Here is a 57,671-nt window from a genome sequence, read left to right on the forward strand (position 1 = left end):
TTCGCCATCCTATATAGCTCTACCCACGCACCCATATACCTATATGAGACCTTTGCGCAAGCAAACGCTAAACTAAGCACACAATACCTCAGCCTCTTCTTCTTGCTTTTATGCAAGAAAAGGGGCTTACTTTTATTATGCTGGATGGCTATTGTGAGGGAGAAATATAGGTGCTACATTTGTAGAAAACTCATAGTTTTTATGAAGAAGATCACACTTGCACTCGCCCTGCTAGCGGGAATCTGCTTCGCATCTTGCGACAAGACTCCCAATGGTGGAGGTGACACACCCAATCCTGGTCCCGACTCCAGAGAGCCCAAGAACATCCAAGAAGTTGGGCAACTCCTCCGATCTGCTGGACACGTTACTGAGGCTGCCGAAGCCAAGCTAATAGCCAAACCGATAGGCGCACCAACTTCAGAGGCAGCTCCTAGGCAGACTCTGGAGTCCTCTGGACTTATCGTTGATTGTGACAAGGTGACTCAGACCATGGAGTATGACTTTACCTCCAACTCTGAGGACTTCGCTATCCTTGATCCTTGGGCAAGCATTCTTTGGCCAGGCTGTCTCATCCAGGGAAAATCAATCCGGGGAAAGAATATACCGACAGCTATTCCCATCATAAGTAAGCGCCAGCCTGGTCGTATCAATCTACGGGTCATCTCAGGAGCACGGTCAGCTGGTGATGATGGCGAAGGACTTTGGTACGAAGAAGTATCAGAGATGCGTGAGAGCAACGTCATCCAAGCCCAGAATAAACTCATCCGTCGCTTTCAAGAGAGTGGAGTACCTGCAAGTACCTCATTCACTATGGAAGTCGTACACAGCGCTGAGGAAGCCATCATCGCCAGTGGGCTAGATATTGACAAGAGCTGGGGAAAAGTCAAGGCTTTCTTCGGCACAGGCTTTGACAAAAGAAAAAGCCACGTACTCGTTAAGCTCTACCAACGCTTCTACACTCTCAGTTATGAGGACCCCGATGGAGGATTCAAGGGAGCCTTCAAGCCTACAATCGAGCATAGTGACTTAGCTCCTTATACAGGTCCAGGAAACCCTATCTGTTACATCTCCTCAGTATCCTACGGACGTGTATACTACCTTCTATTCGAAAGCAGCCATGCATCAAGCGAACTGATAAGTGCACTTAGTACCAGCTTCACAGGCATTAAGGCAGGGCTAGGAGTACAGAAAAGCCAAGTGCTTGAAGAGAGCCGAGTCAAAATGATTCAGCGAGGAGGGGATGCCTATGGGGGGCTTGTTGCTGCGATCTCTCCGGCTCAGGTCTTCAAGTTCATTGAAGACGGAGCACTTCCTTCCACGAAGAACGTTGGAGCCCCCATCTCCTTTACGATTAAGCATCTTTATGATGCATTACCCGTCCGCATGTCTAATACGCTCAAATACTCTTATGACAAGGTAACCTTCATTCCCAAAACCAAGAATAACAATATTTCCATACTCCTTAGAGATATCGTTGTTGAAACTAGCTCAAAGGGGAAATGGAAAATATCACATAGAGGACACGTTAAGATCCTTGATGCAAACGTCAGCTATGACAAGATAGAAGATAAGGGTATACACTACAAACTATACTTATACGATAACAAGAATGGTAATACAGTGTCTCAAGCTGGTCTGCGAAGCACAGCGTATCTCCCTATCTATGGGCGCACTAATTACAACTGCAAACCTGAGGGGATCAACCATGTGACCTTATCTATAGACATCGAAATTCGCCCCGAAGCATATTCAAGTTGGAGCAGATCTGGACAGAGCAACCAGAGAGTAACCCTCACACGAAGCTTCCATTACGACGAAGCGCAGCGACAATGGAAGGCTCTTAGTGATGACACGGGCACGAGTGGTGATGCCTACCGCACGCTATCGGCTACGCGTACCTTTGAGGATCTCACCTTCAATATACGCACTAACTTCTCTTTCTTCGTTGACAATAGCCTCATCGAATAAAGGTATTTCCTCTATTATAGCATAAAGTCTTCCCCACCCCGCAGCTGTGAGATGGGGAAGACTTGCTTTATGGGGTATGGGAGATCTGCATGGGGTAAGCGTTTTTCCTTAGCTTTGCGCTATGAATAAGATCACAACAACCCTCCTTGGTCTACTCCTCATGATACTCGGCAGCTCCTGTCGCTCCACACAAGCGGTCAGCGAAAACGACTACGACCTCATCGCTATCCTCAGCTTTGATCCGACAGTCGACTCAACTGCACAACCGAAGTATCTCATCAAGAATCTCGATGGCACGCCCTTCGATACGCTGGATATGAATGCCGAGTATAACTTCTTCAATGACTTCGGCAGCCCAAAGCTCAGTGGAAAGATTGTATTCTTCTTCCCAGGGGAGGTTCGCTATCACTTCTTCTGCAAGAAGCCCGAGGAGGGGAAGCCCTTACAGATCCTCATCGGTGATGAATGGAAGACGATCGAGTCTACTCCACAGATCAAGGTAGATAGTACCCGCCACTTCTTCACAAAAGAATTCGTCTTCCTCCCAATTGTAGACTACGGGCAGGATCTACCTATAGCCTTCTATCCCACTCCCAAGGAAGACCCTGCCAAGCGCATCACCCTGAAGCAAGACAAGCTGAACGATGTAAAGGTGTTCTTCATGCGCGATATTCAGGGCGAGTGGATGAAGCTCCAGCTATGCGTCGACCTCTCGTCGAATGGGCTTTTCCGTGATATAGACAGCGCGTCTTATGACTGCGAATTTAGAGACTGGGACCAGCTCAGCAAGGTGAGCAAGGACAATCCTACCTACTGGATCCGCTGGCGTGATGGGAGCAAGGTCCTGATCCCACAGGACTATCTGGAGTACAGAGACGTCGAATGCTAAGCGTAGCGCATATCCCTTATGTCCGCACGTCTTCCCCATCCCGCAGCTGTGAGATGGGAAGACTTGTCTTATGGGCTATGGGAATGCTATCAATTATAAGGCAAGCGTTTTCCTTAGCTTTGCTCTATGAAGAAGCTCACGACAGTCCTCCTTGGGCTACTCATCCTTTTCAGCTCCTCCTGCCGCCTCCTCAAGCCAAGCAAAGACATGGGATATGACTTCGTCGCTACGCTCTTCAATGGCGAAATAGGAGCCGATGGTATGCGCTACTTCATCAAGAATCTTGATGGGACGATGTACAATAGCAACGTAGCCCTTGTAGACGGCGGCCCCAGCGTAGACTCTGCCCTCGGTGAGAAAATATTTATCTACTACTGGGCGAATGAGGCCTACGGCTTCTTCTGCAAGAAGCCCCAAAAGGGGAAGCCTCTCCAGATCCTTGTCGGTGACGAGTGGAAGCTCCTAAACCATACCCAGTCTGTCCGTGTCGATAGCACCGTCAAGTTCTTCCAGCGCTACATGATAGCCCGAAGATAAGGGGCAGGAATCGCGTCTGGTCAACGTCTACCTCGTCCCACGAGAAGACCCATCACAGCAGTTTGAGATACGACAAGATAGCTCTGAGATCAAGCACTTCTTCATACGCGAGATCCGTGCTGAATGGATGAAGCTCCAGCTATGTATCGACTATAGTTCCTACTTCGCTGTGTACGTCGGCGCGCTTACCACAGAGGCCTGGGAAGAGATCTCGAAGCACAGTGAAAGCTACCCCATCTATTGGATCCGATGGAGGCAGGGGACGAAGCTACTCACTCCCCTCTCAGACTTCTACGACAAGTACGCCTATTGGTAGGATAGCTCAACCGCTATGAAGCTCCCCCTTGCGGTACTAAGCAGGCTACCTCGTCGCGCTATCGATAGGCGGCGATAGGAAGGAGCGACAAGTGAACCATGGGTTTTCCTTAGCTTTGCAGCATGAATAAGATTACGACAGCCCTGCTTGGGCTCCTTACACTCCTGTGTGTATCCTGCCGCTCTACGAAACAAGAGCAAAGCAATGACAGTGGCTATGACTTCATCGCCTCACTCTTTTATCCCTCGGAAACCGATACCAACGGCATATCCTACGTCCTCAAAAATCCTGATGGCACGGTCTATTGCAATATCGGCTACTCCTACGAAAAGGGCTTCTACGAAGAGGGCTTCAGCGACTCGCTGCTCTCCGGAAAGATCTTCATCTACTTCCCCGATAACGGGATCTATGGCTTCTTCTGCAAGAAGCCCGAGGAGGGGAAGCCTATCGAGGTACGAGTAGGCAATGAATGGAAGATCCTTGAGAGCGCCCCCAGCATTCACGTTGATAGCACGTCGAAGTACCTGCAGGACTATATGTTCTCTCCCTTGGGTCTACAAAACGAGCCCTTTGACATCGACTTCTATCCCAGCCCGAAGGCCGACCCAGCAAAGAAGATCACCCTCATGCAAGACAGCGTCGGCATGAAGGACTTCTTCGTGCGTGAGATCCAAGGCGAGTGGATGAAGCTCCAAGAGTGCATCGACTACGGCCCACTCTATGCCGAAGATGCTATCGTCGATAAAGAGGGTTGGGAGAAGATCTCCAAGCTTAGCGAAAAGAATCCCATCTACTGGATTCGCTGGAGAAAGGGAGACAAGATCCTCACACAGACGGGGTTCTACTTCAAGTACGGCTGCAGCATATAGCTAACACATCAACACAAAAGCAAGGCTTCCCTATCCCTCAACGACGAGGCGGGGAAGCCTTCCTTATTTAGTTCCTCCCTCTACGAGATGATAGTGTGGTAGAGCTTTTTCCTTAGATTTGCCGTATGAATAAGATTACGACGGCCCTGCTTGGGCTCCTTACACTCCTGTGTGTATCCTGCCGCTCTACGAAGCAAGAGCAAAGCAATGACAGTGGCTATGACTTCATCGCCTCTCTCTTTCACCCCTCGGAAACCGATACCACCAGCATATTCTATACCCTCAAAAATCCTGATGGCACGGTCTATTGCAATATCGGCTACTCCGACGAAGAGGGCTTCAGCGACTCTCTGCTCTCCGAAAAGATCTTCATCTACTTCCCCGATAGCGAGATCTATGCCTTCTTCTGCAAGAAGCCTGAGGAGGGGAAGCCTATCGAGGTACGCGTAGGCAATGAGTGGAAGCTCCTTGAGCGTGCCCCCAGCATTCACGTTGATAGCACGTCGAAGTACCTGCAGGACTATATGTTCTCACCCTTAGGCATGCAAAACGAGCCCTTGGATATAGACTTCTATCCCAGCCCGAAGGCGGATCCCGCAAAGAAGATCACCCTCAAGCAAGACAGCTTCGGCATGAAGGACTTCTTCGTGCGTGAGATCCAAGGCGAGTGGATGAAGCTCCAGCAGTGCATCGACTATGGCCCACTCTACGCAGAGGATGCTATCGTCGATGAAGAGGGCTGGGAGAAGATCTCCAAGCTTAGCGAACAGAATCCCACCTACTGGATTCGCTGGAGAAAGGGAGACAAGATCCTCACGCCCCAGACTGAATTCTACTTCAAGTACGGCTGCTAAGCGTATAGCTAACACATCAACACAAAGCAAGGCTTCCCCATACCTCGATCACGAGGCGGGGAAGCCTTCCTTATTTAGCTCCTTCTTCTCAACATCATCCCGATGATAGTGAGATAGAGCTTTTTCCTTAGATTTGCCGTATGAATAAGATAACGACTGCCCTACTCGGACTCTCCACACTCCTCGGCATCTCTGGCTGCGGAGCAAAGCAAAGCAATAGTCAACAGACTATGAATGAGGATGACGGCTACACATTCGTCGCTACGCTCTTCTGCTCCACGGATGGCCCCAACAGTAGCCCCGCACACTACTACCTCAAGAATCCTGACGGCACCCTCTACCTGGATATCCATAACGAGGAAAACGACCTTACGCCCGATACCCTACTCGATGGTAAGATCTTCGTCTACTATTGGAATGTCGTGAGCTACGCCTTCTTCTGCAAGAGACCAGAGGCGGGCAAGCCTATCGAAGTACGCGTCGGAGATGAATGGAAGACCCTCGAGAGTAGTGCCCATATCCAGATCGACAGCACGGGGAAGTTCCTCCAGCAATATACGTACGTGCCGAGAGGAGAGGAAGGCGAACGTCTCCCTTTGGACTTCTACCCCAACCCGAAAGTTGCCCCAGGAAAGAAGATCACCCTCATACAAGACAGCTTCGGGAGAGGATTCTTCATCCGCGATGTCCAGGGTGAATGGATGAAGATACAGGGTATAGACTACAGTGCATGCCCCGACAGAGAAGGAGTAATCGAAGAGGAAGAATGGGCGAAGGTCTCCAAGGCCTCCGAAGTCAATCCCAGCTACTGGATTCACTGGAGGGAGGGTAGCAAGATACTTATCTATCCAAATGAGTTCATCCACAAATACAGTGTATAGTCAAGAAATAATCTTACCTTTACACTGTTCATACATATATTAATCTCTAATCGAACAAAGATTATGTCTAAGTGCTCAAATGGAAACGGAAACTTCTTCCTCGGTGTGCTCATCGGCGCAGCCGCAGGGGCAGCCGCAGCTTACTTCTCCGATCGTCGTAAGCGCGAAGCTTTCTCGGATAACTTCTCCAGCAGCGTAGAGCGCGCTCGCGACAGCATCGTCGAAGGGTACTACGAAGCGAAGGACCGCTATAATCGCTACCGCAACAAGCTCACCGAAGAGACCCACGATCTGCTCGATGAGATTCAAGACAACGATTAGTCTTCGCACGCGAAGTCAGTCCTAAAAGGCCGAGGCGAATACACGAGGGCAGCGCTCCCCACAGGGAGGTCTGTAGCTCCGTGTATTCGCCTCGCTTTCTTCTCCCTCCATATATTCTAAGTATACATAGCGCATATGAAGTCTAAGCAAAGTGGATTCTCACTGCCTAAGTTCGTCCATCATCTCGGTCACCTCAGCCGTGAGCGTATCGATATCACGGCCCTATCACTGGGAGGATCGATAGCCCGTGGCACCGCGAAGATCGTCTTCTGGGTGCTGATTGCTTTCCTTTTCTTCTTCCTCTTCCTCGCGCTGAATATCGCTTTGGGCTTTACGCTCGGCACTTGGAGTGGCGAATCCCCTGCGATAGGCTTCCTCTATCTGGCAGCTGGCTATGTCGGGCTCATCTTGCTGACAGTGCTCCTGCGCCCCTTGATCACCAAGATCGTACGTGATACCGTTGCCCGCCGAGCACTCGCTCAGACACAGCGTCTGAATGTGCGTCTCGACCTCATCCCCACCTTCCGCAAGCAGCGCTACAATAGTCCCTCCCGCACTATACACGAGCGTGGCTCGTACCTCGTCCTTGAGCAGGCTCGCTATCAGACGCTCCTACTGCAGGATGAGACTTTCCCCGAGGTCGCACGTGGCTTGACTTATATCCGCGACCACGGCTCTGAACTGGTCACCTCCTATGTCCGAGGCGAGGCGATCAACTATGCTACGACCATCCCCGTCGTCGGCACCATCCTCAACAAACTCGGCTATAAGTCCACCCGCCATCAGCGCGTCATCGGTACAGGTGGAGCTGACTCTACCCATGGGAAGCTCGGCAAGTACAGCAAGTACATCCCCTATGTACTCTCCATCTGGGAGATCTTCGCCCCCGCTCTCATCGGTGTGGCAGCATCTCAAGCACAAGGCTTCTTCCTACGACTCTTCACCAAGAGAGCCACGAACGTCACGAAGACCAAGAAACCTTTCTGGCGCCGATAGCCCCTCCTTCATCCGATCCATCCACACACTATCTATTGACTCTACCCAATGAAGAAGTATACTATCGTCGGCATCGGTGAGCTGCTCTTCGATGTCTTCCCCGACCGCAAGGCCCTTGGTGGCGCACCGACGAACTTCGCCTACCACTGCCAGCAGCTCGGGCACGAAGCTATCTCTGTCAGCGCTATCGGGCGTGACACCTTAGGTGAAGAGATCAAGGCCGAGATCCAGGCACGCCAGCTACCTACCATTCTACAAGAGACAGACTACCCCACCGGCACGGTACAGGTCACCCTCTCTGCTACGGGAAGCCCCACGTATGAGATCTCCGAGGGCGTCGCGTGGGATCATATCGCCTTCACCGACGAGCTGCGAGCTTTGGCACAGCGCACTGATGCCGTCTGCTTCGGTTCGCTCGCACAGCGCCACGAGGCATCTCGCACGGCGATCCTCAGCTTCCTCAAGGCGATGCCCGAGGGAAGCCTACGTATCTTCGACATCAACCTGCGCCTGCAGTACTATACCCGCGAGACGATCCACACATCCCTGGAGCATGCAGATATCCTGAAGCTCAACGACGAGGAGGTGCCCATCGTCGCACGCCTCTTAGGGCTCGAGGGCGATATGGAGGCCGTCTGCCGTCAGGTGCTCACCGACTACAGTCTGCGCGCAGTCATCCTCACCCGCGGGGCAAACGGATGCTCGATCTATCATGAGAAGGGAAGTGTCTTCCATCCATCGGCCTGCATCAAGGTAGCCGATACGGTAGGTGCTGGCGACTCCTTCACCGCAGGCTTTGTCTCAGCGCTATTAGTAGGAAGAAGTCATCTGGAGGCTGTCGCACTTGCCACACGTGTCGCCGCCTTCGTCTGCAGCCATCACGGCGCTATGCCCATGCTACCGAGCGAGTATCGTGTAGTCGAGGCATAGGTATAAAAGCTGACCTGGCCATCTCTCCCGAGATAGCCAGGTCATTCGATTTATCACTTAAACGGTTTACTATTTACAAGAGTCAATTGCTTCTAAAGCCGTATCACTCTCACAATGCAAAGGTAGACCAACCCCAGAGAGGCCACAATACCCATTTGTAATGATTATCTGCGCCCCATCTACCTAATTTAGTGGATTGTACTCGGTAGGATAATGCTCTACCTTTGCCCTACATTCATCGGGCTAGCCTCCAAGCACAGCCTCCACAGTATCCCTCAACGACTTGATCAATGAACTCATACAGACACCTCCAAGGTCACACCTACGTCACGCCCTTCACAGCTCATACCCGCATCAGTGACGTCATCTTAGGCAGCGCCAGCGCACTGCTCATCACCTCGCGCTTCGGCATCCCCTTGGGCTTTGGTGACCAAAGCATCGGCCAGGTATGCCAAGAGCATGGTGTCGATGTCAAGACCTTGCTTCTCCTCCTCAATAGCTCGATCATCGATGGATACGAGCCCACGCCCGAGCTCATCGCCTCGGTGCATCTGGATAGCCTACTGAAGTACTTGATCAATTCGCACTCTTACTTCCTCGACTTCCGCCTACCGTTGATCCGCCAGCGCCTCCTCTCGGCGATGTCGAACTGCCCCCAAGACCTAATGTATGTCATACGCCGCTTCTTCGATGAGTACGCCGAAGAGGTGCGTAAGCATATGAACTACGAGGACCGAGTCGTCTTCCCCTATGCCCGCAAGCTCATGGCAGGCGAGCGCGACAGCAACTACAACATCGGCATCTTCATCAAGCGTCACGACCAGATCGAGCTCAAGATCACCGAGCTCAAGAACCTCCTGATCAAGTACTACACCGCTCCGACGGGCTACGAGATGACCGCCGTGCTCAACGATATCTTCGCCGTCGAAGTCGACCTCGCTGGTCACAACTATATCGAGGACGTGATCTTCACCCCCTTCATCGAATATCTGGAGAGCCAGCAGGCCTAAGGTCACACCGCCTACTCGCACTCCCCACAGCGGGCATCACTATAGACCAAGGACCCGCTCTACTCTACCCCACCCAAGCTGATATATCCCATGGTCACGCCTATCAAGATAGCTGTCGCAGAGCCGTCCTCCATCGTCCGATCGGGGCTGGAGGCTCAGCTGCGCAAGCTCCTCCACTATAAAGCCCAGATCATCTACCTCCTCGATGACAACCGTCGTGAGTGGCAAGACATCGCCTCGGTCATCTCTGCGGATATCTTCATCATCAATCCCCTCCTGACGGGTCCTACCCCACGGGCTTGCCTTCCCCATCTCCCTGAGCACACGAAGCTCATCGCACTGTGCTACGGGCTATATGATACGGGCATTCTCAAGGAGTTCGACGCTGCGATTCACCTCTCCGACTCCCCCACACAGATCTCCGACACCATCGACCAGCTCCTGCAGAGCGAGCCTTCAGCAGTGCCCCTCGCCTCGGACTCACAGACCCTCACACCACGCGAACGTGAGATCATCATCTGCGTCGTCAAGGGCATGACGAACAAGGAGATCGCGGGGCAACTCTATCTCTCGACCCACACCGTCATCACCCACCGACGCAACATCTCGAAGAAGCTGCAGATCCACAGTCCCAGTGGCCTGACGATCTATGCGATCATGAATAAGCTCGTCGAGCTGGAGGACATCAAGCAAGACCTCTAAGCGTCATGCCCCTCCGGGCGTAAGTTCACCTCCATATCTCAGCGCTCCCCAATAGCGGTTCCTTCGATAAGGACGCTATTGGGGAGCGTTCGTTTGCAGGCACTTCGCCATACGAAATGGCACATCATTTCTCTTGAAGAAAAGCTCCAAGTCACCTCGAAGAAACACGCATTTCATCTCAGGAAAAGGAGTGACGCAGTAGTGTAAAACCTTCGTCTACGTGCGTAGTCATAAAGACCATGCAGGAGGATCATAAGCTCTACGCACGTAGATTTAAAGACCAGACACATAGACCAAAGAATAGTCGTAGACCTTCAGGGAAAAATTCGCTTGAGAATGAAAGAATAGATGCTATTCCAAAGGCTTATCTATGAGGAGGATTGCGACGCATAAAAAGGGGTATGCCTTGGTACTACTCTATAGAGCGACACCGCTGACGGCGCGCCTCCCGTAGCAGAGCGCTGATCCAGCGGGAATTCCGTATATTTGTATACTACAAAAATTACATTCGCACAGCATGAAATTTACTGTCACCAGCAACGACCTGCTCCTGCAGCTCCAGGCTGTAGCCAAGGTCATCAATCAGAAAAGTGTAGCAGCAGTCCCCGTACTCGAAAACATCCTCTTCGAGCTTCAGGGCAACATACTTACCCTCACCGCCGCAGACCAGAGCAACCGCCTGACCTGCGCTCTCGAAGTCAACAACCTCGGGGAAGATGGCTCCTTCGCCGTACGAAGCAACATCATCCTCGACGCTATCAAGGAGCTCTCCGACCAGCCTATCGAGATCGACGTCGATAGCGAAGGCGGGAAGGCTACCATCACCTATAGCAACGGGCACTACAGCTTCCTCTCTACCTCTGCAGACATCTATCCTCAGGGTATCGAGCTTGACGAAGCTCGCACCATCGTCATGCCCGCTCAGAGCCTACTGAAGGGCCTCGAGCGCACCCTCTACGCTGCCAGCGATGACGACACGCGCCCCATCATGACGGGGGTCTATCTCGACTTCTTCCCCGAGAAGCTCATCACGGTAGCCTCCGACGGCCGTATCCTCGTGCGCTACACCGACTCCAACATCAAGTGCGGTGAGACGGCATCCTTCTGCCTCCCCGCTCGTATCGCACAGCTCCTGACCCGCGGGATCCTCGCGAAGGAAGCAGGCGAAGTGACCATCAGCTTCGACGGGCGCAACGCCAGCTTCTCTATGCCCAGCGGCTCGCTCACGGCACGTCTCCTCGAAGGGAAATTCCCCAACTACAACTCCGTCATCCCCACCAGCTCGGTACACAATATCATCGTTGACAAGGATCAGCTCTTCTTCGCTTCGAAGCGCGTCTCGCTCTTCTCGAACCGTGCCAGCAGCCTCGTGATCCTCGACTTCGCTGATGACTCGATCCGAATCACCGGTCAGGACCTTGACCTCTCGATCGCAGCTGAGGAGACGATCTCCTGCTCTGGCCAGCAGGCTGGTACGCGTCTGCGCATCGGCTTCGACTTCAGCTACCTGCAGCGCCTCCTGCAGAACGTGGCGAGCGAGCAGATCCAGTTCAGCCTCAACGACCAGACGCGTGCTGGTGTCATCACCCCGCTCACCAGCGACGAAGGTATCGACATCACCGCCCTGATCATCCCCATGAAGCTCTTAGGCGAATAGTAGCCGAGGAGCACTACACCTATTGCATACATGAAGCTTAATCTACAGCGCCCGATCGTCTTCTTTGACCTGGAGACGACGGGCGTACAGATCACTCGTGACCGCATCGTCGAGATCTCGATCCTGAAGATCAGCCCCGACGGTGAGCGCGAGACCAAGACCCGACGCATCAATCCCGAGATGCCCATCCCCGCAGAGGCCTCTGCCGTGCATGGCATCACGGATGCCGATGTCGCAGACTGTCCCACCTTCGCGCAGGTAGCACGCAGCCTCTATGCTTGGCTGGAGGGCTGTGATATCGCGGGCTTCAACTCCAACCGCTTTGACGTACCGATGCTCGTCGAGGAATTTCTCCGTGCTGGCGTCGCTGTGGACTTCGATGACCGCCACTTCGTCGACGTGCAGACGATCTTCCACAAGATGGAGCGCCGCACACTCGAGGCTGCCTACAAATTCTACTGCGACAAGACGCTGGAGAATGCCCACTCGGCTGAGGCGGACACGCTGGCCACCTTCGAAGTCCTCGAAGCCCAGCTCGACCGCTATCCCGAAGACCTCAAGAACGATATCCCCGCGCTGGCAGAATTCTCTACCCACGGGCGTCGTGTGGACTTCGCTGGGAGCCTGGCGTACAACGACAAGGACGAGATCGTCATCAACTTCGGTAAGTACAAGGGTGTCCCCGTCAAGGAGGTCTTCCGTAAAGACTCTGGGTACTACAACTGGGTCATGGGCGCACAGTTCCCGCTCGAGACGAAGCGCTGGTTCTCCCGCCTCTACCAAGAGACACGTAAGCTATAATGGGCATCCTTAGCGGTAAGCACATCGTCCTCGGCATCTCGGGGAGTATCGCGGCATACAAGGCCGCCGTCTTGACGCGTCTTCTCGTACGCAAGGGAGCGGAGGTACAGATCGTCATCACCCCCGCGGGGAAGGAGTTCATCACGCCCATCACCCTCTCAGCACTGAGCTCACGCCCCGTCATCAGCGAGTTCTTCAGCGGACGTGACGGCACGTGGAATAGCCACGTCGACATCGGTCTGTGGGCAGATGCTATGGTCATAGCACCCGCTACCGCCGCCACCATCGGGAAGATGGCACACGGTGTAGCGGACAACATGCTCCTGACGACCTACCTCTCGATGAAGGCTCCCGTCTTCATCGCTCCAGCGATGGACCTGGATATGTTCGCCCATCCCTCGACGACGGACAACCTCGACCTGCTGAGCCAGCGTGGCAACTTCATCATCGAGCCTCAGTCAGGTGAGCTTGCCAGCCACTTGGTCGGTAAGGGGCGCATGGAAGAGCCCGAAGGTATCGTCGCTGCACTCGAAGACTTCTTCTCCTCTACCCTCGACTATGAGGGGCGTCGCGTAGTCATCACGGCTGGGCCGACGCACGAGCCTATTGACCCCGTACGCTTCATCGGCAATCACTCTACGGGCCGTATGGGCATCGCCCTGGCGGAGGAGTTCGCTCGTCGTGGAGCGGAGGTAGACCTCATCCTCGGCCCTTCGTCGCTCAAGCCCTCCGAAGCTGTCCGCACCACCCGTGTGACGACGGCCGAAGAGATGCTACAGGCTACGGAGGAGGTCATCGAGGAGGCTGACATCGCTATCTTCTCGGCTGCCGTCGCCGACTACCGCCCACGCTATCACTACACGGAGAAGATCAAGCGTGAGGGACAGGCGGAGATGGAGCTTGAGCTCGTCCGCAATCCCGACATCGCTGCTACGCTCGGCGCCCGCAAGCGCCCCGAGCAGTTCTTCGTCGGCTTCGCCCTCGAGAGCAATGCCGGTGTCGAGGAGGCTAAGCGTAAGATGCACGCCAAGCACTTCGATGCTATCGTGCTGAATAGCCTGCAAGATGCTGGTGCTGGCTTCGCCCATGAGACGAACAAGGTCACGATCTTCGACCGTGAGGGCTCTATCGAAGCCTACGAGCTGAAGAGCAAGGATGCTGTAGCCCACGACATCGCGAGCTTCATCATCAAGCGCCTCGGCGAATAACTCTCCCCCTCATCCGCCCCATCAAGTCAAGCCTGATGCGTCTACTCCACCTCGTCCTACTCATCCTCTCGCTGGGGCTTCTGCCACTACGAGCGCAGGAGCTGCGGGCAACGGTAGAGCTACATACAGAGGCGCTGGGTAGCGAAGGGCAGATACACTATGAGGGTCTGCGTCGCCAGCTCACCGACCTCCTCGGTCGCACACGCTGGACAGACCTTGCCTACAAGGAGGGAGAGCGTATCGATGTCTCCTTCATCTTCACCTTGCACGAGCGCAGCGAAGCGGGTGAGTACAAAGGCGAGCTGGTCATCTCCGCCCGTCGACCCGTCTACGGCACGGACTATATGAGCCCGACGCTTCTCCTGCGCGATCCCAGCATCACCTTCACCTACCTACCAGGCGACCCACTCACCTATCAGGAGACGGAGCCCGAGCATCCGCTGGTGGCGCTCTGCTCCTTCTACGCGCTGTACGTCATCGCGAGCGACCTTGATAGCTTCTCTCCCCTCGGAGGTAGTCTCCTCCAGCCTCGCCTGAGTGCCCTCGTGGCCTCAGCTATGAGTCACCCCGACTGGAAGGGCTGGAGCAGTACCGAGCGTGGTCTGTCACGCACGCGACGCTTGGAGTACCTGACCTCGCAGGAAGATGAGCGCTACCGCCAGTGCTGGTACCGCTACCACCGCGAGGGCTTAGACCGCCTCTCCTCCAGCCCTGAGGAGGCCCGTGAGGTCCTCCTTGAGGTCACTAAGGAACTCGTGGAGCTTCGCAAGATCCGCTCCCGCTCGGTCGCACTCTCCGACCTCGAGCAGACCAAGCTCCCCGAGCTTATCCAGCTCTTCCGCTCCGCCCCCCAAAGCGAGCGTCTTCTTCTCTCTGAGCGCCTTCGCCAGCTCTTCCCCACCGCGGGAGACCAGCTGCAGGCACTCCGCTAATCCCCGCTTCACTCAGTTATGCTTCAGAGTCTCAGCATTCGGAACTTCGTGCTCATCGACGAGCTCACCATCCAGTTCACCCCACACTTCTCCGTCATCACGGGTGAGACGGGTGCTGGTAAGAGTATCCTCCTCGGTGCGATCGCCCTCCTGATGGGGCAGCGCGCTGATAGCTCCACGATCCGCCCTGGGGCTGAGCGCTGCGTCATCGAAGCCCGCTTCACCCACCTTGACGCAGCCGTGGGGGCCATGCTCGAGGAGGAAGATATCGATAGCGACGAGGAAGAGTGCATCGTGCGCCGTGAGATCACGGCCAAGGGCAAGAGCCGCGCCTTCGTCAACGATACCCCCGCCTCGCTCCAGCTCCTCAAGCGGCTGAGCGAATACCTCATAGACATCCATTCGCAGCACAAGAACCTCCTCCTCGGCGACGCAGGCTTCCAGCTCTCCGTCCTCGATCTGTACAGCGGAGAGCTACCCTTACTCAGCGAATATCAGGCAGCCTTCCGCACCTTCCGTAGTGAGCAGCGTGCCTACGAAGAGGCTTGTCAGGAGGCCGAAGAGCTGAGACGCGAGCAGGACTACCTACAGTTCCAATACGACCAGCTGGAGGAAGCAGAAGTGGAGTCGGGCGAACTCGAATCGCTCGAAGAGGAAGAGCGTCAGCTCTCCCATGCCCAAGAGATCCGTGAGGAGCTCAGCAGTGCGGCCTCTGCCCTCGAGGATGACGAGCACGGCGCTCTACCCGCCCTCTACCATGCCCTGCGCTCCGTCGAGAGCATCCGCCGCTACCACACGCCCGCCGCTGAGTGGTGTGAGCGTCTGGAGAGCGCACGTATCGAGCTCCAGGACCTGGCGAGCTCGATGAGCGACGAGGCGGAGGAAGTGACCTTCAGCCCGAAGCGTCTGGCGAAGGTCGAGGCACGCCTGGATCTCATCCGTGGACTCCTGCACAAGCATAGCCTCACGAGCTGCGACGAACTCATCGCCCTGCGTGATGATCTCTCCAGCCGTCTTGAGCAAATCAACTCCTCTGACGAGCACCTCACTGCCCTCTCCGAAGCCCTCAAGAAACGCGAAGCCGAGGTTCTCCGCCTCGGGAAAGCCCTCAGTAAGACCCGCACCAAGGCCGCTCGCACTATCGAAAGCGCCCTCATCACCACACTCCACGAGCTGGGCATGCCCCACGTGCGCTTCGTCATCCGTCAGGATATCTTAGACGCTCCCACCCTTCACGGGCTGGATCATGTCACCTTCCTCTTCTCCGCGAATAAGGAGATCGAGCCCGAGCCCGTGGCAGAGATCGCCTCGGGTGGGGAAATCTCCCGCCTCATGCTCGCTATCAAGGCACTCATCGCTGACCGCCGTAGCCTGCCCACGATTATCTTCGATGAGATCGATACGGGCGTCTCGGGCGAGACCGCCGAGCGCATCGCCACGATCCTCCGCCGTATGGGCGAGAGCATGCAGGTCCTGGCGGTGACGCACCTCCCTCAGATAGCCGCAGCGGGCGAAGACCACTTCTACATCTACAAAGAGCACGGCGAGGCAAGCACCCGCAGCTACATCCGCCACCTCACCGCAGAGGAGCGCATCGACGAGATCGCGCGTATGCAGAGCGGTAGCAAGCTCACCGACGTCACCCGTGCCGCAGCTAAGGCACTCTTAGAGACCGCGCAGAGCTAAGCTCCCTCCCAATACCCTCCCCTTCACTTCATACGCCTCCCGCCGCAAGACTCTCGTAGGTCTGCAGCGGGAGGCGTAGCTCTATACCGCACATGGAGGTAGAGGTAGAGATATCAACCTATATTGAGATTGTGGCCGAGAGTCCTGTCCCCTACTTGGTGTGCTAAGGTATCGCACGCCCAGCTACCCGATATGCCTTCTCCGAAGTGATCGGGCAAGCCCTTCGCCTTATCGCGAGTATTCCTCTTATCCTGTGGAGGAAAAAGTGTCCTTCTCACGAAGAAAAAAGCGTCTTCATGTAGTGGTTTTCTTCTATCTATGTACGTAGTCTTAAAGACCAGGCACGTCAGTCCAAATATCCACGTACGTAGATATTAGAGCCACGTATGTAGACCAAACTTATCTGCCACTCGTCCGCAACTTTTTATCCCTACGCGGAGCAACAACCTATATAGGTTCGCCCGCTGACCAATATAGGTTCATATCCCCCCACCTATGACATGCGAAGGAGCGGACTATAGCTGGGAGCCATTACCCTCCATAGAAGGCTATATCACCCACGCCCATAGCCCTCTATCTGACTCAAGAAGAGAAAGGCCTGCAACGCAAAGAAGTCCGACTTTTTATGTACCTTGGCACAGTCTTTGTACATAGTACATCAAGAAGTAAGTATTCACTAACCTCCGTCGTCTTGTCGGGATATACTCCCCTGAGACGGCCTAAAACAGTAAGCAAACAATGAAATTCCCTAAGTGGGCTATTGCAGTAGCTGTCATCGTCCTCCTCGCCATCTGGGGGATCTCTAAGTACAACGGCCTCGTCACTATTGACCAGAATGTCAAGAACAAGTGGAGCCAGGTAGAGAACCAGTACCAGCGTCGTAGTGACCTCATCCCCAATCTGGTGAATGTCGTCAAGGGCTATACTTCTCACGAGCGTGAGACCCTCGAAGGCGTCATCAATGCCCGCAGCAAGGCTACCTCGACGACGATCAATGCCAACGATATGGACGAAGCTGCACTGAAGCGCTTCCAGCAGAATCAGGATGCTCTCTCCTCTGCCCTCTCTCGTCTGATGGTCGTCGTAGAGAAGTACCCCGACCTGAAGGCTAACGAGCAGTTCCGTGACCTCTCCTCACAGCTCGAAGGGACGGAAAACCGTATCACTACGGCTCGCCGCGACTTCAATGACGCTGCTCAGCAGTACAACACGCACCGCAACAAGTTCCCCACCGTCATCGTCGCTGGGCTCGCAGGCTTCCGTGAGCGCCCCTACTTCACGGCTCAGGCTGGTAGCGAAGTAGCACCCACCGTCGACTTCTCTACGGAGAAGTAATTCCCCACTAAACGACTATGCGCTACAGGATGGATAGAGCGCTCCGACATCTCCTCCTGCTCGCCCTCATTAGCCTCTTCCCACTCGGTCTCTGGGCCGAGGGGACGGTCTATACGCCCGAGCTCGTACCGAATGTCTTCACGACCGACAGCACGCGTCTGCTCTCCGACCCCGAGGGCTACATCAGTGCTGAGGGGCGAGAGCGCATCGATGCGGCACTCTACGAGATCCGTCGCACGACGGGGGTAGAGTTCGCCACGGTCATACTCCCGAGTATCGGGGAGCGAGATATCGAGAGCTTCTCCACGGACCTCTTTAGGCTATGGGGCTTGGGCTCGAAGACCCGCAATGATGGGCTCCTGCTGCTGGTCGTCATGGACCAGCGTAAGGTGCGCTTCGAGACTGGCTATGGGATGGAGGGGATATTGACCGACGTCCGTGCCAGCCGTATCCAGCGACAGTACATCATCCCGCTGATGCGCGAAGGGGACTATGACGGAGCGATATATAATGGTGTCGTGGCCGTAGGTAAGGTACTCCAAGGAGAGGAGTACACCTCCGACCGCAGGACAGCACGTGGCGAAGGGGAGTCCTTCACCTTCATGCTGTGGCTCCTCTACGGTGTCTTGGTATTCTCTGCTGGATATAGCGCCTTCTCCAGCCTCTATGAGGAGAAGCTCCGTAGCCGCACACCGCGCTTAGCCAGAGAGCGCCTTCCTCTGATCGAAGCCCGAGCTAAGACCCACCCCATCCTACTCTACATCATCTGCCTGCCCGTAGGGCTACTCTATCACTTCTATGCACGTCGGGTGCTGAACGAAATACGCCACCTCGCCAGCTCCTGCCCGCAGTGTAGACAGGATAAGATGGCTCCCCTCGCTCCGGCTGAGGCCTGGCGCTATCTGACGCCTGCCGAGCAGAAGGAGATGGAGATCGGCTCACGCCCCTACTCGGTCTATCAGTGTAGCCACTGTCACTATGCGGAGACCGCTGGGCGTGACATCAGTGACGCATGGACACGCTGCGAGCACTGTGGAGCCCGCACGGTAGCCCTTGAGCGTACAGAGCTCATCGATGGAGGGCGCTATGAGCGACGACACTACCGCTGTCGCAACTGCGGACACGATTCGCATAGCGACCATCGCCGTCAGTCAGATAATGATGAGCTCTTGAGAGGCATGCTCCTCGGCGCTCTACTCAACTCAGGTCGCAATAGAGGCGGCTGGGGTGGCGGAGGCTTCGGCGGCGGATTTGGCGGAGGCAGCTTCGGTGGAGGCTCCTCGGGTGGTGGTGGTGCCACCGGTGGCTGGTAGCCTCAGCTCCATACCCCTTAGATACGAATTAGCCCCTACGACTCACAGTGAGTCGTAGGGGCTAATTCGTTTAGTCAGTACAGAGAGCCCTAAGGATTCTGCTGACAGAGAGGATTGACCTTGATCTCTGAGTAAGGGATCTTGAACTGCCAGTTCTTATCGTCGGGCGTCTTAGGCATTGTCTCGAAGGATGCATTTTGGTTCTTCGCGATAGCCTCCTGGTACTTCGTCTCACCACCACCAGGACCGGCGAAGTCCTTAATGATCTGGAAGTTCTTCGCTGCAAGGCGATTGGGCACGATACCCAGGCGCTTCATATCGAAGAAGCGTACCCCCTCGAAGAGGAGATCCAGGCGCTTGTGCAGAAAGATCTTCTCGATCAGGGCATCCCCCGTCTCCGTGGGCTGTACGAAGTCAGCATCGCGCGTCTTCACTACCGTGTAGAGCGTCGTCTGAGCTGCCGTACTCTTACCCTGACGAGCCTCAGCCTCCGCCTGGATGTAGTACATCTCGCCGAGTCGCATGATGAGGACGTCGCCCTTACTTGAGGCATGATTCTGTACACGATACTTCATGCACTGCCCCGTGATCTCAAAGCCTGGCACTCCACTAATCAGAGGGAGGTAGCCGGCATCAACATTCTCTGGGATGTTCTGATCCAGGTCATAGCAGTACCACCACTTGCGACGTACGTCATTGGGTCCCAGCTGGTCGAAGATATTTCGGTTCACAGCGAAGCGGAAGTGGTCCTGCCAGCCGTTATCGAAATTCGTCGAGTACTGGGCGAGGAAGGTACCATAGCCTTGGTTCTGCGTCTCAGCATAGCGGTAGCCCCACATCCACTCGTTGGCGGTGTAATCGTTGAAGCCATCGAGGAGCTCTTCACCCACCTGGAGCTTAGAGTTAGCGTTTGCGATAGCCTCCTTAGCATAGGTCTCCGCTGCAGCCCAGTCGGACTTACAGAGAGCCACACGCGCAGCGATACCACAGACCGTCGAGTAGCGTAGGTGGTTGCGCGAATTATTCTGATCCAGATCCTTGAGCGTCTCCATAGCCATCTTCAGGTCCGACTCGATGAGCGCATAGGCTTCAGCGACCGTACCACGGCGAGCCTTTTCGTAGAGCTGAGCGTTAGTCGCTTCATCAGTACGCATGACGACCCCAGGATCGCTGGCTGCCGTCGAGGCATTGTAGCGCTTAGCATAGAGCTGGACAAGCTGATGATAAGCATAGGCGCGGAAGGCATAGGCTTCCCCTACGGAGTAGCGGATCTTCTTATCCTTACGCTCCTCTTCTGTCAGGGTTTTCTTGAAGCCTCGGATAGCGATATTCGTGTGCTGGATGAGGGTATAGTAGAAGTCCCAAGCCCGGAAGTTGATGACGTCATCCCCACGCTCATTATGCGCTCCCAGATAGGTGTACTCTCTTAGGGAAGCAGGCTGCGTATTGATGACATCGTCGCTCATCAGGTCAAGGCGCAGGTTGAGCGAAGGTGCTCCAGCCCCGAAGCCCTGACCAAAGTTATAGGCGTACATCATACTATGTAGCCCATTGACGATCCCCAAGAGCCCTTCTTGGGTCCCTTCAGCTTGCTTGTCCCCCAGTGAGGTGGTGGAGGACGTTTCGAGGAAGTCCTTCTTGCATGCTGGGAGCGTGAGCAAGGTCACACCAGCAGCTATAGCAAGGTATGTATGCAATCTCTTCATGATCGTAGGCAAAGATTAGAAGGTGACATTGAGAGTCGTAGTGAAGGTGCGGGCAGCAGCATAGCCGACAGAGTTATGGACTCCTGTGTAGCCGCTGAAGGGGTTGAGCCCTTTTCTCTTGGAGAGGATAAAGAGGTTCTCAGCAGCGAAGGTGAGGCCAACACCATCGACCCCGAGCTTCTTAGCGAAGCGCTTGGGGAGATCGTAGCTCATCGAGATACTCTTCAGTGCAAGGGCAGTCGAAGAGATGAGCCAGCGGTCAGAGGTCATCGTCGAGAAGTTCTGTGGGTCTGCATCGAGGCGAGGGACGTCAGTGACCTGCCCAGGCTTGCGCCAAGCACGATAGAGGTCAGGGTGCATAGCTGTCCCCGTAGTAAGGTCACGTGACATCATGCTCTGATAAAGACCATCGTAGGACTTACCACCGATCTGATAGGCAAAGACGAAGTTGAGGCCAATATCCTTGTAGCGGAAGTTCGTGGAGAAGCCACCATAGACATCAGGGATAGATGAGCCCGCATAGTGCTTGCGAGCCTTTTCCCCATTCTTCGTGTAGGTAGCGCGCTCACCCGTAGCTTCGAGGCCAGGTTCATCAGGATACTTCTCCCGGTCGAGACGGTACATAGCCTTACCATCAGCTGGATCTACCCCGAGGTATTCGTAGAGGTAGTAGTCATAGAGACTACGACCTTCCAAATACTTCTTCGTCCCGACGATGATACCATCCTCACGATTGAGGTCAGGGAGCTTGACGATCTTATTCTTCAGCCACGTAGCGTTAGCGCGCAGGCTCCAGGAGAAGTCACCGATACGCAGGATCTTAGCGCCGAGCTCGAGCTCGAGACCATAGTTGCGGACCTTACCAATATTACGGTCGATGCTGGCGACACCCGTCGAGGCAGCGAGCTCATACTGGAAGAGCAGGTCCTTCGACTCCTTGTTGAAGACTTCGATCGTACCATCGATTCGGTCAAAGAGACCGAATTCAAGAGCTACGTCAGAGGTAATCTGAGTTTCCCACGTCAGGTCGGTATTCCCGACATGTGCTACACGCAGCCCAGGCTCATCGAGGTTATTGCTGGAGCCGTAGGTAGTCTGATAGGGATAGTAGCTAGATAGACCGTCATTCCCCGTCTGCCCATAGGAGCCACGGAGCTTGAGGCGGTTGACCCAAGAGACGTTCTTCATGAACTTCTCGGAGTTGATATTCCACCCAGCACCGACAGCCCAGAAGTTCCCCCAGCGGCTGTTCTTATGGAAGCGGCTGGAGCCATCTCGGCGGTAGGCCAGTGAGAGATTGTAGCGGTCGCTGTAGTTGTAGTTGAAGCGACCGAAGTAACTTTCCTTGCGATAGACATCGGTGCTGGAGTTGACCGAGCGTACCTTGGTATAGTTGGAGAGCTCATCGATGACGATGAACTTCAGGAACTCCTTCGAGCCCGACATACCGAAGGTCTCGAGATCATAGCTCTCATGGGCGATGAGCCCTTCGAACTCATGATCCTTACCCAGCTTCTTCGTGTAGTTAGCGAGCTGTGTGAAGGTCAGAGTCGTGCCACGACCTACATCCACATTGAGCACACCCTGAGGATTATCCCCCGTCTTATTATTGAATCGGACCTTAGAGCGGGTATTACGCTGGTCGTAAGCTACCTGAAGTGAGAGCTTAAGCCCATCAATAGGCTTAATATCGAGATGTGCACGGCCCATCAAGGCATCACGCAGCGACTCATTGTGGTCAAGGTAAGCCAGCTCGATCGTATTGTAGTTCTTACGATAGGGGCGGGTGCCGCTGTGGTCATAGATCCTATTCCCGCGGTCATCGAGGACGTATGCTCCCGTCAGCGGGTCGTGGACATGGATCGGATAGATAGGAGCGACAGTCTGGGAGAAGTGTGCACCATTGGCAGAAGCACCACCGAGCGAGCGAGGACCTTCGGAGCGTGTGTGCGTCAGCCCAATGTTCGTACCGAGCGTCAGCCAGGGGCGGATATCATACGAGAGGTTAGCACGGAGGTTGTAGCGCTTGTAGCCTGACTCGATCATGAAGCCACGCTCGTTGAGGTAGTTCAGCGAGAGGTATGACTGGAGCTTATCGGTACGGAGACCTCCACTGAGCGTGTACTCACCACGATGGCCCGTGCGGTAGAAGGCATTGTACCAGTCGAGGTCATCGCCATAGAGGAGGCCATTGATCTCGGGATTCAGCTCACCAGTAGGAAGGAGTATACCAGGATAAGCACCCTTAGCAGGGCCACCCTTAGAGAGATGATAGACCCCATTGGCGTCCTTACGATAGTAGGAGTCGATACCACTATAGGGATTGTACTTCAGCGCTTGATAGGTCTGGAGAGCTGCGATCGTACCGAGCTCTTCATCAGTCTTATTCTTATTGCGCTCATTGTAGCGTAGCGTGTTGTACCACTGCTGCCAGCGGACCTTGTAGTGATCCATGGTACCGATCTTATCGTACTCAGGAAGCCCACGGACGGAGAATCCTTGGCTGGTAGAGAAGGTAAAGTGAGGCTGACCAGCCTGCCCAGCATTGCGCTTCGTGGTGATGAGGATAACCCCATTACCTGCACTGGAGCCGTAGAGGGCGGTGGCAGCAGCGTCCTTCAGCACAGAGATATCAGCGATATCCTGCTGAGCGATATCCGAGATACGGCCCGTATAGACGGCACCGTCGACGACGTACAGAGGGGCTGAGGAGGCATTGACCGAGCCGAAGCCACGGATACGGATATCTGCTTCGGAGCCAGGCTGACCCGATGAGGTCGTGACCTGCACCCCTGCGGCAGCACCGGCCAGAGCGTTCGAGGCATTAGAGATAGGTCGGGCTGCAAGCTGCTTGCCACTGATCGAGGCTTGTGCCCCGACGAGGCTCTGCTTCTTCTGCGTACCATAGGCTACGATGACAACCTTGTCGATGGCCTGCTCATCGTTGTCCAGGAGGATGCGAAGTTCTTTGCCCGTGATGGTGACGACCTTACTGGCATAGCCGACGCTCGACACACGTAGCGTGCGAGCTCCCTCGGGGAGATGAAGGGTGAAGCGTCCCTTCGGGTCGGTCAGCGTACCGATGTTGGGATAGTCTACAGACTGGACTGAGGCCGGGACGATGGGCTCTTTGTCCTCCACAGAGAGGACGATCCCCTTGACGGTGATCTGCTTCTTTTGAGCCCATGCTACTCCTATCGAAAGAGTTAGGAATAGGAGTAAGAGTAAACTCTTCTTCATTTGCGTCTTTGGGTAACTAAGGTGAAACGGATGGGATCTGACGACGGGTGGAGTGGACCTCATCCGCCCCCCTGCTGGAGAGTGATGAGATACACATCGATTAAAGACTCTCCCCTACTCGTGTAGGTTGGTGTTCGCAGCGGGAAGGGAGGGTCTGAGAGAGGATGGTACGGCTGTGCGGGTCTACTCGGAGTGCCTACTCTCGTGAATGAAGAGGTACTCAGGGCATGCGTTTAAGACTTATCGCTCAGCCATAGGGAGAAGGTACGTCGGTGAGGGTAATGCGCTGGTCGGAGAGGATCGCGTAGGTGTGTCGGTGTGTCTCTCCTTGTCTATCTTGATGGTAAAGGTAGGAAACTTCTTATTAAATACCAATCTCTCAATACCAGATAATACAAAAAGCCCCGCCGCAGGGATCTGCGACGGGGCTTCTGTCTATCTATCTGCAGGGAAGACGGCGGGGCTTAAGCCTTCGTGTCTTCGCTCATCAGCTTGTTGAAGTCTTCGGGAGATACTTCCTTCTCCGTGACGGTGATCGCTTCCTTAGCGATAGCAGCGAGCTTGGAGTCAGCGACGCGGTCGATGAGGTTCTCCTTCGTGCGCTCATCCTTGAGCATGCTCTGAGCGTAGTTCTCAAGCAGTTCGTCGGGCACAGAAGTCATGCCGTACATAGCGAACTGATTCTTAGCTACGATGAGGGCGAACTTATTGACGTCCTCATCAGAGATCTGCACACCAGCAGCCTCGAGGAGCTGACCCTTGATGCGGTCGAAGGTGATGTCATCGAGGATCTGTGGCATGTCACGATCGAGATCTTCGACCTTAGCCTCAGCGTTGCGAGCGAGGAAGATGCGCTTGAGCAGAGCTTCGTCGTAAGCTACCTTGCCAGCCTTCTTCAGAAGGAGGGCACGCAGGTCACGCGTGAACTTAAAGTCACTCTCGGTGGCGAACTGCTCAGCGAAACTCTCCTGGATGTTCTTACGCAGAGCTTCTTCGCTGCGGATGTCGCTACCTTCGCCGAAGGCTTCGGTGAAGAAGGCTTCGTTGAGCTCAGCAGCTTCGCGGCGTGAGATCTTCGTGATCTGGTAGGAGAAGGCTACACCCTCGAGGGCGGGGACAGCTTCCTTCTCGATCTGGAGGAGTGAAGCGATCTCAGCAGCCTGACCGTCATAGAGAGCGAAGGGCTCGAAGGTGATCGTATCACCGAGTTTAGCACCGATGAGCTTAGCCTTCTCAGCTTCACTCTTAGTGAAGCGGGGGAGGATCAGCGCCTGAGCAGCTTCGATACCGCCTTCCTTGGGCTGACCATCAGCGAGCTCGAGGGCACGGCCGTAGACGACGTCGTTGTCCTCTACAGTGTCAGCTTCGATCTGCTTACCAGCGTTCTCAAGCATACGCTTGATCTGCTCGTCTTCCATTTCCTTGGTAGCGACGATGCGGTAGTAGGTGAGCTTGTCCTTCTTCTCGAGCTTAGCTTCGATCTTAGGAGCGAGGGCTACGTCGTAGGAGAATTCGAAGTTCTCTTCCGTAGCGAAGTCGTACTCCTTAGCGTCCTCTACGGGCAGGGGATTGCCGAGGATCTGGAGCTTCTCTTCGTCGATATAGCCGAAGAGAGCGCTGACGACAGCACGGTTGATTTCCTCGACCTTGACCGAGGTGCCTACCTGCTTCTTGATGAGGCCGAGGGGTGCGTGGCCCTTACGGAAGCCAGGGATAGAAGCATTCTTCTGATAGTTCTTCAGTGCCTTATCTACTTGGGGTTGGTAGTCTGCTGCACTCACCTGGACGGTGATGACAGCTGCTACATCGGAGGTCTGCTTAATCGATACAGCCATTCGTCTTTTATTATTTTAATGTATACTATGCTTATTCGTAATATCTGTCGGGTCGGGTAAGGAGGTGAGATCTCTGTCCACAACACCCTAACAAATTGAGTGCAAAGGTAATCTAAATAGACTACTTAGACAAGCTACCGCAAGCCTGCACCACGGGCGATCCGCTCACGAAGGATCTCGGTAGACTTCGGGTCGTCGAGGATCTCGCCGAGCAGGGAGAGGAACTTCGTCACACGCGTCTCGGGGGTCAGCATCTCCTCTACCGGCAGAGGAGCCGACGAAGGAGCATCTCCCGAGGGGAGGACGAGCGCCGTCAAGAGCACCTGCGTCACGAAGAACGTGAAGGGCTGCATCTCGGGAGGGAGGAAGTCAGCACGCTCACGGAGGGGGAACATCGGGCGGTACGTGTGGATGAACTTGTAGAAGGGCCCGATGATGAAGGGATTGATGTGTTGCAGGATCGAGGAGAGCTGCACAGGAGTGAAGTGCTGGAGCGTCTCGACATGCATGTAGAGATGCTTGATCTCGAGGCGCTTGATGGCGAGCGAGACGGGGTTCTTCCACTCCTTCAAGCAGTCGGCATCATTGACGTAGACGAAGGTTGCCTTCGCCCCCTGCTGTATGGGCTGCTTGAGGAAGGTCTGCTGTGAGACCACCTGCACGGGCAGATGGATGTACTCGCTGTACTGCAGGAGGACGGACTGCCAGAGCAGGACATCAGTCTCATTCCCTACGATGATATAGCCCTTGTTGCGCTCGACCTCTCCCTGATAGACCTCCTCGACGAGGCGAGCCAAGAGGTGCATATAGAAGGGATGCTTGAGACCGACGATGAAGCCAAAGCCATTCAAGCAGAGGTCATAGAGCAGGTGCTCGACCTCGGAGTAAGCAGGATTGATCTGCTTCTTATCCCAAGGGATAGCCTTCTCGGGATAGGCAGAGCTGAGCTCGGTCTTCCACTGACTGAGTTGGGCACACTCCTCTGCGAACTCCTGCACATCCTCGTAGCAGCGGAAGGAGGATGAGATCGCCAGTGCCTCCTCACAGATCTGCTCGAGGAGGTGATAGTTGCTCTCGGGGAGGATCCCTTCGGGAGAGAAGTACTTCTCCTTCAGACGCTCGTACTCGGCACGGTACGCATCGCCTACACGGAGACGGATGCTACGCCCGCCCTTGTAGCTGACATAGATAGAGGAGTATTCGGCAGCATAGCTCAGTCCAGCCCAGGGGTAGCCTGGGACGTGCTCCTCGAGGAAGAGCGATACCGCCTCGAGGTGCTTACACGTACCGAGACCATTGGTACGGAAGTCCAGACAGGAGCAGAAGTTGCGATCGCTCTGTACGCCACGGAAGGCGACACGGTAGCGGCCGGTGCTGCTACAGACGAGGTAGTCACCCCAGATGCGGTTCTTGTCGAGGTGCTCCACGGTGAAGTCACTCTCGCGTGCGTTCTCACGGCGGAGGGCTACCTGCCACTCCTCGATCGTCATGTTGTCGGGACAGATCTTGTTGGATAAACGGTTTCCAAGTTTCATGGGTGTGGTGGTTATAGTGTTAGGGGTAAGGGTTTATTCAATACAACATACTATTACTATTTGTGTGAAGCCTTCTTACGGCCAGCAAGCTTGAGTTCGTCGGCGAGGAAAGGTGCCGTAGGGCTATCCTTGACCTTTGCCAAAGCCTCGGGAGTACCAGCGAAGAGTAGCTGCCCACCGTCCTTCCCACCCTCAGGACCGATCTCGATGATATAGTCGGCACTCTTGAGGACATCAAGGTTATGCTCGATGATGATGACGGTATTCCCACGATCGACGAGGCGATTGAGGATGCCGAGGAGGACGCGGATATCCTCGAAGTGCAGACCTGTAGTCGGCTCGTCGAGGATATAGACGGTCTTCCCCGTGTCGCGCTTAGCGAGCTCGGAGGCCAGCTTGATACGCTGGCTCTCTCCGCCAGAGAGGGTCGTCGAGGACTGCCCGAGCTTGATATAGCCGAGACCTACATCCTGCAGGACCTGGAGCTTCTTGAGGATATGGGGGACGTGAGCGAAGAACTCCACTGCCGCATTGATCGTCATGTCGAGGACGTCGGCGATGGACTTGCCCTTGAAGCGCACCTCGAGGGTCTCTCTATTGTAGCGACGTCCGTGACAAGCCTCGCAGGGAGCGAAGACGTCGGGGAGGAAGTTCATCTCGATGGTCTTGTAGCCATTCCCCGAGCAGGTCTCACAGCGTCCGCCCGAGACGTTGAAGGAGAAGCGTCCAGGCTTGTAGCCGCGCATCTTACTCTCGGGAAGCCCCACGAAGAGGTTACGGATATCGGTGAAGACGCCCGTATAAGTCGCAGGATTACTACGGGGCGTACGGCCGATAGGCGACTGGTCTACGGCGACGACCTTGTCGACGTACTCCAGCCCCTCGATGCTATCATAGGGCAGCGGATCCTTCAGCGATGAATAGAGGTGCTGACTGAGGATCGGCAGCAGGGTCTCATTGATGAGCGTACTCTTACCACTCCCCGATACCCCAGCGACACATATCATGGTACCCAGTGGGAGGCTGACATCGATACTACGAAGGTTATTGCCACGTGCGCCTGTCAGGCGGAGCTGACGCTCGGTCATCGGGCGACGCTCGGGGGCGATCTCGATGGTCTCGACACCGCTGATATAGCGTGCCGTCAGCGTACCTGCTCGCATCATCGCCTCAGGCGAGCCTGAGAAGACGACCTCGCCACCGAGGCGGCCTGCCTTCGGACCCATATCGATGATATGGTCTGCCTCGAGCATCATATCCTTGTCATGCTCGACGACGATGACGGTATTCCCTAGATCACGGAGCTTCTGCAGCGAATGGATGAGGCGCACATTGTCTCGCTGGTGGAGGCCTATGCTCGGCTCATCGAGGATATAGAGTACCTCGACAAGCTGAGTACCTATCTGCGTCGCCAGACGGATGCGCTGGCTCTCGCCCCCTGAGAGGGAGGCAGTCATGCGGTTCATAGAGAGGTAGCCGAGGCCCACATCCAGGAGGAAGGACAGACGGGTACGGATCTCCTTGAGTACCTCGGTAGCGATGGTGCGCTGCTGATCCGTCAGCTTATCCTCCAGCCCCTCAAGCCAAGAGGCCAGGTGCGTCAGCTCCATCGAAGCGACCTCACCGATATTCTTCCCGCCGATGAAGTAGTGCAGGGCTTCCTTGTTCAGGCGTCCACCATGGCACTCAGGGCAGACCTCTGCGCGGGTGAACTGTGCCATCCACTTCTCTGCATCTCGGGGGCTCTCCTCCTCTTCGCTCTGTGCCATGAGGTAGGCACCGAGGCCATCATAGGAGAGGGGTACGCCACGCAGCTCTGTGAAGCGGTCGTCCAGCAGGACTAAGTCCTCTTCACTGCCCTCGACGATCTCTGTGAGTAGGTCATCGGGCAGCTGGGAGATAGGATCCTTGATCGAGACCTCATACTTAGCGCAGAGGGCTTCGATCTGGGCGAAGACCAGCGTACGGCGGTACTTCCCTAAGGGGAGAATGCCCCCAGCATAGATGCTCTTCGTGCGGTCGGGCACGATGCTATCGAGATCAATGACACGTACTTCACCGAGGCCCTTACAGCGCGGACAGCTGCCGTTGGGCGAGTTGAAGGAGAAGTTGTGCGGTGCGGGCTCGTTGTATGATAGCCCCGTCTCGGGGTCCATCAGATGGCGGCTGAAGTAAGCGACCTCGCCTGTGGCGATCTCCTGGAGCATCATCACGCCATCACCCTCCTTGAGGGTCAGGCGGAGGCTGGCAAGTAGGCGGTCGCGGTTCTTCTCCGCTATGGTGAGTTTGTCGGTCTGTACCTCGACGCTATGGAGCTTGTAGCGGTCGAGCTTCATGCCGTAGGTGATCTCTCGTAGCTCCCCGTCGACGCGGACGGTGAGGAAGCTCTTCTTGCGGAGCTGCTCGAAGAGCTCTTTGTAATGCCCCTTACGCTGCTTGACGACGGGGGCCAAGAGGAGGACCTTCTTTCCCTCATAGCGCTCCAGGAGGAGCTCCAGGATCTGCTCCTCGGTATAGCGCACCATAGGCTTGCCCGAGAGGTACGATATAGCGGTACCTGCGCGTGCATAGAGGAGGCGGAAGAAGTCGTAGATCTCCGTGACGGTCCCGACGGTAGAGCGGGGATTGCGGTTCGTGGTCTTCTGCTCGATAGATATGACGGGGCCGAGACCTGTGATCTCATCGACGTCAGGGCGCTCGAGACCTCCACCAAGGAAGCCTCGGGCATAGGAGCTGAACGTCTCGATATAGCGACGCTGGCCCTCAGCGTAGATGGTGTCGAATGCCAAGGAGGACTTCCCGCTCCCACTCAGGCCGGTAAAGACCGTCAGCGAGTAGCGAGGGATATGAGCATCCACGTCCTTAAGGTTGTGCACGCGGGCACCACGAATATCTAAGTCTTGCATCTAATAAATGAAAGGAAGACCCGAGCAGAGCCTACCGTGAAAGAATGTATAGTACACAAAGTTACGAATAAATCGGCTCTCTGTCTCGCCTTTGACAGCCCCCTCACCCCCCCTAAGCCAAGAGATTTCTCTATGAGTCTATCGTACCCCTCGCATAAGGGAGTGCTACCAACCTATATTGGTCGGCGGGCGAACCTATATAGGTCATCACACGGACCAGTATAGGTCACGACGTCGATCTATATAGGTCGGAGCAGTGACCTATATTAGGTTGTTGCTCCACGTAGGGATAAAAGTTGTGGACGAGTGGCTGATAAGCTTGATCTACGTACGTGGCTCTAATATCTACGTACGTGGATATTTGGACTGACGTGCCTGGTCTTTAAGACTACGTACGTAGATAGAGAAAAACCACTACAGGCAAACGCTTTTTCCTTCACGAGAAGGACACTTTTCCCTCCGCTGGATAAGAGAAGTACTCGCGATAAGGCGAAGGGCTTATGTATCACTTCGGAGAGGTATATCGGGGAGCTGGGCGTGCGATGCCTTAGCACTCTAAATAGAGGACAGGACTCGCGGCAATAGTCTCATAATATGCCCCTCAGCCCACGCTGGAGGAGCTCTGCCGACAAGGCACTCCACAGGATAATCATCTATATGATAATAATGTACTATCTTCACTGGGTGATCCTCGACACCAACCTACACACTTGCCCTCAGGCTCCCCTCATGCAACTCAACTGAATCCACAATTTATAATGCCTATGGAGCGAATCCTACTCACTATCCTTTACGCCTTCCTCGCTTGGCTACTCTATTACGCAGAGTCTGCTGGTGACAACTGGAAGGATCGTCTTCCCAGTCTCTTTCTCTTCATGCTCCTCGTCGGAGCTATCCCCGAAGGGGTACGCATCACACGTCGCCTCCTCCATCGCTTGCGTAGAGACTGGCACAGCTATCGTGGCATGCAGCACTAAGCTGTAGCTCAGAGACAGCGACACCCTAAGAGCAGTGAGCCCCGCAATGCGACCGCATTGTGGGGCTCCTACCTATATATATTATGGAGAGATTCGCTGTACCTTTGCGGGGCAAAAGAAGCCCTTAGCTCCCAAAGCAAGGGCTCGGCATATAGGCCCTCCCCTACATTATTATATATACCCCTCTCGTCATGAGTGCAAGTGATACCCTCGACCTACCCTACCTCAGTGAGCTCAACGAAGCCCAGCGTGCCGCCGTCGTCTACAACGATGGCCCCGCACTGGTCATCGCTGGCGCAGGTAGCGGCAAGACCCGCGTCCTCGTCTACAAGCTCCTCTATCTCTTAGACTCGGGCTATCACCCCGCAGGTCTCATGGCACTGACCTTCACCAACAAGGCCGCCCGTGAGATGCAGGCGCGTATCTCCCGCCACGTCGGCTCGGTAGCTCGGCAGATCCATATGGGTACCTTCCACTCGATCTTCGGGAAGATCCTCCGCCAGCATGCTCCCCTCCTTGGCTACACCTCGGACTACTCGATCTACAACACCTCCGACAGCCGTAGCCGTATCAAGGCCATCATCAAGCAGCTCGGTCTCGACGACAAGGTCTACAAGCCCAATGTCGTGCACAACCGCATCTCCTCGGCGAAGAACCGCCTCATCACCGCCAGTGCCTACGCCTCCTACACCGACTTCCTCAAGTACGACGCGAAGAGTGGCCTGCCGAAGCTCTACGAGATCTACCAGCACTATGAGGCTGAGCTCAAGCGCTCCAATGCGATGGACTTCGATGACCTCCTGCTACAGATCAATATCCTCTTCCGCCAGCACCCCGACGTGCTGAAGCTCTGGCAGAATCGCATCGACTACCTCCTCATCGACGAGTATCAGGATACCAACTTCGCCCAGTATATGATCGCACGCCAGCTGATGCAGGACAAGGGTGCTATCTTCGTCGTCGGCGATGATGCTCAGAGTATCTACTCCTTCCGTGGGGCAAACTTGGATAATATCCTCAGCTTCGAGAAGACCTTCCCCAACGCCCGCACCTTCAAGCTCGAGCGCAACTACCGCTCCACGCAGACCATCGTCAAGGCTGCGGGGCAGATCATCGCAAACAATGAGTACCAGATCCCCAAGGATGTCTTCTCAGAGGAGTCTGTCGGTGAGCCTATCACCGTGCATGAGGCACTCACGGGTGACCTCGAAGCCCTCTGGGTCTCCGACGAGGTGCAGCGCCTTCATCGTGATGGCAATCCCTACAGCTCGGTAGCTATCCTCTACCGCACCAATGCGCAGAGCCGTACCCTTGAGCAGGTCTTCCGCCGTGTAGGACTCCCCTTCCGCATCTATGGCGGGCGCTCGTTCTTCGACCACAAGGAGATCATGGACGTCGTCGCCTACTTCCGCGTCTTGGTCAATGAGCTGGATGAAGAGGCGCTCCTGCGTATCATCAATTACCCCAAGCGAAGCATCGGCGACACGACAGTACAGCGTGTACGTCAGGCCGCCTCACAGCAAGGCCAGCCGATGATGCAGATCCTTCGTGACCCTCTCGCCTATGGCGTGGAGGTCAATAAGCCCACAGCTGCCCGACTACAAGCCTTCGCCGCCCTCCTCGATGACCTGCGTACCTACAACCAGCAGGAGGACGATCTCTATGCGATCGCTGAGCGCGTGATCAATGAGACGGGCATCCTCGCCGACCTCAAGAGCGACACCACCAGCGAAGGCAAGGCTCGCGTGGAGAACATCCAGGAGCTGCTCGGTGGTATCGACGAATACATCCACGCCGCTCTCGAGGCCGACCAGACGCCCTCACTCGGTGTCTACCTCAGCGAGATCGCGCTGATGACCGACCAAGACAAGGCGGGCGACGATGAGGACTGCATCACGCTGATGACCGTCCACTCGGCGAAGGGACTGGAGTTCCCTCACGTATTTATCGTAGGGCTGGAGGAAGATCTCTTCCCCTCGATGATGAGCAATACGGGCAAGGAGCTGGAGGAAGAGCGTCGACTCTTCTACGTCGCCCTGACGCGTGCTGAGAAGACTTGTCATATCGGCTATGCGAGAGAGCGCTTCCGCAACGGGCGCACGGAGTTCAGCCGCCCCAGCCGCTTCGTCCGTGAGCTCCCCAAGGAATTAGTGACCTTCGACTCAAGGCTAAGCAGTCACGCCTCACCCTGGGACCGCCCCAAGGCAGTACGTCCCGCAGGCGGTGACCTCCCGACGGACTTCTCCGACCGCCCTGTCTTCCGTTCGGCTCCTCCCGCTCCTTCGCGCCGTATCCTCATCGAGCGCAGAGAGGCGAGCGACACGCCCGAGGAGAAGCACAAGCGTATCGGTGCGCTCGCTGTCGGCGGACGTGTCGTGCACAAGCGCTTCGGTGCGGGTGTCATCGACGAGCTCGAAGGCTGTGGCGACAATGCCAAGGCTACCGTCACCTTCGACACCGGCGAGACGAAAAAGCTCCTCCTGCGCTTCGCCCAGCTCGAGGTCCTTTAGCGCGGCAACGTCCTGTTCACCGCTTTGCCCGTCCTCTAATTCAGCGATCAAACAGCGCTTTTCCTTCCCCTTCCTTCGCTCTCGGGCGAAGGGAGGGGAAGGCGTTTTTTGTCGGGTCAGAAGGTCATTCGGGAGGGCTCTACAAAGCCTGCCTACACAAGGCTTTCGGAGGGGCTGGAAAAAGTAATATAACTTTCAGTGAAAAGTAATATAACTTTTGAGGCGAAGTCATATCACTTCCAGTAGCTTCGTCAGGTAGCTTCGGCGGGATCTCCCTTCGGGAGGCTGCAGAATCAACCAGAGGAATTATCTTTGTGAGAGAAACATCTACCTCATACACTATGCCTACCGCTCCGACAACGAAGAAGCAGCTCCTGCTCGATGCCTTTCTCATCGTCTTCGGCTCTTTCATTTTGGCCATTGGCTACAGTCTTTTCCTCGCCCCAGCACATATTAGCCCGGGCGGTGTCTATGGTTTAGCGCTCGTCATCCGCGAGGTCGCTCGCAGCCTCTTTGGGCTGGAATTGGGCCTTGGTACCATTGCTCTTGTCTTCAACATCCCACTCTTCCTCCTGGCGATGAAGGGACTTGGGAAGATCACCGCAGTCAAGACCGTCGTGACCTTCGTCCTCGTCGCTCTCTTTTCTGACCTCATCGAGACGTGGTCAGGCGGTCGTCCGCTCGTCGAAGAGTCTATTCTCTGTAGCTTCTACGGCGGGGCCCTGCTCGGAGTAAGTGTATGGATGATCTTCACGGCACAAAGTACCTGCGCTGGTACCGATACCTTGGCACGCGTACTATCTCGTGCGTTCAACACGAAGGTCAGCACCCTGATCATGCTCATCGACTCGCTGATCGTCCTCTTAGGGCTGTGGGTCTTCCAAGACTGGCGTGTCCCCCTCTATTCATGGATCGCAATCTTCGTCTACAGCAAGGTCGTCGACGCACTCCAGCCTCAGAATCCCCACAAGTCTGTCTTCATCATCTCGGACAAACCACAGGAGCTTCGCGAGGTACTCATCGGACAAATCGGCGTGCGTGGCACCTTCCTCCACGGCCAAGGGATGTACTCAGGCACGCCCCGTGAGGTGCTCTTCATCATCATCGAACGTAAGCACTTCGCTATGCTCAAGAAGCTCGTCAAGGATCTTGACCCCAAGGCCTTCATCACCACAGCTGATGCGTCCAACGACAGCATGCCACTCCTCCCCTAATCTCACACATCACACACTCCATGCGACAGCTTTTCCGCCCCTTACTCGCGCTCTTCTGTGCCCTTAGCCTAAGCTCTATCGTCAGCGCACAGAGCGAGCAGCGCCCCCAGATCCTCGTAGAGACGACGAAGGGTAACTTCATCATCGAGCTCTTCAACGAGACGCCCGTCCACCGTGACAACTATCTCAAGCTTGTCAGACAACATGCCTTTGACGGCGTACAGTTCCACCGCGTCATCAAGGACTTCATGATCCAGGCTGGGAACTTAAAGACCCGCGGTCTCTCCCGCGAGAAGTCCCTCCCTGGCGACTCCGACGAAGCTACGATAAAGGCAGAGATCATGCCCGAGAAGTTCGTCCACGTCCGTGGCTATATCGGTGCTGCCCGCGAGGGAGATGATACCAACCCCAAGAAGAAATCATCCTTCAGCCAGTTCTATATCGTCACGGGGAAGTACTATACCGACATGGATCTGGACGAGATGGAAGCTGGTCGCTCGTGGAAGTACACGCCCGAGCAGCGCGAAGCCTACAAGCTCCAGGGTGGTGCAGCACATCTGGATGGCGGATATACCGTCTTTGGTCGCCTGCTCGATGGCTGGGGTACTGTCGATAAGATCCAGCGCGTCGAGACGGATGACAACAACCGCCCACTGAAAAACGTCATCATCAAGCGCATGCGCCTCTACACCCCGAAGAAGTAGCCTGCACACCCTACCAAATACAAGCCGACGCCCCGCACCAACTACTTGATGCGGGGCGTCGGCTTATCTATTCATTCCGCTCCAAGACAAAGTACCGAGAGCCGTGGCTGTATGCGTACTTATTCGTATATTTGACCACGTTAAAGCTTCAATTGAGTGGCTTTCACAGCCAACTAACTACAAACTAACGATGCAGCAGAATAAAGCCGGGCTCTCCCATGAGGCCTTTCGTGGAGTCGTAGACGGTAAAGCCGTCCAGCTCTACACTCTGATCAATAAGGTAGGAGCCGAAGCGCACTTCATTAACCAAGGTGCTAAGCTCGTCTCTCTCGTAGTCCCCAGCCGCACAGGTCATACAGACGTCGTCCTCGGGCACGACAGTCTCGACGAATATATCCACAGCGAAGAAGCCTACTTCGGTGCTATCTGCGGGCGCTATGCGAATCGTATCGCCCGAGGTCATTTCACCATCGATGGCACAAGCTATGAGCTCCCCATCAATAATGGCCCCAACAGCCTACACGGTGGACTCAAGGGCTTCAATGCCGTCATCTGGGATGGCGAAGAGCTGGCTCCTAACAAGGTCGCCTTCACCTACACTTCCCCCGACGGCGAAGAAGGTTATCCAGGCCGGCTCACTGTACGTGTCGTCTACACACTCACTGATGAAGGCGAGCTCTGCATCGAGTATGAGGCTACGACTACGCGTCCTACGGTAGTGAACCTCACCAATCACGCCTACTTCAACCTCTCCGGCGAAGGCGATCCTTCGGTACACGACCACACCTTAGAGATCTTCGCCAAGGAATACCTCCCCACCGACGAGACGGCTATCCCCTATGGCGCTCCCGCTGCAGTAGCAGGTACACCTATGGACTTCTCTACGCCCCACCTCATCGGTGAGCGTATCGACACGGATACCGACCAACTTCGCTGGGCACGTGGCTATGACCACACCTATATATTGGACAAGGAGCTGGGCAAGCTCGCGATTGCCTCGCGCTGCTCTTCACCCAAGACGGGCATCGTCATGGAGGTCTACACCGACCAGCCAGGCGTACAGCTCTACACGGGCAACTGGATGAGCGGCAACCTCCGCGGGAAGCACGATCACCGCTATCCGGCACGTGCCGCACTCTGCTTAGAGACGCAGCACTATCCCGACAGCCCCAACAAGCCCGAATACCCTTCGACGCGTCTGAATCCCGGAGAGACCTTCCGCTCGACGACGATCTTCCGCTTCACGCTCGAAGCTTAGCCAGCTAACAAACAAAATCCATTCACATAAACAGTAAGCAATGACACAACAGAAACAGACTCAGAGCTATCTGGTGCCGTTCATCATCATGGTCGTGCTCATGGCCCTCGTCGGTCTGATCACGAACCTGAACGGGCAGTTCCAAGCACCTATGCAGGCCGCTTTCCTGCAGAAATCGGGCTCGCTCACCAATGCGCTCACCACGCTGATCACCTTCGCTTTCTTCCTCGGCTACCTCGCTATGGGTATCCCCAGCGCCAAGTGCATCGAGAAGAAGGGCTATAAGAACACCCTAATCACGGGTCTCTTGGGGCTGATCGCTGCCTTCGGACTGTATGAGCTCTCAGCCTATGTCTTCGAGTCGGTAGACCTCGCAAAGTTCCAGGCTGCTACCGATCCTAACGAGGTCATCATCCCCGTAGCCTACTACATTTTCCTTCTGGCTGGCTTCGTAGCGGGCTCTGCTATGACCTTCCTGCAGGCAGTGCTGAACCCCTACATCGTCGCTTGTGACGTGAAGGGCACGACGGGTGTCACGCGTCAGTCTATCGCTGGTACGGCCAACTCTACGATGGCTACCATCGCTCCTATCCTCGTGGCTTCGGTCATCTTCGCAGGTAAGAGCGGTCTGGACATTGCACTGAGCTCACTCTACATCCCCTTCCTCGTACTCATCGTCCTCGTCGGTGGTCTTATCGCAGCGCTCTCTAAGCTCCACCTCCCCGCGATCGCAAGCACGGAGAAGAAGGAAGGCGAAGTCCTCGAAAAGAGCGTATGGAGCTTCTCACACCTCGCCCTCGGTGTCGTCGCTATCTTCATGTATGTCGGTGTCGAAGTCTGTATCGGGAACAACATCAACCTCTATGGTAAGAGCCTCAACTTCGAGCCTTCGGATGCGGCACTTCTGGCTACCATCTACTGGGGTCTGATGCTCGTCGGCCGTCTCTGTGGTAGCTTCCTCAGCAGCATCAGCGCCAGCAAGCAGCTCCTCATCACCTCTCTGGGCGCAGGTATCCTAGTCCTCGGCGGTATGATCCTGAACAATCCTTACCTCCTCGCTGGTGCTGGTCTCTTCCACTCCGTCATGTGGGGTGCTATCTTCTCACTGGCTATTGACAAGCTCGGTAAGTACACGTCCGCTGGCTCAGGTGCCCTGATGATGGGTATCGTCGGTGGTGCTATCCTGCCCCTCGTACAAGGCTTCCTCGCAGACAGCCTCGGCGGTTGGCAGTTCACCTGGATCATCGTCCTCATCGGTGAAGCTTACCTCCTCTACTACGCTCTCGTAGGTCACAAGGTTCGCCAGCTCCCTTAGTCCTCTAAGGACAATCTCATCAGTCCCCCTCCCGCACCCCATCAGTGCGTCAGGGGGACTGCTATCATACCACGTTTACTCACTCCTATCAAGCTCCATCACTCAGATGAATACACAAGCTATCCGCGACAAGTTCGCATCTCTCTACGGCGAAGCCGGTACCCTCTACACGTCTCCTGGCCGTATCAACCTCATCGGCGAGCACACCGACTACAACGGCGCCTTCGTCTTCCCCGGCGCTATCGACAAGGCTATGGTCGCTGAGATCCGCCCCAACGGTACGGACCGCGTCCGTGCTTTCGCACTCGACCTCGGCGAATCTGCTGAGTTCGGCCTCAAGGAAGAGGATGCACCCAGCCAGTCCTGGGCACGCTACATCTTCGGTGTATGCCGTGAGATCCAGAAGCGTGGCGGCAAGATCGCTGGCTTCGACACGGTCTTCGCAGGCGATGTACCTCTGGGCGCAGGGATGTCTTCGTCCGCTGCGCTGGAGAGCACCTTCGCCTTCGCTCTCGATGACCTCTTCTCTCTCGGTCTCTCTAAGTGGGACATGGCGAAGATCGGTCAGGCTACCGAGCACAACTACTGCGGTGTGAAGTGCGGTATCATGGACCAGTTCGCTTCGGTCTTCGGTAAGGCAGGCAAGCTCCTTCGCCTCGACTGTAAGAGCTTCGAGTACGAAGAGCACCCCTTCGATCCTAAGGGCTATCGTCTGCTGCTCGTCGACAGCTGCGTCAAGCACGAGCTGGCCAGCTCTGCCTACAACAAGCGTCGTGAGAGCTGCGAGAATGTCGTAGCTGTCCTCGCTAAGCGCTATCCCGAGATCAAGTTCCTCCGCGATGCTTCCTTCGCTCAGCTCGAAGAGGTGAAGAATGAAGTCAGTGAAGAGGACTACAAGCGTGCTGCCTACGTCATCGGCGAAGTCGAGCGCGTGCTCGCTGTCTGCGAAGCCCTCGACAAGGGTGACTACCAGACCGTCGGTGAGAAGATGTACGAGACGCACCACGGCATGAGCAAGCTCTACGAAGTGAGCTGCGAAGAGCTCGACTTCCTCAATGACCTCGCTCGTGAATTCGGCGTCACCGGTTCACGCGTCATGGGCGGTGGCTTCGGTGGCTGCACGATCAACCTCCTCAAGGAAGAGCTTCACGACAGCTTCATCGCCGAAGTCAAGAAGCACTACGAAGCCAAGTACGGCATCCAGCCTAAGTTCTACGACGTCGTCATCTCTGACGGTGCTCGCCGCCTCTAAGGCTTAGCCTAACTCCACACATACGACACCCCGCAAGGGACTTGCCTTCTCTGGAGGCAGTCACCTTGTGGGGTGTCGTCGTATAGAGTCGTATAGATACGTAGAGGTCGATGGAGGGAGTAAAGGAAGGAGGCGAAGGAAGTAAAGGAAGTGCATGAGCAAAGGAGGGGAGCTTGACGACGAATGTAAAGGAGTTTCGCGAGCAAACTACCTTGAGTTTGCCACCATTCAAACGGTAGTTGCTGGAAGATTAACCGAATGAAGACAAAGATTTATACGTATAAACTCGGCAATTAATACGTATTAAGTCGGGATTTTATACGTATTAATTCGCAGATTAATACGTATTAATCCGCAACCTCAAGCGATAAAAACACCGAACTTAACCGAAAGAGATTTCGCATTCTAACGATAGTAACTACCTTTGCTCAAGGAACAAACCTCGCGAAGTCAAGGACTTTCTCTCGGGATCTTCAGCTCCTTCGCCCAACTACACAATGTACTATGACAAGCAAAACCCTTCAGTACGTCCTCTACCAGAGGAAAGTCACCTTCGGCAAGCACCGTGGTAAGAGCATGCAAGTCGCACGACTCACGGGCCGGTACCAGGTGGACTTCGAGCGCTTCTGCTCGCTCGTCGCTCGCAACACCACCCTCAACTACATGGAGGTGCAGAGCGTCCTCAACCTCGCCGCAGACACCGCACGCGACCTCGTCTCGGAGGGCGCCATCGTCGACTATGGTCGGCTGGGACACCTCATGCCCACCTTCAAGTGCCGCGCCGTAGAAGAGGGGGAGAAGTTCAACCCCACCATCCACATCGAGGAGGTCAAGGTGCACCTGCGTCCCTCGAAGCGCTACTTCACGCTCGAGGATATCCACTTCCGCAAAGCCCCACGCAAGGCGAAGAAAAGCAAGGCGTAGCGGAGACAAGACAGAGTTTTTTGCTACCTTTATTAGGGCAAAGCGGGAGCCCTCCCACACCTTTGCCCTACCCCATACAAATACATTCACCCCTTGGACCCATACCTATTATGAGCCAGATCAAGAACTATATCCGCGAGCACGAAGCTCGCTTCCTCGAGGACCTCTTCGAGCTCATCCGCATCCCATCGGTCAGCGCCAAGAGCGAGCACAAGCCCGACATGCAGCGCTGTGCAGAGTACTGGCGTGACCACCTCAAGAAACTCGGCGTACAGACCGTAGAGATCTACCAGACGGCAGGTAACCCCATCGTCTTCGGGCACTATGAGAAGGACCCTTCCAAGCCCACGATCCTCGTCTACGGACACTATGACGTCATGCCCCCCGAGCCACTTGAGCTGTGGAAGAGCGAACCCTTCGAGCCCGAGGTACGTGACGGCCACATCTGGGCACGCGGTGCTGACGACGACAAGGGTCAGTCGATGATCCAGATCAAGGGCTTCGAGACGGCTCTGGCACTCGGTCTCGTCGAGTGCAATGTGAAGTTCCTCCTCGAGGGTGAAGAAGAGATCGGCTCGACGCACCTCGAGCAGTTCTGCCGTGAGCATCTCGAGATGCTCCGCGCTGAGAATATCATCGTCTCCGACACGAGTATGGTCAGCGCCGAGACGCCTTCGCTCACCACGGGCCTGCGCGGTCTGGCCTACTGGCAGATCGAGGTCACGGGTGCCAACCACGACCTGCACTCCGGCCACTTCGGCGGCGCTGTCGCTAACCCCATCAACGAGCTCTGTAAGCTCATTGCTCAGGTCCAGGACAAGGACGGGCGTATCACCATCCCCCACTTCTACGATGACGTCGTGCCCCTCTCGGATGAAGAGCGCGCGATGATCGCGAAGATCCCCTTCAGCGAAGAGGAGTACAAGAAGTTCCTCGACATCGATGACCTCTTCGGCGAAGTCGGCTACCACACGCTCGAGCGTAATAGCTGCCGTCCTTCCTTCGACGTCTGCGGCATCTGGGGCGGCTATCAGGGCGAAGGCTCGAAGACCGTCCTTCCCTCCAAGGCCTATGCTAAGGTCTCTTGCCGCCTCGTAGCCAACCAAGACCACCACAAGGTCAGCCAGGCCTTCATCGACTACATCGAGAGCATCGCTCCGAAGTACGTCCGCGTCAAGGTCACGCCTATGCACGGCGGCGAAGCCTACCTCTGCCCCATCGACCTGCCCGCCTATCAGGCAGCCGAAGAGGCTGTCGCAGTAGCCTTCGGCAAGCGCCCTCTGGCGGTACGTCGTGGCGGTAGTATCCCCATCATCGCAGCCTTCGAGCGCGTCTTCGGCGTGAAGACCATCCTCATGGGCTTCGGTCTGGAGAGCAACGCCATCCACTCGCCCAACGAGAATATGCCCCTGGATATCTTCTACAAGGGTATCGAAGCCGTCGCCGAGTTCTACAAGATTTACCCCAAGCGATAGGCTCCTCACCCCGAATAGATATCTATGACCTCTATCCTAATAAAGAATGTCCTCCACGGGACGACGACTACCGACGTCCTCATTGAGGGAAACCTTATCACTCGTATCGCCCCAGGTATCTCCGCTCCCGCAGGAGCGGAGGTGCTTGACGGCACTGACAAGGCGATCATCCCCGGCTTCATCAATACGCATACCCATGCGTCGATGACGCTCTTCCGTGGCTACGGCGATGACCTACCGCTGATGACGTGGCTCGAGGACTACATCTGGCCCGTGGAGGCGCAGATGACTCCGCATGACGTCTATGTCGGCGCCAAGCTCGCCTGCCTCGAGATGCTTCGCTCGGGCACGACCTGCTTCCTCGATATGTACATGCACCCGCTGGAGACCGCCAAGGCTGTCGAAGAGATGGGGCTACGTGCACATCTCTCCTACACGCTCTTCGACCAAGGCAACCCCGAGCGTGCTGCACTTGATCGCAAGCGCAGCTATGAGTACATGGAGCGCTTCGGCGAGTTCAGCGACCGCATCACCTTTACCCTCGGCCCACACGCTATCTATACGGTGAGCGGTGAGCAGCTGCAGTTCTGCCATCAGTTCGCAGTAGAGCACGGCGTGAAGATCCACCTGCACCTCTCTGAGACCAAGGGCGAGGTAGAGGAATGTATCCGCCTGCATGGCCTCAGCCCTGTGCGCTACCTCGAGAAGCTCGGCATCCTCAGCGAGCACCTCGTACTGGCGCATGTCGTCTGGGTAGATGATGAAGAGATGGACCTGCTGGCCAAGCACAACGTCTCCGTCGTGCACAACCCCGCCTCCAACATGAAGCTCGCCAGCGGCTACACCTTCAAGTACGAGGAGATGAAGCGCCGTGGCATCCGCATCGGTATCGGTACGGACGGCTGCTCTTCGTCGAACAACCTCGATATGGTCGTAGCGATGAAGCTCGCTTCCTTCCTCGGGAAGGCTTGGCGCTTCGACAGCACGGCGTGCAAGGCTGATGACATCTTTGCCTCTGCTACGGCAGTGGGTGCAGACATCCTTGACCTCAACGCAGGGCGCATCGAAGAGGGACGCCTGGCAGACGTCTGCCTCGTCGACCTCAATACGCCTGAGCTCGTGCCGCTGAATGACCTCACGTCGAACCTCGTCTATGCTACCTCGGGTAGCAGCTGCATCGACACCGTCATCGTCGATGGGCGCATCCTCATGCGTGACAAGCACGTGCCAGGACAGGAAGCTATCATCGCAGAAGCCCGCGAGGTAGCCCAGCGTCTCTTCAGTAAGCACAGATAAATGCGAGGACTTCCCTCCATACTTCACCGAGTAGCACACGCAGCCCTCGTCAGGCGACTAAGCGAGCGTCTCTGGCTCTTCGTCTTAGTCTTCCTCGCCCAGCTGCGTGTGCTACTGGCTTATCTACCCTATCAAACCGAGGTGCCCTCGGGCGAAGTGCTCCCGCTGGTCCTCAGCCAGCTCCTTCGCATCGGGGGCTGGGCGAGCCTCCTGACCCTCCTCTTCGCCCTCTCCCCGTGGAAGTGGCTGACCCGCACGCTCGGGCTTCTCTTCTCCATCGTCGTCCTCACCCTCTCGGCCTACGAGCTCTACCTCATCGGGCTCTACCATGTGACCTACAACATGGACTTGGCGCAGATCATGCTCTCGACCAACTGGCGTGAGGGCAGTGAATTCCTCGACAGCATCACGGCCGAGCAAGCCCTCCGCGTGCTCGGCCAGCTCACGCCTGCCGTCGTCATTGCCTTCGTAGCATCCCTCGTCTTCAGGAAGAAGTATCCCTCCTGCATCACCCTGTGCTGCAGCCTTACGATTACACTTCTCTCCCTCTTCGTGGGTCTCGAAAACATCTATAGTAACCTCCGTCTATGTCGTCGGCACTACAACTTCGGAGGACTCCAATACGCTGGTATTGATCGCATGATCTTCAATACCCTTAGTGCTCACAAAGCGATGAAGCATATCGCTGCAGAGCTGGACACGATACGCCGCTCCCAGCACAAGCTCAATAGAGTCGTCATTAACCCCATATCTAAGGCTCCACTCAACATCATCCTCATCCTCGGAGAATCAGCCCGTCGTAGCAGTATGCACTGCTATGGCTATCCTCTGCAGAACACCCCCTATGCAGACAGTCTAATTCAGGCTCAGGAGCTTATACCATTCTCCAATGTTGTATCGCCAGCCTCAGCAACGATCCTCTCCAATACGCGTTCACTGACCTTCTACACTCAGGAGCAAGGCGAAAAGCCCTGGTATAAGTTCCCTTCGATTATTAATGTGCTCCGTCAAGCAGGGTATGCTACAGCCTGGATCGCAAATCAAGAAATCACAGGTAAGTACTCGATGTCTAACCTACTGGGTAGACAGGCAGATATCCTCACGGGCAATCCGGCCTTCTTCAAAGGACTGGGCGGAGAAGGTGTAGCAAATCGCCCCGACTTGTTTGATGAAGTCATACTCCCCTTTCTCCTTCATCATCGAGACCTATCAGATAGTCTCCGAATGAGCTCCCCCAGAGGACTCTTCCAGATCGTCCATCTTATGGGTTCGCACATGACCTACAAAGAGCGATACCCCCAAGCATTCAACAAGTTCACATCCGATAGCCTACCCATCCACAAGGGAGAAGCTAAGGATCTGGTCATCTCAGCCTACATCAATAGCCTTCTCTATACCGACTACATCATCCACGAGATCATCGAGCGCTACCGCGAGGAGAATGCCCTCATCATCTATCTCTCCGACCACGGCGATGCGCTCTTCGACGAAGACTACCCCGAGCTGATGGGCCATGCACTCGTGCCCCGAGCCGTAGAGATCCCGCTCTTCGTCTACTTCTCCCCGCAGCTCCGTGAGGAGCGTCCCGACCTCTGGCGCCAGATCAGCCGTCAGCGGGATAAGCGCATCCTCTCGGATCTGCTCACACACGCTCTCGTAGATCTCCTCGGCATCCATACCGAGTATACACAGCCACGCTTCAACTTCTTCGCGCCCACCTACGACGACCATCGTACTCGCATCGTCGTCTCCCCCACGTCGAATAAGAAGATGGTGATGGAGTAGCCCGCTTCACACCAAGCCTCCCCACGTATATATTCATCAAGCGATCATGGCATTTTAGATGCTAGCTATCTCCCTATATATTGGGTATATCGCTCCGCTAAATCTGCGTACACTTTTTCTCTACTTTTACAGCGTCAAAAGACGAACGAACAATAGATCCTATATGAAGCGATTGCTCTATATACTCGCCATACTACTCGCACCCGTCCACGCGTCGGCACAGATGCTTTTCTCTGAGAACATGACGATGAGCATCGATAGCACGAAGACACTCCAGGGGACGATCAGCCCTTCACTCAACTTCCAGACCGAGAAGGAGGAGGTATTCACCTTACGCAATAGCGCCAATATCAACCTGCTCATCAAGCGTAGCCGAGTGATCAACCTCATGAATAAGTTTGAGTTCTCCTCCTATGGCAAGAAGGTAACTCTCAGTGGCGGGTACATCCATGCTGAATTCCGCTACTTGCTGGACCATGCCTTTGAGGTCTACCCTTACGCGGAGTCTCAGTGGGCTGCGAGTAGAGGGATGGTCTTTAAGTTCTCTACGGGGATTCAGTCGCGCTATCGTCTGCTGAATTCCTCCACGACCCTCATGTTCGCTACACTGGGTTTATTCTACGAATACGAAGAGTGGGAGCGCCCGATGCCCGCTGCGAATGGCCCCAAGTATGCCTACAGCCACCGCATCAAGAGCCATCTCTCGCTCAGCATGCGGAATAAGATCGGCGAGCACTGGGAGCTCACGACGACAGCCATCCATCAAGCTACTCCTGACACTTACTTCAAGAAGGCCCGCTTCGGAGGTGCCGTCGACCTCAAGTACAACATCACGCCCTCCATCGGGATACGAGGCGCCTACCGCCTGATCTATGATACAGACCCCATCGTAGACATACGTAAGGACTACAATGTAGTCGATGCCGGCCTCGACATCTCATTCTAACAGCAGTCTAATCAATCTCACCTCATTCATATAATATGACAGCACTTTCCTACCTCCAGTCGGATGACCTCTTCTATCTGAACGTCTTCCTAAAGCTACTCCTCGGCTTACTTGCCATTGTCCTCGTCATCAACAAGTCCGGCAAGGGCAATCTGGCACCAACCTCTGCGATAGACCAGGTGCAGAACTATGTACTCGGGGGGATCATCGGTGGGATCATCTATAGCCCAGCCATCTCGATCCTCCAGTTTGCAGCCGTCCTCGCTATCTGGGCCTCCCTCATCATCGGCCTGCGACGACTCAAGACGAAGAACCATAGCATCAAGAGATTCATCGATGGTGCTCCTGTTGTCCTCATCAAGCACGGGGTCCTTGATGTAGAGGCTTGCCGTAAGGCTAAGATCACGGCGAACGAAGTGGCATTCAAGCTACGCCGCGAGGGGGTCTACCACATCCGTGACGTGAAGCGAGCTGTCTTCGAGCAGAATGGAGAGCTCATCATCGTCCTGAGAGGCGAGGAGAACCCCAAGTACCCTGTCATCACAGATGGCATCGTACAGACCAGCGTGCTGGATGACGTAGACCGCACCGAAGAGTGGCTCGCCGAGGAGCTGCAAAAGATGGGATATGAGTCTGCTGCAGATATATTCCTTGCCGAATACGAAAGCGGGGAGCTGAAGCTGGTACCCTACAACTCCACCGTGGAAGAGAAGGAGTAGATAGCGCCGTCTCCCTTCCCCGATTATTGCTATATTTGTTTTGCCCTTGAGGCAAATACTATTCGCAATATTCGGCAAGATATATCCCTATTATTATGCTCGACCAACACTATCACGAGGCGGCCAACTACCTGGCATCACGCCTGCCAAAGGATATCAAGACCGCCATCATCCTCGGTAGCGGCCTTGGCAAGCTCGGCGACATGCTCGAGAATCCCACCATCATCCCCTACACACAGATCCCCCACTTCTCACACTCTACGGCTATCGGCCATAAGGGGAATCTCATCGCTGGTACCCTCTCGGGCGTAACCGTGCTGTGCATGCAGGGGCGCTTCCACTACTACGAAGGCTACCCTATGGAGCAGGTCACCTTCCCCATCCGCGTGATGAAGCTCCTCGGTATCGAGAACCTCCTCGTCTCCAACGCCGCAGGTGGCATCAACCAGACCTTCCGCGTAGGTGATCTGATGATCATCCGCGACCACATCAACAATCTCCCCAACCCGCTCATCGGCCCCAACGTCGAGATGTTCGGCCCACGCTTCCCTGATATGACGCGCCCCTATGACCGCGAATTCATCACGAAGGCGAAGGCCATCGCTCAGGAGCTCGGCATCCACGTCCACGAAGGTGTGTACGTTGGTCTCACGGGTCCCTCGTATGAGACCCCTGCTGAGTATACCTACTGGTCTCGCTCGGGTGGCGACGCTATCGGTATGAGCACCGTACCCGAAGTCATCGTCGCACGCCACGCTGGTATCCGCGTCTTCGGTATGTCGGTCATCACCAACGAAGGCTGGCACTTCGATGATGACTTCGTCAACGATGGTGACGACGTCGTACGCGCCGCCAATGCAGCCTCCGACCGTATGGGCCGCATCTTCAGCGAACTCGTACGCCAGCTGTAAGTATGACTCCATAGCACAAAGACATCAGCCCCAGTGTAAGTGCAGACACTTACACTGGGGTTGCTTTGTAGCTACCTTAAGGGGCAGTGGCACAAAGTCCCTCCCCAATCAGATAAGTATCAGCATATCGCAACAATTCGCAGACCTGCGGGGGCACTAAGAAAGTCCGCTGATATTGGACTCTCATCGTAGCTCTGACTCCGCTGAGAATTATATTTAGCCCTGTATAGATTAAATAGCCGTGAGGCTACGTTCCCTTTATAGAGGTCGGTACATCTAAATTAGATCTATCGGCTTCAGTCCTCCTCGGCGTACGCACTTCGCAGTGCTTCGCTATCATCATCCTTTACCTCAAGTAGTATATGCCCCATCAGTCGGCGGTATCTTCTAATTCATCTCAATCAATCAATCTCAATAGTCAGGTCTTACGAGGCTTGGCCATCCTCTCGATCATCCTCCACAACTATACGCACTGGATGCATGGAGCGATCTTCGAGAACGAGTTTATGTACCAGTCATGGCACGTCTCGAAGCTCTTGGACTACCTATCACACCCCGACGAAAGACTCCCCCTACAGCTTTTCTCCTTCTTTGGGCACTATGGCGTCGTGATCTTTGTCTTCCTCAGCGCCTACGGTCTGGAGAAGAAGTATGGACGCACGACCAAGGAAGTCCGCCCCCTCCCCTTCATCTGGACGCACTACCTCAAGCTCCTCTCAATGTGTATCGTGGGGTATGCGGCATACCTCCTGCTAAATGCTTTCTACGTAAGCTATCCCGCCTCTACGATCTTCGGAGTACTGAGCCAGCTCACAATGCTCTGCAATCTCCAGATTTGCTCCTTTGACACCTTTGCCCCAGGGCCCTATTGGTACTTCGGGCTCATGCTCCAGCTTTATGTCGTCTATCGTCTGCTCCTTTTCCGTCGCTCGTGGGGCGTGATCGTCGGAGCAATCTTAGTGTGTAGCATCGCTCAAGCCTTCGTCACCCCTGATGGAGCTGTCATGACGTGGCTACGTACCAATTTCGTCGGGAGTGTCCTACCCTTCGGCCTTGGCCTCCTCTATGCGCGCTATGAAGAGGATATCCAGCTAAGCAAGACAGCATACGGAATCATTGCCCTAGCCTCGATCACACTGATCTTCGTGACAAGCCTCTCCTTCCTGCCATGGATCACGACTCCGATCTTCGTCTGTGCTCTCGGCATCTCATGCACCCAACTCCTTCCGCAGAGTGTGAATAAACCTCTCGCCTGGGTCGGTGGTATCTCCGCAGCGATCTTCGTCAGCCACCCGATCGTACGCCAGCTGGGGCTTGCACTGGCAGAGAAGCTCCACTTCTCCCCCTACCAAAGCGTCCTGACCTTCCTCATCAGCGCTCTACTGCTCGGAGCACTTTTCCAGCCCATCCTAAATCGCTCAACCAAGCTTTTCATGAAGCTGGCTAAGCACTAACCAAGAGCAAGACAAAAGATAAAGCACGCGGGGTGGACCAATATTGGTCCACCCCGCGTGCTTTATTAGGAGTCCCCAACTACATATAAGGAATGGGGGTGTGGCACAGGACGAAATTACGTACCTTTGACAAAGGAAAGCGCGAGTATGGGGACGACCTTATCCCGTGCCCCTTTACCACCGACACAAAACAAGCACTATTCAAAGCAAGCGATATGGACATCAACGAAGAGCTTCTACACCACCCGGAGAATGATCCAGCCTACCTCGGGCTCAAGGTCAATCAAGGCGTGGCAGCCCAGCCCATGGTCAATCCCAACCTTCGACGCGTAGCTCGCCGTACCTACACGGTGGACGAATTCGTCGAAGGCATCCTCCGCTCCGACATCACCTGCCTCAGTCAGGCCGTGACGCTCGTCGAGAGCAACCGCCCCGACCATCAAGCCATCGCCCAGCAGATCATCGAGCGCTGCCTCCCCCACGCTGGGAAGTCTATGCGTATCGGTATCACGGGGGTACCAGGTGCAGGGAAGAGTACCTCGATCGACACCTTCGGGATGCACCTCGTCAAGCAGGGTCGACGTCTGGCAGTCCTCGCTATCGACCCCAGCAGCGAGCGCTCTGGTGGTAGTATCCTCGGGGATAAGACCCGTATGGAGCAGCTCTCCCGCGAGAAGAATGCCTTCATCCGCCCCAGCCCTTCGGCAGGGTCACTCGGTGGCGTAGCTCGTAAGACGCGTGAGACGATCGTACTCTGCGAGGCCGCAGGCTTCGATACGATCTTCGTCGAGACCGTCGGCGTCGGTCAGAGTGAGACGGCTGTACACTCTATGGTAGACTTCTTCCTCCTCATCCAGCTGGCTGGTACGGGTGACGAGCTGCAGGGGATCAAGCGCGGTATCATGGAGATGGCTGATGCTATCGTCATCAACAAGGCCGACGGCGATAACATTGACAAGGCTAACCTTGCTGCCACCCACTTCCGCAATGCCCTCCACCTCTTCCCCGCGACAGAGTCAGGTTGGCGTCCCAAAGTCCTCACCTATTCCGGCTTCTACGGCCTCGGCATCAAGGAGATCTGGGATATGGTCGATGAGTACCGACACTTCGCCACGGACTCAGGCTACTTCGAAGAGAAGCGCCAGCGCCAGGCCAAGTGGTGGATGTACGAGAGCATCAATGAGGCACTGAAGAGCTCCTTCTACCAGAGTGAGGCTATTCAAAGCCTACGCCCCGAGGTCGAGAGCGACATCCTCTCAGACCGTCTTTCCTCCTTCGTCGGAGCTCAGCGCCTCCTCGACGCCTACTTCAAGAGCCTCAAGTAAGCAAGTAGAAGGTAAAATAAAGTATAAGGAAGCGGGGTGGAGGTACTGTCTCTACCCCGCTCTCTAATGCTAAGTACACCTTGCATATTCGAAGATTTACCGTATATTTGCAGGGCAAAAAGAATGATATTCATACAATTAAAATATTTCATCAACTATGACGAAAGCAGAAGTGGTGAGTGATATCGCCAAGAGCACGGGAGTAGATAAAGAGACTACTCTGGCAGTGGTAGAGGCGTTCATGGAGTCAGTCAAGGACTCTCTGGTACGTGGAGAAAACGTCTACCTCCGTGGCTTCGGTAGCTTCATCATCAAGGAGCGCGCAGAGAAGACTGCTCGCAATATCTCGAAGAAGACTACGATCATCATCCCCAAGCGCCGCATCCCTGCCTTCAAGCCCTCGAAGCTCTTCGCCTCCAAGGTCAAGTAGTGGATCGAAAGTCGAACTATAGTAAATAACCATATAATCAAAAGCAGCTATGCCAAGCGGAAAGAAAAGAAAGCGCCATAAGATGGCTACGCACAAGCGTAAGAAGAGACTCAAGAAGAACAGACATAAGAAGAAGTAATGTCACATGCGCGGGGGTAGGGCAGTTCACAAGACGTATGCCTTGCCCCCGTACACTTTATACTACTTCCTTTTTTACTCTACTATCATTAACGAATCCGCCAAGTGAACAGTGAACTGATCGTCGACGTCTCCGCCAAGGAGATCTCGATGGCTCTACTAGAAGACCAACGACTGGTAGAGCTCCAGCGCGAGCGTCGTGACCTGGCATTCGCCGTCGGAGATATCTATCTCGGACGCGTCAAGAAGGTGATGCCTGGCCTCAACGCAGCATTCGTCGATGTAGGATATAAGAAGGATGCTTTTCTTCATTACCTCGACCTGGGGATGATCTACCAAGCGCAGCAGCGCTTCCTCGAGCAAATCGAGAAGACCAAGGCAGTACCCTCCTTGAGCAAGATCCCCACCTTCCCTGACCTACCAAAGGATGGGAAGATCGCTGACTACCTGAAGGCTGGGCAGAATGTCCTCGTCCAAGTCGTCAAGGAGCCTATCTCCACGAAGGGGCCACGCCTCTCGGCTGAGATATCCATCGCAGGGCGAAACCTCGTCCTCGTCCCCTTCTCCGACAAGGTATCCGTCAGCGCCAAGATCGAATCACACGAGGAGCGAGCACGCCTCAAGCAGCTCATCCTCAGCATGAAGCCTAAGAACTTCAGCGTGATCATCCGCACCTCGGCCGAGGGTAAGCGAGCCAGCGAGCTCGATCAGGAGCTCAGCCGTCTGCTCAGACGCTGGGAGGAGAGCATACAGAAGCTCCCCAAGATCACCAAGACCCCAAAGATCGTCTACGAAGAGTCCAGCCGTGCCTTAGGCATCCTGCGCGACACCTTCAACCCCTCCTTCCAGAGCATCCACGTCAACGACAAGGCCTACTACGAGGAGATACGCGAGTATGTCCGTCAGATAGCCCCTGGGCGTGAAGATATCGTCCGCCTCTATACGGGGAACCTCCCCATCTTCGATGAGAAGAATGTCACCAAGCAGATCAAGGCGTCCTTCGGGCGTACTGTCACCTGCAAGAGTGGTGCTTACCTGATCATCGAGCAGACCGAGGCCATGTACGTCGTGGATGTCAATAGTGGCAACCGCTCCCGTAAGAGCACCGAGCAGGAGGGCACAGCGATCGACGTCAATCTCATCGCAGCCGAAGAGCTCGCTCGTCAGCTCCGCCTGAGAGATATGGGTGGTATCATCGTCGTCGACTTCATCGACATGCATGACCAGAAGAATCGTCAGCTCCTCTATGAGCACATGGTCAAGCTGATGGAGGGTGACCGCACGCGACACAATATCCTACCGCTGAGCAAATTCGGCGTGATGCAGATCACCCGTCAGCGTGTGCGCCCCGCCACCCAGATCAATACGGATGAGACATGCCCCACGTGCCTTGGCACAGGGAAGATGAAGTCCTCTATCCTCTTCACCGATCAGCTCGAAGAAAAGCTCCGTGACTTAGCTCCACGCTTAGATACGTCCTACATCAACGTCCACGTACATCCCTACGTGGCCGCCTACCTCACCAAGGGGTTCTTCATGTCCATCGCCCGCCGCTGGAAGCTCCAGATAGCTCGCGGTATACGTGTGACCCCCAATCAGAGCCTCGGCTTCCTCGACTACAAGTTCGTAGACAAGGATGGCAACGAAATCGAGGCCCTCGAAGAATAACCTACGATAAAGCCCGTAGAAGATCTCTACCCTATCCCATAGCGATAGTACTCAGGGTATCTTCTGCGGGCTTTATCTCTACTGAGAGCGAGACCCGATACGATGAACGCCTACCCGTCCAAGCTCGTCGAGCGAGCCGTAGAGCAGCTCTCTACCCTCCCAGGGGTAGGGCGCAAGACCGCTCTACGCTTGGCACTACACCTGCTCTCACGCCCCCCGATCGATACCCATACCTTCGCCGATGCCCTCGTAGATATGCGAGATGGTATCGTCTACTGCCGGCAGTGCTACAACATCAGTGATACCGAGCTCTGCCCGATCTGCTCCAGCCCCCAGCGTGATAGCTCCACCGTCTGCGTCGTACAGCACGTAGGCGATGTGATGGCTATCGAGAATACAGGTCAGTACCGTGGTGTCTACCATGTCCTCGGCGGAGTCATCTCCCCTATTGACGGCATTGGTCCCGACGATCTGAAGATCCCCGAGCTCATCGATCGGGTACGCAGTGGCAGTGTCCGTGAGGTCATCTTGGCGCTGGGCACGACGATGGAGGGGGACACGACGAACTTCTTCATCTACCGCAGCCTCGCGGGGCTGGACGTACGCCTCTCGGTCATCGCACGCGGTGTAGCCATCGGAGATGAGATCGAGTACACCGACGAAGTGACACTCGGCCGCTCCATCCTCACCCGCACGGACTTCGATCAGTCGCTAAGCTTCTGACCCCATGCACACGCAGGCTATCGGCATCCCGGGCGAGCACATACAGCTCCGCGCCCTATCGCAGGAAGATCTCCCGCTGCTACTCAGCTGGGAGAATGACCTCGAGGGCTGGTACTCCAGCGGCACGATCAATCCCCTCTCCTCCGACTTCATCCAGCGCTACATCACAGCCTCGTCCACGCATATCCTCGAGACGGGCTCGATGAGTCTCATCATCGAAGGGCTCAAGACTAGCTCGGCACTGGGGCATCTCGTCCTCTACGACTACAGCCCCATCCATCGCCGTCTGGGCGTCGGTATCTATATCGACCGTGAGGCTCGCAAGACGGGGATAGGCTCCGAAGCCATCCGCTTAGCCCTACGCTACGCCTTCGACAAGCTCCGCTGTGAGCAAGTCTATGCCGAGGTCTTAGCCTCCAACGAAGCCTCCCAGCAGATGCTCCGCAGCATCGGCTTCGAGCATACCGCCACGCTCCCCCGCTGGCACTGGCAAGACAACCACTACGAGGACCTCCATTACTATCAGATATGGCACCCATAGCCACAGAGATCCAGCGACTACGAGAGGAGATCGAGGCGCACAACTACGCCTACTACGTCCTCTCCGCTCCCACCATCTCGGACTACGACTTCGACCAACTGCTCAAGCAGCTGGAGCGCCTGGAGGCGGAGCATCCCGAGCTCATCACCCCCGACTCACCTACCCAGCGTGTCGGCCGTGACCGCACCGAGGGCTTCACACAGGTAGCGCACCGCTACCCCATGCTCTCGCTGGGCAACACCTACAGCTACGACGATGTTCGGGAGTTCTACGAGCGTGTCTCGAAGGACTTGGGTGGCAAGCCCTTCACCATCGTTGCGGAGCTGAAGTACGACGGACTCTCGATCTCCCTAACCTATGAGAAGGGACTACTGACCCGTGCTGTCACCCGTGGCGACGGACAGATGGGCGATGATGTGACGGCTAATGTGCGCACGATCCGCTCCATCCCCCTCCGACTGCGTGGCACGGGCTATCCCGAGAGCCTTGAGGTGCGTGGGGAGATCCTCCTACCCTTCGTAGAGTTCGACCGACTGAATGCCGAGCGTCATCGTGCTGACCTCCCCCTCTTCGCTAATCCTCGCAATGCCGCCAGCGGTACGCTCAAGCAGCTCGATCCTGCGATCGTAGCTGAGCGCCGACTTGATGCCTACCTCTACTACGTACCTGGGCAGCCCAGTCTCCCCGACAGTCACTACGAGCGTCTGCAACTCTGTAAGAGCTGGGGGCTGAAGATCTCGGAGGCTACCCGCCGCTGCCATTCGCTGGAGGAGGTCCTATCCTTCCTCGACTACTGGGAGGAGGCACGTGCCAATGCTCCCGTTGCGACCGATGGCGTCGTGCTCAAGGTCGACTCCATCACCGAGCAGGAGGAGCTGGGCTATACGGCGAAGACCCCACGCTGGGCTATCGCCTACAAGTATCAAGCCGAGCAGGCTAAGACGCGTCTCATCTCCGTAGACTTCCAAGTCGGGCGTACGGGTGCTGTCACACCTGTGGCCAATCTTGATGCCGTGGCCCTCTCGGGCACGACCGTGCGCCGTGCCTCGCTTCACAACGCTGACTTCATCGAAGCCTTCGACCTACACATCGATGATCAGGTCCTCGTAGAGAAGGGCGGTGAGATCATCCCGAAGATCGTCGGCGTCGTCACCGAGGAGCGTCCCAGCGATGCTCAGCCCGTCATCTTCCCCAGCCACTGCCCCGCCTGTGGCTCTCCCCTTGAGCGAAACGAAGGAGAAGCCGCCTACTACTGCACGAACCAAGCGACCTGCCCCCCACAGCAGACGGCTCGTATCGAGCACTTCTCTGGGCGCAAGGCTGCTGACATACGTCTCGGAGCGGAGACCATCGACCTCCTCTTCACCCACGGACTCGTGCGCAGCATCGCCGACCTCTACCGCCTGAAGCTGGAGGATCTCCTGCAGCTCCCAGGCTTCAAGGAGCGCAGTGCGACCCGCCTGCTGGAGAGCATCGAGGCCTCCAAGGAGCGCCCCTTCCGTGCCCTACTCTTCGGGCTCGGCATCCGCTTCGTGGGCGAGACGGTAGCTAAGACGCTCGTGCAGCGCTATGCGGATATCCAGGCCTTAGGCGCAGCGACCTTCGAGGAGCTCACGGCTATCCCCGACATCGGTGCGGTCATCGCCGAGAGCCTCGTCCACTACTTCGCCTCACCCGAGAATAGGGAGTTCATCTCGGAGCTCCAGCGTCTGGGGCTTCCTCTGAGCCGTCGCCCCGAGGAAGAGCCACTCCCGACGACCGATCATGCTGCGATCTCGGGCAAGGCCTTCGTCATCAGTGGCGTCTTCACCCACTACTCCCGCGAAGAGTACAAGGCGCTCATCGAGAGCCTCGGGGGGAAGATCGCTTCATCCATCTCCAGCAAGACCAGCTACGTCTTGGCCGGTGCCAACATGGGCCCAGCAAAGCTCGCTAAGGCCACCGACCTGGGCATCACCATACTCTCCGAGGACGAATTCCTCGCCCTCATCGAGCCCCACGAAGGAGAGCAGCCCGCCGCCTCCACTGACGAGGCGGACACTGCCGACCTCCCCCTCTTCTCTAATCCCTCCTAATTCCCTCTCCACGACGATCACGAATCCTATCAGCTATCTGTAATGGACATTATCTTTATCTGTATCCTCGCCTTCTTGATCATCCTCGCCTGCTTCGACCTCGTAGCAGGGGTGAGCAATGACGCGGTGAACTTCCTCAACTCCGCTATCGGGGCGAAGGCAGCCCCGTTCAAGGTCATCCTCGGCGTCGCAGCCGTGGGGATCTTCCTCGGAGCCTCCCTAAGTAATGGGATGATGGACGTAGCGCGCAATGGGATATACAACCCCGCCTACTTCACCTTCCAAGAGGTCATGACCATCTGCTTGGCCGCGGTAGTCACCGACATCATCTTGATCAACATCTTCAATACACTCGGGCTACCGACCTCGACGACCGTCTCCATGGTCTTTGAGCTCCTCGGGGCTTCCTTCTGTATGTCGGTGCTCAAGGGTTTTGACGACCCCAGCCTCCAGATGCTGGATATGCTGAATGCCACCAAGGCCCTGCAGGTCATCATCGCTATCTTCCTCTCGGTAGCTGTGGCCTTCTTCTTCGGCTCGGTGGTGCAGTGGATCACGCGTGTGTGCTTCTCCTTCAACTATAAGAAGACCCTCCCCTACCTCGCTGGTATCTTCGGGGGCATCGCCCTGACCGCCATCGTCTACTTCATGCTCATCAAGGGGCTTGAGGAGTCGACCTTTGCCTACAAGGACTGGGTCAACAGCCACACACTGGAGCTCGTCATCGGCTGCCTCATCGGCTTCTCGATCATCATGCAGGTCCTACACTGGTGCGGCGTGAATATCCTCAAGATCATTATCCTGGCGGGTACGCTGGCCCTCTCGCTGGCCTTCGCTGGTAATGACCTCGTGAACTTCATCGGGGTACCTCTCTCGGGGCTCTCCGCCTATCAGGACTATATGGCCAACGGGAATGGGGCCTACGACACCTACCTCATGGGGGCGAATAACCTCCCCGCCAAGACGCCCTATATCTTCCTCCTCGGCTCGGGTATCATCATGACGCTGGCTCTCTTCTTCTCTAAGAGCGCGCAGAATGTCATCAAGACCTCGGTGAACCTCTCCCGCCAAGACGATGGGGAAGAGACCTTCGGCTCATCCCGTATCGCCCGTGGTCTCGTGCGTACCAGCAGTGCTATCGGCTCCGTCCTCGAGCGTGCCGTACCACAGAAGGCTCGCACATGGATCGACTCCCGCTTCAATAAGCAGGAGCTCACGATGGAGCCTGGTGCAGCCTTCGACCTCGTGCGTGCTTCGGTGAACCTCGTCCTGGCAGGGCTACTCATCGCACTCGGTACCTCCTTCAAGCTCCCTCTCTCCACGACGTACGTCACCTTCATGGTAGGTATGGGTACGTCGCTCGCAGACCGCGCTTGGGGTCGTGAGAGTGCCGTCGGTCGTGTGACGGGTGTGATGTCGGTCATCGGTGGCTGGTTCATCACGGCTGGTGCGGCCTTCATCATCGCGATCATCATCGCTACGATCATGCGCTATGGTGGCTTCATCGCTATGATCGCCCTAATCGCGGTGGCGCTCTTCCTGCTCTTCAATAGCCATCTCATCCGTCGCAAGAAGGGTGATGCTGATGATGAGCTCTTCGTCGC

The 57,671-nt window shown here is 55.7% G+C and carries 45 protein-coding genes and 1 pseudogene (1 of these 46 running past the window's edge); 41 read left to right on the plus strand and 5 right to left on the minus strand.

Annotated elements, in window-relative coordinates:
• Positions 1-489 precede the first annotated feature (489 nt).
• The 19 genes and pseudogenes from HMPREF1121_RS08930 to HMPREF1121_RS03205 form a co-directional block, all read left to right on the plus strand.
• A pseudogene (locus tag HMPREF1121_RS08930) lies at positions 490-1,344 on the plus strand (thiol-activated cytolysin family protein); the annotation flags it as partial.
• A 745-nt stretch (positions 1,345-2,089) separates the two neighbouring features.
• Positions 2,090-2,857, plus strand: a complete 768-nt coding sequence (locus HMPREF1121_RS03120) for a hypothetical protein (protein WP_009432505.1) — start codon at positions 2,090-2,092, stop codon at positions 2,855-2,857.
• 126 nt (positions 2,858-2,983) lie between these two features.
• Positions 2,984-3,394, plus strand: coding sequence for a hypothetical protein (locus HMPREF1121_RS03125; protein ID WP_009432468.1), 411 nt, complete (start codon positions 2,984-2,986; stop codon positions 3,392-3,394).
• Positions 3,395-3,521: 127 nt separating this feature from the next.
• Positions 3,522-3,710 (plus strand): hypothetical protein, encoded by a 189-nt coding sequence (locus HMPREF1121_RS03130; protein WP_044114590.1) that lies wholly within the window; start codon positions 3,522-3,524, stop codon positions 3,708-3,710.
• Between the two features lie 122 nt (positions 3,711-3,832).
• Complete coding sequence (locus HMPREF1121_RS03135; RefSeq protein ID WP_044114591.1) at positions 3,833-4,579, plus strand: hypothetical protein; 747 nt, start codon at positions 3,833-3,835, stop codon at positions 4,577-4,579.
• A gap of 125 nt (positions 4,580-4,704) precedes the next feature.
• Positions 4,705-5,433 carry a hypothetical protein gene (locus HMPREF1121_RS03140; protein WP_044114592.1) on the plus strand — a complete coding sequence of 243 codons (729 nt, stop codon included), beginning with the start codon at positions 4,705-4,707 and terminating at the stop codon, positions 5,431-5,433.
• A gap of 140 nt (positions 5,434-5,573) precedes the next feature.
• Positions 5,574-6,314, plus strand: a complete 741-nt coding sequence (locus tag HMPREF1121_RS03145; protein WP_044114593.1) for a hypothetical protein — start codon at positions 5,574-5,576, stop codon at positions 6,312-6,314.
• 63 nt (positions 6,315-6,377) lie between these two features.
• Entirely contained in the window at positions 6,378-6,635 is a 258-nt protein-coding gene (locus HMPREF1121_RS03150) for a YtxH domain-containing protein (protein ID WP_009432436.1), read from the plus strand.
• A 135-nt stretch (positions 6,636-6,770) separates the two neighbouring features.
• Positions 6,771-7,631, plus strand: a complete 861-nt coding sequence (locus HMPREF1121_RS03155) for a hypothetical protein (protein WP_044114594.1) — start codon at positions 6,771-6,773, stop codon at positions 7,629-7,631.
• Positions 7,632-7,679: 48 nt separating this feature from the next.
• On the plus strand, positions 7,680-8,561 hold the full coding sequence (locus HMPREF1121_RS03160) for a carbohydrate kinase family protein (RefSeq protein WP_044114595.1): 882 nt from the start codon (positions 7,680-7,682) through the stop codon (positions 8,559-8,561).
• Positions 8,562-8,851: 290 nt separating this feature from the next.
• Entirely contained in the window at positions 8,852-9,571 is a 720-nt protein-coding gene (locus tag HMPREF1121_RS03165) for a hemerythrin domain-containing protein (RefSeq protein ID WP_044114596.1), read from the plus strand.
• Between the two features lie 90 nt (positions 9,572-9,661).
• Positions 9,662-10,273 (plus strand): helix-turn-helix transcriptional regulator, encoded by a 612-nt coding sequence (locus HMPREF1121_RS03170; protein ID WP_044114597.1) that lies wholly within the window; start codon positions 9,662-9,664, stop codon positions 10,271-10,273.
• A gap of 517 nt (positions 10,274-10,790) precedes the next feature.
• On the plus strand, positions 10,791-11,930 hold the full coding sequence (gene dnaN / locus HMPREF1121_RS03175) for a DNA polymerase III subunit beta (RefSeq protein WP_009432475.1): 1,140 nt from the start codon (positions 10,791-10,793) through the stop codon (positions 11,928-11,930).
• Positions 11,931-11,960: 30 nt separating this feature from the next.
• Entirely contained in the window at positions 11,961-12,731 is a 771-nt protein-coding gene (locus HMPREF1121_RS03180) for a 3'-5' exonuclease (protein WP_044114598.1), read from the plus strand.
• Positions 12,731-13,939: a bifunctional phosphopantothenoylcysteine decarboxylase/phosphopantothenate--cysteine ligase CoaBC gene (coaBC, locus tag HMPREF1121_RS03185; protein WP_198019153.1), complete on the plus strand. Its 1,209-nt coding sequence runs from the start codon at positions 12,731-12,733 to the stop codon at positions 13,937-13,939. Before HMPREF1121_RS03180 ends, coaBC begins: the two co-directional genes overlap by 1 nt.
• 35 nt (positions 13,940-13,974) lie before the next feature.
• Entirely contained in the window at positions 13,975-14,871 is an 897-nt protein-coding gene (locus HMPREF1121_RS03190) for a type IX secretion system protein PorD (protein WP_044114599.1), read from the plus strand.
• Positions 14,872-14,889: 18 nt separating this feature from the next.
• Positions 14,890-16,557, plus strand: a complete 1,668-nt coding sequence (gene recN / locus HMPREF1121_RS03195; protein WP_044114600.1) for a DNA repair protein RecN — start codon at positions 14,890-14,892, stop codon at positions 16,555-16,557.
• Between the two features lie 738 nt (positions 16,558-17,295).
• Positions 17,296-17,892: a LemA family protein gene (locus HMPREF1121_RS03200; RefSeq protein WP_044114601.1), complete on the plus strand. Its 597-nt coding sequence runs from the start codon at positions 17,296-17,298 to the stop codon at positions 17,890-17,892.
• 17 nt (positions 17,893-17,909) lie between these two features.
• Positions 17,910-19,205: a TPM domain-containing protein gene (locus HMPREF1121_RS03205; RefSeq protein WP_084151925.1), complete on the plus strand. Its 1,296-nt coding sequence runs from the start codon at positions 17,910-17,912 to the stop codon at positions 19,203-19,205.
• A gap of 89 nt (positions 19,206-19,294) precedes the next feature.
• Here the strand turns inward: HMPREF1121_RS03205 and HMPREF1121_RS03210 are convergent, their stop codons facing one another.
• The 5 genes from HMPREF1121_RS03210 to uvrA all read right to left on the minus strand — a co-directional run bounded on the left by HMPREF1121_RS03210 (position 19,295) and on the right by uvrA (position 30,427).
• Entirely contained in the window at positions 19,295-20,911 is a 1,617-nt protein-coding gene (locus HMPREF1121_RS03210) for a RagB/SusD family nutrient uptake outer membrane protein (RefSeq protein WP_044114603.1), read from the minus strand.
• Positions 20,912-20,926: 15 nt separating this feature from the next.
• On the minus strand, positions 20,927-24,151 hold the full coding sequence (locus HMPREF1121_RS03215; RefSeq protein WP_044114604.1) for a SusC/RagA family TonB-linked outer membrane protein: 3,225 nt from the start codon (positions 24,149-24,151) through the stop codon (positions 20,927-20,929).
• 464 nt (positions 24,152-24,615) lie between these two features.
• On the minus strand, positions 24,616-25,986 hold the full coding sequence (gene tig / locus HMPREF1121_RS03220; RefSeq protein ID WP_044114605.1) for a trigger factor: 1,371 nt from the start codon (positions 25,984-25,986) through the stop codon (positions 24,616-24,618).
• A 134-nt stretch (positions 25,987-26,120) separates the two neighbouring features.
• Positions 26,121-27,521, minus strand: coding sequence for a hypothetical protein (locus HMPREF1121_RS03225; RefSeq protein WP_044114606.1), 1,401 nt, complete (start codon positions 27,519-27,521; stop codon positions 26,121-26,123).
• A 56-nt stretch (positions 27,522-27,577) separates the two neighbouring features.
• Complete coding sequence (gene uvrA / locus HMPREF1121_RS03230; protein WP_044114607.1) at positions 27,578-30,427, minus strand: excinuclease ABC subunit UvrA; 2,850 nt, start codon at positions 30,425-30,427, stop codon at positions 27,578-27,580.
• 764 nt (positions 30,428-31,191) lie between these two features.
• On the opposite strand from uvrA, the gene HMPREF1121_RS03235 reads away from it, so the two are divergent.
• From HMPREF1121_RS03235 to HMPREF1121_RS03340, 22 genes are all read left to right on the plus strand, one after another.
• The gene (locus tag HMPREF1121_RS03235; protein WP_044114608.1) at positions 31,192-31,404 is read left to right on the plus strand and encodes a hypothetical protein; all 213 of its coding nucleotides are present in this window, start codon (positions 31,192-31,194) and stop codon (positions 31,402-31,404) included.
• A gap of 191 nt (positions 31,405-31,595) precedes the next feature.
• Positions 31,596-33,914 (plus strand): ATP-dependent helicase, encoded by a 2,319-nt coding sequence (locus tag HMPREF1121_RS03240; RefSeq protein WP_044114609.1) that lies wholly within the window; start codon positions 31,596-31,598, stop codon positions 33,912-33,914.
• A gap of 341 nt (positions 33,915-34,255) precedes the next feature.
• A complete protein-coding gene (locus HMPREF1121_RS03245) occupies positions 34,256-35,128 on the plus strand; it encodes a YitT family protein (protein WP_044114610.1) in 873 nt (290 codons plus the stop codon).
• A gap of 20 nt (positions 35,129-35,148) precedes the next feature.
• Positions 35,149-35,832 (plus strand): peptidylprolyl isomerase, encoded by a 684-nt coding sequence (locus tag HMPREF1121_RS03250; protein WP_044114611.1) that lies wholly within the window; start codon positions 35,149-35,151, stop codon positions 35,830-35,832.
• A 190-nt stretch (positions 35,833-36,022) separates the two neighbouring features.
• Positions 36,023-37,090 carry an aldose epimerase family protein gene (locus tag HMPREF1121_RS03255; RefSeq protein WP_044114612.1) on the plus strand — a complete coding sequence of 356 codons (1,068 nt, stop codon included), beginning with the start codon at positions 36,023-36,025 and terminating at the stop codon, positions 37,088-37,090.
• 40 nt (positions 37,091-37,130) lie between these two features.
• Positions 37,131-38,405 carry an MFS transporter gene (locus HMPREF1121_RS03260; protein WP_044114613.1) on the plus strand — a complete coding sequence of 425 codons (1,275 nt, stop codon included), beginning with the start codon at positions 37,131-37,133 and terminating at the stop codon, positions 38,403-38,405.
• A 106-nt stretch (positions 38,406-38,511) separates the two neighbouring features.
• On the plus strand, positions 38,512-39,657 hold the full coding sequence (gene galK / locus HMPREF1121_RS03265) for a galactokinase (RefSeq protein WP_044114614.1): 1,146 nt from the start codon (positions 38,512-38,514) through the stop codon (positions 39,655-39,657).
• Positions 39,658-40,161: 504 nt separating this feature from the next.
• On the plus strand, positions 40,162-40,581 hold the full coding sequence (locus HMPREF1121_RS03270; RefSeq protein WP_044114615.1) for an HU family DNA-binding protein: 420 nt from the start codon (positions 40,162-40,164) through the stop codon (positions 40,579-40,581).
• 110 nt (positions 40,582-40,691) lie between these two features.
• Complete coding sequence (locus tag HMPREF1121_RS03275; protein WP_044114616.1) at positions 40,692-42,056, plus strand: dipeptidase; 1,365 nt, start codon at positions 40,692-40,694, stop codon at positions 42,054-42,056.
• A 24-nt stretch (positions 42,057-42,080) separates the two neighbouring features.
• On the plus strand, positions 42,081-43,352 hold the full coding sequence (locus HMPREF1121_RS03280) for an amidohydrolase family protein (protein ID WP_044114617.1): 1,272 nt from the start codon (positions 42,081-42,083) through the stop codon (positions 43,350-43,352).
• Positions 43,353-45,137, plus strand: a complete 1,785-nt coding sequence (locus tag HMPREF1121_RS03285) for a phosphoethanolamine transferase (protein ID WP_044114618.1) — start codon at positions 43,353-43,355, stop codon at positions 45,135-45,137.
• A 163-nt stretch (positions 45,138-45,300) separates the two neighbouring features.
• Positions 45,301-46,083: a DUF481 domain-containing protein gene (locus tag HMPREF1121_RS03290; protein ID WP_044114619.1), complete on the plus strand. Its 783-nt coding sequence runs from the start codon at positions 45,301-45,303 to the stop codon at positions 46,081-46,083.
• A 35-nt stretch (positions 46,084-46,118) separates the two neighbouring features.
• Positions 46,119-46,802, plus strand: coding sequence for a DUF421 domain-containing protein (locus HMPREF1121_RS03295; protein ID WP_044114620.1), 684 nt, complete (start codon positions 46,119-46,121; stop codon positions 46,800-46,802).
• A 95-nt stretch (positions 46,803-46,897) separates the two neighbouring features.
• Complete coding sequence (locus HMPREF1121_RS03300) at positions 46,898-47,713, plus strand: purine nucleoside phosphorylase I, inosine and guanosine-specific (protein WP_044114621.1); 816 nt, start codon at positions 46,898-46,900, stop codon at positions 47,711-47,713.
• Between the two features lie 362 nt (positions 47,714-48,075).
• Positions 48,076-49,167, plus strand: a complete 1,092-nt coding sequence (locus HMPREF1121_RS03305) for an acyltransferase family protein (protein WP_084151927.1) — start codon at positions 48,076-48,078, stop codon at positions 49,165-49,167.
• Between the two features lie 215 nt (positions 49,168-49,382).
• The gene (meaB, locus tag HMPREF1121_RS03310; RefSeq protein WP_044114622.1) at positions 49,383-50,492 is read left to right on the plus strand and encodes a methylmalonyl Co-A mutase-associated GTPase MeaB; all 1,110 of its coding nucleotides are present in this window, start codon (positions 49,383-49,385) and stop codon (positions 50,490-50,492) included.
• 157 nt (positions 50,493-50,649) lie between these two features.
• Positions 50,650-50,922 (plus strand): HU family DNA-binding protein, encoded by a 273-nt coding sequence (locus HMPREF1121_RS03315; RefSeq protein ID WP_009432465.1) that lies wholly within the window; start codon positions 50,650-50,652, stop codon positions 50,920-50,922.
• A gap of 243 nt (positions 50,923-51,165) precedes the next feature.
• Complete coding sequence (locus HMPREF1121_RS03320) at positions 51,166-52,728, plus strand: Rne/Rng family ribonuclease (protein WP_044114623.1); 1,563 nt, start codon at positions 51,166-51,168, stop codon at positions 52,726-52,728.
• 102 nt (positions 52,729-52,830) lie between these two features.
• The gene (gene recR, locus HMPREF1121_RS03325) at positions 52,831-53,451 is read left to right on the plus strand and encodes a recombination mediator RecR (protein WP_044114624.1); all 621 of its coding nucleotides are present in this window, start codon (positions 52,831-52,833) and stop codon (positions 53,449-53,451) included.
• Positions 53,452-53,455: 4 nt separating this feature from the next.
• A complete protein-coding gene (locus tag HMPREF1121_RS03330) occupies positions 53,456-53,992 on the plus strand; it encodes a GNAT family N-acetyltransferase (protein ID WP_044114625.1) in 537 nt (178 codons plus the stop codon).
• On the plus strand, positions 53,980-56,067 hold the full coding sequence (gene ligA, locus HMPREF1121_RS03335; protein WP_044114626.1) for an NAD-dependent DNA ligase LigA: 2,088 nt from the start codon (positions 53,980-53,982) through the stop codon (positions 56,065-56,067). Before HMPREF1121_RS03330 ends, ligA begins: the two co-directional genes overlap by 13 nt.
• A gap of 42 nt (positions 56,068-56,109) precedes the next feature.
• Positions 56,110-57,671, plus strand: partial view of an inorganic phosphate transporter gene (locus HMPREF1121_RS03340; protein WP_044114627.1) — the 5' portion only. Its footprint extends 679 nt past the window's final position; the window shows 1,562 of its 2,241 coding nt (coding positions 1-1,562); it begins with the start codon at positions 56,110-56,112; its stop codon lies beyond the right edge, outside the window.

The organism is Porphyromonas sp. KLE 1280 (assembly GCF_000700805.1).
GTDB classification, from domain to species: Bacteria; Bacteroidota; Bacteroidia; order Bacteroidales; family Porphyromonadaceae; genus Porphyromonas; species Porphyromonas pasteri.

Bases quoted from the DNA above. Each gene is read 5' to 3' on its own strand.
- HMPREF1121_RS03120 (WP_009432505.1), top strand. From the start codon at position 2,090: ATGAATAAGATCACAACAACCCTCCTTGGTCTACTCCTCATGATACTC.
- HMPREF1121_RS03125 (WP_009432468.1), top strand. From the start codon at position 2,984: ATGAAGAAGCTCACGACAGTCCTCCTTGGGCTACTCATCCTTTTCAGC.
- HMPREF1121_RS03130 (WP_044114590.1), top strand. From the start codon at position 3,522: ATGAAGCTCCAGCTATGTATCGACTATAGTTCCTACTTCGCTGTGTAC.
- HMPREF1121_RS03135 (WP_044114591.1), top strand. From the start codon at position 3,833: ATGAATAAGATTACGACAGCCCTGCTTGGGCTCCTTACACTCCTGTGT.
- HMPREF1121_RS03140 (WP_044114592.1), top strand. From the start codon at position 4,705: ATGAATAAGATTACGACGGCCCTGCTTGGGCTCCTTACACTCCTGTGT.
- HMPREF1121_RS03145 (WP_044114593.1), top strand. From the start codon at position 5,574: ATGAATAAGATAACGACTGCCCTACTCGGACTCTCCACACTCCTCGGC.
- HMPREF1121_RS03150 (WP_009432436.1), top strand. From the start codon at position 6,378: ATGTCTAAGTGCTCAAATGGAAACGGAAACTTCTTCCTCGGTGTGCTC.
- HMPREF1121_RS03155 (WP_044114594.1), top strand. From the start codon at position 6,771: ATGAAGTCTAAGCAAAGTGGATTCTCACTGCCTAAGTTCGTCCATCAT.
- HMPREF1121_RS03160 (WP_044114595.1), top strand. From the start codon at position 7,680: ATGAAGAAGTATACTATCGTCGGCATCGGTGAGCTGCTCTTCGATGTC.
- HMPREF1121_RS03165 (WP_044114596.1), top strand. From the start codon at position 8,852: ATGAACTCATACAGACACCTCCAAGGTCACACCTACGTCACGCCCTTC.
- HMPREF1121_RS03170 (WP_044114597.1), top strand. From the start codon at position 9,662: ATGGTCACGCCTATCAAGATAGCTGTCGCAGAGCCGTCCTCCATCGTC.
- dnaN (WP_009432475.1), top strand. From the start codon at position 10,791: ATGAAATTTACTGTCACCAGCAACGACCTGCTCCTGCAGCTCCAGGCT.
- HMPREF1121_RS03180 (WP_044114598.1), top strand. From the start codon at position 11,961: ATGAAGCTTAATCTACAGCGCCCGATCGTCTTCTTTGACCTGGAGACG.
- coaBC (WP_198019153.1), top strand. From the start codon at position 12,731: ATGGGCATCCTTAGCGGTAAGCACATCGTCCTCGGCATCTCGGGGAGT.
- HMPREF1121_RS03190 (WP_044114599.1), top strand. From the start codon at position 13,975: ATGCGTCTACTCCACCTCGTCCTACTCATCCTCTCGCTGGGGCTTCTG.
- recN (WP_044114600.1), top strand. From the start codon at position 14,890: ATGCTTCAGAGTCTCAGCATTCGGAACTTCGTGCTCATCGACGAGCTC.
- HMPREF1121_RS03200 (WP_044114601.1), top strand. From the start codon at position 17,296: ATGAAATTCCCTAAGTGGGCTATTGCAGTAGCTGTCATCGTCCTCCTC.
- HMPREF1121_RS03205 (WP_084151925.1), top strand. From the start codon at position 17,910: ATGCGCTACAGGATGGATAGAGCGCTCCGACATCTCCTCCTGCTCGCC.
- HMPREF1121_RS03210 (WP_044114603.1), bottom strand. From the start codon at position 20,911: ATGAAGAGATTGCATACATACCTTGCTATAGCTGCTGGTGTGACCTTG.
- HMPREF1121_RS03215 (WP_044114604.1), bottom strand. From the start codon at position 24,151: ATGAAGAAGAGTTTACTCTTACTCCTATTCCTAACTCTTTCGATAGGA.
- tig (WP_044114605.1), bottom strand. From the start codon at position 25,986: ATGGCTGTATCGATTAAGCAGACCTCCGATGTAGCAGCTGTCATCACC.
- HMPREF1121_RS03225 (WP_044114606.1), bottom strand. From the start codon at position 27,521: ATGAAACTTGGAAACCGTTTATCCAACAAGATCTGTCCCGACAACATG.
- uvrA (WP_044114607.1), bottom strand. From the start codon at position 30,427: ATGCAAGACTTAGATATTCGTGGTGCCCGCGTGCACAACCTTAAGGAC.
- HMPREF1121_RS03235 (WP_044114608.1), top strand. From the start codon at position 31,192: ATGGAGCGAATCCTACTCACTATCCTTTACGCCTTCCTCGCTTGGCTA.
- HMPREF1121_RS03240 (WP_044114609.1), top strand. From the start codon at position 31,596: ATGAGTGCAAGTGATACCCTCGACCTACCCTACCTCAGTGAGCTCAAC.
- HMPREF1121_RS03245 (WP_044114610.1), top strand. From the start codon at position 34,256: ATGCCTACCGCTCCGACAACGAAGAAGCAGCTCCTGCTCGATGCCTTT.
- HMPREF1121_RS03250 (WP_044114611.1), top strand. From the start codon at position 35,149: ATGCGACAGCTTTTCCGCCCCTTACTCGCGCTCTTCTGTGCCCTTAGC.
- HMPREF1121_RS03255 (WP_044114612.1), top strand. From the start codon at position 36,023: ATGCAGCAGAATAAAGCCGGGCTCTCCCATGAGGCCTTTCGTGGAGTC.
- HMPREF1121_RS03260 (WP_044114613.1), top strand. From the start codon at position 37,131: ATGACACAACAGAAACAGACTCAGAGCTATCTGGTGCCGTTCATCATC.
- galK (WP_044114614.1), top strand. From the start codon at position 38,512: ATGAATACACAAGCTATCCGCGACAAGTTCGCATCTCTCTACGGCGAA.
- HMPREF1121_RS03270 (WP_044114615.1), top strand. From the start codon at position 40,162: ATGACAAGCAAAACCCTTCAGTACGTCCTCTACCAGAGGAAAGTCACC.
- HMPREF1121_RS03275 (WP_044114616.1), top strand. From the start codon at position 40,692: ATGAGCCAGATCAAGAACTATATCCGCGAGCACGAAGCTCGCTTCCTC.
- HMPREF1121_RS03280 (WP_044114617.1), top strand. From the start codon at position 42,081: ATGACCTCTATCCTAATAAAGAATGTCCTCCACGGGACGACGACTACC.
- HMPREF1121_RS03285 (WP_044114618.1), top strand. From the start codon at position 43,353: ATGCGAGGACTTCCCTCCATACTTCACCGAGTAGCACACGCAGCCCTC.
- HMPREF1121_RS03290 (WP_044114619.1), top strand. From the start codon at position 45,301: ATGAAGCGATTGCTCTATATACTCGCCATACTACTCGCACCCGTCCAC.
- HMPREF1121_RS03295 (WP_044114620.1), top strand. From the start codon at position 46,119: ATGACAGCACTTTCCTACCTCCAGTCGGATGACCTCTTCTATCTGAAC.
- HMPREF1121_RS03300 (WP_044114621.1), top strand. From the start codon at position 46,898: ATGCTCGACCAACACTATCACGAGGCGGCCAACTACCTGGCATCACGC.
- HMPREF1121_RS03305 (WP_084151927.1), top strand. From the start codon at position 48,076: ATGCCCCATCAGTCGGCGGTATCTTCTAATTCATCTCAATCAATCAAT.
- meaB (WP_044114622.1), top strand. From the start codon at position 49,383: ATGGACATCAACGAAGAGCTTCTACACCACCCGGAGAATGATCCAGCC.
- HMPREF1121_RS03315 (WP_009432465.1), top strand. From the start codon at position 50,650: ATGACGAAAGCAGAAGTGGTGAGTGATATCGCCAAGAGCACGGGAGTA.
- recR (WP_044114624.1), top strand. From the start codon at position 52,831: ATGAACGCCTACCCGTCCAAGCTCGTCGAGCGAGCCGTAGAGCAGCTC.
- HMPREF1121_RS03330 (WP_044114625.1), top strand. From the start codon at position 53,456: ATGCACACGCAGGCTATCGGCATCCCGGGCGAGCACATACAGCTCCGC.
- ligA (WP_044114626.1), top strand. From the start codon at position 53,980: ATGGCACCCATAGCCACAGAGATCCAGCGACTACGAGAGGAGATCGAG.